The 57,671-nt window shown below is 64.0% G+C and carries 50 protein-coding genes, 1 tRNA gene and 1 pseudogene (2 of these 52 cut by a window edge); 24 read left to right on the top strand and 28 right to left on the bottom strand.

Features of this window, described 5'->3' with window-relative positions; translation table 11 throughout:
- Positions 1-262, bottom strand: the 5' end (the start) of a protein-coding gene (gene infC / locus ACFI9K_RS10540; protein ID WP_462663433.1) for a translation initiation factor IF-3. The gene continues 479 nt to the left of window position 1, outside the view; 262 of the gene's 741 nt are visible here — the first part of the coding sequence; it begins with the start codon at positions 260-262; its stop codon lies off the left edge, out of view.
- Positions 263-646: 384 nt separating this feature from the next.
- Between infC and ACFI9K_RS10535 the strand changes: the two genes are divergently transcribed.
- Positions 647-1,033 (top strand): DUF1844 domain-containing protein, encoded by a 387-nt coding sequence (locus ACFI9K_RS10535; protein WP_462663432.1) that lies wholly within the window; start codon positions 647-649, stop codon positions 1,031-1,033.
- 79 nt (positions 1,034-1,112) lie between these two features.
- Here ACFI9K_RS10535 and uvrA read toward each other — a convergent pair whose 3' ends face one another.
- Complete coding sequence (gene uvrA, locus ACFI9K_RS10530; protein ID WP_462663431.1) at positions 1,113-4,043, bottom strand: excinuclease ABC subunit UvrA; 2,931 nt, start codon at positions 4,041-4,043, stop codon at positions 1,113-1,115.
- 262 nt (positions 4,044-4,305) lie between these two features.
- On the opposite strand from uvrA, the gene ACFI9K_RS10525 reads away from it, so the two are divergent.
- The 3 genes from ACFI9K_RS10525 to ACFI9K_RS10515 all read left to right on the top strand — a co-directional run bounded on the left by ACFI9K_RS10525 (position 4,306) and on the right by ACFI9K_RS10515 (position 8,788).
- Complete coding sequence (locus ACFI9K_RS10525) at positions 4,306-4,995, top strand: MBL fold metallo-hydrolase (RefSeq protein WP_462663461.1); 690 nt, start codon at positions 4,306-4,308, stop codon at positions 4,993-4,995.
- Between the two features lie 132 nt (positions 4,996-5,127).
- The gene (locus tag ACFI9K_RS10520) at positions 5,128-6,318 is read left to right on the top strand and encodes a DoxX family protein (protein WP_462663430.1); all 1,191 of its coding nucleotides are present in this window, start codon (positions 5,128-5,130) and stop codon (positions 6,316-6,318) included.
- Positions 6,319-6,502: 184 nt separating this feature from the next.
- On the top strand, positions 6,503-8,788 hold the full coding sequence (locus ACFI9K_RS10515) for a HelD family protein (RefSeq protein ID WP_462663460.1): 2,286 nt from the start codon (positions 6,503-6,505) through the stop codon (positions 8,786-8,788).
- A gap of 73 nt (positions 8,789-8,861) precedes the next feature.
- On the opposite strand, the gene ACFI9K_RS10510 is transcribed toward ACFI9K_RS10515, so the two are convergent.
- Positions 8,862-9,314 (bottom strand): universal stress protein, encoded by a 453-nt coding sequence (locus tag ACFI9K_RS10510; protein ID WP_008715916.1) that lies wholly within the window; start codon positions 9,312-9,314, stop codon positions 8,862-8,864.
- A 182-nt stretch (positions 9,315-9,496) separates the two neighbouring features.
- Between ACFI9K_RS10510 and ACFI9K_RS10505 the strand changes: the two genes are divergently transcribed.
- On the top strand, positions 9,497-12,388 hold the full coding sequence (locus ACFI9K_RS10505) for an alpha/beta fold hydrolase (protein WP_462663429.1): 2,892 nt from the start codon (positions 9,497-9,499) through the stop codon (positions 12,386-12,388).
- A complete protein-coding gene (locus ACFI9K_RS10500; protein ID WP_462663428.1) occupies positions 12,385-13,242 on the top strand; it encodes an ABC transporter permease in 858 nt (285 codons plus the stop codon). The genes ACFI9K_RS10505 and ACFI9K_RS10500 overlap by 4 nt, the downstream gene beginning before the upstream one ends.
- A gap of 6 nt (positions 13,243-13,248) precedes the next feature.
- Here the strand turns inward: ACFI9K_RS10500 and ACFI9K_RS10495 are convergent, their stop codons facing one another.
- Together ACFI9K_RS10495 and uvrB are read right to left on the bottom strand one after the other, a co-directional pair.
- Positions 13,249-14,115 carry an SCO6745 family protein gene (locus tag ACFI9K_RS10495; protein WP_462663427.1) on the bottom strand — a complete coding sequence of 289 codons (867 nt, stop codon included), beginning with the start codon at positions 14,113-14,115 and terminating at the stop codon, positions 13,249-13,251.
- A 60-nt stretch (positions 14,116-14,175) separates the two neighbouring features.
- Positions 14,176-16,338 (bottom strand): excinuclease ABC subunit UvrB, encoded by a 2,163-nt coding sequence (gene uvrB / locus ACFI9K_RS10490; protein WP_462663426.1) that lies wholly within the window; start codon positions 16,336-16,338, stop codon positions 14,176-14,178.
- Between the two features lie 80 nt (positions 16,339-16,418).
- On the opposite strand from uvrB, the gene ACFI9K_RS10485 reads away from it, so the two are divergent.
- Entirely contained in the window at positions 16,419-16,964 is a 546-nt protein-coding gene (locus tag ACFI9K_RS10485) for a ribonuclease FAU-1 family protein (protein WP_462663459.1), read from the top strand.
- A gap of 16 nt (positions 16,965-16,980) precedes the next feature.
- On the opposite strand, the gene coaE is transcribed toward ACFI9K_RS10485, so the two are convergent.
- Complete coding sequence (coaE, locus tag ACFI9K_RS10480; protein WP_462663425.1) at positions 16,981-18,198, bottom strand: dephospho-CoA kinase; 1,218 nt, start codon at positions 18,196-18,198, stop codon at positions 16,981-16,983.
- A gap of 129 nt (positions 18,199-18,327) precedes the next feature.
- Between coaE and ACFI9K_RS10475 the strand changes: the two genes are divergently transcribed.
- Positions 18,328-18,537 (top strand): hypothetical protein, encoded by a 210-nt coding sequence (locus tag ACFI9K_RS10475; protein WP_222095760.1) that lies wholly within the window; start codon positions 18,328-18,330, stop codon positions 18,535-18,537.
- Between the two features lie 147 nt (positions 18,538-18,684).
- Here ACFI9K_RS10475 and rpsA read toward each other — a convergent pair whose 3' ends face one another.
- Positions 18,685-20,163 (bottom strand): 30S ribosomal protein S1, encoded by a 1,479-nt coding sequence (gene rpsA, locus ACFI9K_RS10470; protein ID WP_027497255.1) that lies wholly within the window; start codon positions 20,161-20,163, stop codon positions 18,685-18,687.
- A 214-nt stretch (positions 20,164-20,377) separates the two neighbouring features.
- On the opposite strand from rpsA, the gene ACFI9K_RS10465 reads away from it, so the two are divergent.
- Entirely contained in the window at positions 20,378-21,205 is an 828-nt protein-coding gene (locus tag ACFI9K_RS10465) for a class I SAM-dependent methyltransferase (RefSeq protein ID WP_462663424.1), read from the top strand.
- Between the two features lie 12 nt (positions 21,206-21,217).
- Here ACFI9K_RS10465 and ACFI9K_RS10460 read toward each other — a convergent pair whose 3' ends face one another.
- Positions 21,218-22,315 carry an isocitrate/isopropylmalate dehydrogenase family protein gene (locus ACFI9K_RS10460; protein WP_462663458.1) on the bottom strand — a complete coding sequence of 366 codons (1,098 nt, stop codon included), beginning with the start codon at positions 22,313-22,315 and terminating at the stop codon, positions 21,218-21,220.
- 10 nt (positions 22,316-22,325) lie between these two features.
- Between ACFI9K_RS10460 and ACFI9K_RS10455 the strand changes: the two genes are divergently transcribed.
- The 3 genes from ACFI9K_RS10455 to trxA all read left to right on the top strand — a co-directional run bounded on the left by ACFI9K_RS10455 (position 22,326) and on the right by trxA (position 24,536).
- Complete coding sequence (locus tag ACFI9K_RS10455) at positions 22,326-22,832, top strand: 2'-5' RNA ligase family protein (RefSeq protein WP_462663423.1); 507 nt, start codon at positions 22,326-22,328, stop codon at positions 22,830-22,832.
- A gap of 207 nt (positions 22,833-23,039) precedes the next feature.
- Positions 23,040-24,038 (top strand): helix-turn-helix domain-containing protein, encoded by a 999-nt coding sequence (locus ACFI9K_RS10450; RefSeq protein WP_462663422.1) that lies wholly within the window; start codon positions 23,040-23,042, stop codon positions 24,036-24,038.
- 126 nt (positions 24,039-24,164) lie between these two features.
- Positions 24,165-24,536: a thioredoxin gene (gene trxA, locus ACFI9K_RS10445; protein ID WP_222095764.1), complete on the top strand. Its 372-nt coding sequence runs from the start codon at positions 24,165-24,167 to the stop codon at positions 24,534-24,536.
- 76 nt (positions 24,537-24,612) lie between these two features.
- Here the strand turns inward: trxA and polA are convergent, their stop codons facing one another.
- Positions 24,613-27,354, bottom strand: a complete 2,742-nt coding sequence (gene polA, locus ACFI9K_RS10440) for a DNA polymerase I (RefSeq protein WP_462663421.1) — start codon at positions 27,352-27,354, stop codon at positions 24,613-24,615.
- A gap of 260 nt (positions 27,355-27,614) precedes the next feature.
- On the opposite strand from polA, the gene ACFI9K_RS10435 reads away from it, so the two are divergent.
- The 4 genes from ACFI9K_RS10435 to ACFI9K_RS10420 are packed head-to-tail and all read left to right on the top strand — an operon-like array spanning position 27,615 to position 31,842.
- Positions 27,615-28,955 (top strand): branched-chain amino acid ABC transporter permease, encoded by a 1,341-nt coding sequence (locus ACFI9K_RS10435; protein WP_462663420.1) that lies wholly within the window; start codon positions 27,615-27,617, stop codon positions 28,953-28,955.
- Between the two features lie 7 nt (positions 28,956-28,962).
- Positions 28,963-29,952 (top strand): branched-chain amino acid ABC transporter permease, encoded by a 990-nt coding sequence (locus tag ACFI9K_RS10430; RefSeq protein ID WP_222095767.1) that lies wholly within the window; start codon positions 28,963-28,965, stop codon positions 29,950-29,952.
- Positions 29,945-31,039, top strand: coding sequence for an ABC transporter ATP-binding protein (locus tag ACFI9K_RS10425; RefSeq protein ID WP_462663419.1), 1,095 nt, complete (start codon positions 29,945-29,947; stop codon positions 31,037-31,039). Before ACFI9K_RS10430 ends, ACFI9K_RS10425 begins: the two co-directional genes overlap by 8 nt.
- On the top strand, positions 31,039-31,842 hold the full coding sequence (locus tag ACFI9K_RS10420) for an ABC transporter ATP-binding protein (protein WP_462663418.1): 804 nt from the start codon (positions 31,039-31,041) through the stop codon (positions 31,840-31,842). The genes ACFI9K_RS10425 and ACFI9K_RS10420 overlap by 1 nt, the downstream gene beginning before the upstream one ends.
- A 138-nt stretch (positions 31,843-31,980) precedes the next feature.
- Here the strand turns inward: ACFI9K_RS10420 and ACFI9K_RS10415 are convergent, their stop codons facing one another.
- Positions 31,981-33,315: an ABC transporter substrate-binding protein gene (locus ACFI9K_RS10415; protein ID WP_222095769.1), complete on the bottom strand. Its 1,335-nt coding sequence runs from the start codon at positions 33,313-33,315 to the stop codon at positions 31,981-31,983.
- A 173-nt stretch (positions 33,316-33,488) separates the two neighbouring features.
- Positions 33,489-34,121 (bottom strand): ANTAR domain-containing response regulator, encoded by a 633-nt coding sequence (locus tag ACFI9K_RS10410; protein WP_462663417.1) that lies wholly within the window; start codon positions 34,119-34,121, stop codon positions 33,489-33,491.
- A gap of 120 nt (positions 34,122-34,241) precedes the next feature.
- Here ACFI9K_RS10410 and ACFI9K_RS10405 point away from each other — a divergent pair.
- From ACFI9K_RS10405 to ACFI9K_RS10395, 3 genes are all read left to right on the top strand, one after another.
- Positions 34,242-34,318, top strand: a tRNA-Leu gene (locus ACFI9K_RS10405).
- 59 nt (positions 34,319-34,377) lie between these two features.
- Positions 34,378-34,554, top strand: coding sequence for a hypothetical protein (locus ACFI9K_RS10400; protein WP_462663416.1), 177 nt, complete (start codon positions 34,378-34,380; stop codon positions 34,552-34,554).
- 3 nt (positions 34,555-34,557) lie between these two features.
- Positions 34,558-35,289, top strand: a complete 732-nt coding sequence (locus ACFI9K_RS10395; RefSeq protein WP_462663415.1) for an AAA family ATPase — start codon at positions 34,558-34,560, stop codon at positions 35,287-35,289.
- Between the two features lie 15 nt (positions 35,290-35,304).
- On the opposite strand, the gene ACFI9K_RS10390 is transcribed toward ACFI9K_RS10395, so the two are convergent.
- Positions 35,305-36,279, bottom strand: a complete 975-nt coding sequence (locus ACFI9K_RS10390) for an AraC family transcriptional regulator (protein ID WP_462663414.1) — start codon at positions 36,277-36,279, stop codon at positions 35,305-35,307.
- 123 nt (positions 36,280-36,402) lie between these two features.
- On the opposite strand from ACFI9K_RS10390, the gene ACFI9K_RS10385 reads away from it, so the two are divergent.
- Both ACFI9K_RS10385 and ACFI9K_RS10380 read left to right on the top strand, forming a co-directional pair.
- Positions 36,403-37,284: an NAD(P)H-binding protein gene (locus ACFI9K_RS10385; RefSeq protein ID WP_462663413.1), complete on the top strand. Its 882-nt coding sequence runs from the start codon at positions 36,403-36,405 to the stop codon at positions 37,282-37,284.
- A complete protein-coding gene (locus ACFI9K_RS10380; RefSeq protein ID WP_462663412.1) occupies positions 37,281-37,772 on the top strand; it encodes an anthrone oxygenase family protein in 492 nt (163 codons plus the stop codon). Before ACFI9K_RS10385 ends, ACFI9K_RS10380 begins: the two co-directional genes overlap by 4 nt.
- Here ACFI9K_RS10380 and ACFI9K_RS10375 read toward each other — a convergent pair.
- Positions 37,748-37,951 (bottom strand): hypothetical protein, encoded by a 204-nt coding sequence (locus tag ACFI9K_RS10375; protein ID WP_141217065.1) that lies wholly within the window; start codon positions 37,949-37,951, stop codon positions 37,748-37,750. The two genes, ACFI9K_RS10380 and ACFI9K_RS10375, sit on opposite strands and share 25 nt — an antisense overlap.
- Positions 37,952-38,008: 57 nt before the next feature.
- Between ACFI9K_RS10375 and ACFI9K_RS10370 the strand changes: the two genes are divergently transcribed.
- A complete protein-coding gene (locus ACFI9K_RS10370) occupies positions 38,009-38,533 on the top strand; it encodes a DNA-deoxyinosine glycosylase (protein WP_462663411.1) in 525 nt (174 codons plus the stop codon).
- On the opposite strand, the gene ACFI9K_RS10365 is transcribed toward ACFI9K_RS10370, so the two are convergent.
- From ACFI9K_RS10365 to ACFI9K_RS10310, 12 genes and pseudogenes are all read right to left on the bottom strand, one after another.
- A complete protein-coding gene (locus tag ACFI9K_RS10365) occupies positions 38,499-39,425 on the bottom strand; it encodes an acyl-CoA thioesterase (protein WP_462663410.1) in 927 nt (308 codons plus the stop codon). The genes ACFI9K_RS10370 and ACFI9K_RS10365 overlap by 35 nt on opposite strands.
- Positions 39,426-40,844 (bottom strand): pyruvate kinase, encoded by a 1,419-nt coding sequence (gene pyk / locus ACFI9K_RS10360; protein ID WP_222095777.1) that lies wholly within the window; start codon positions 40,842-40,844, stop codon positions 39,426-39,428.
- A 122-nt stretch (positions 40,845-40,966) separates the two neighbouring features.
- Positions 40,967-42,472 carry a glutamate synthase subunit beta gene (locus ACFI9K_RS10355; protein WP_462663409.1) on the bottom strand — a complete coding sequence of 502 codons (1,506 nt, stop codon included), beginning with the start codon at positions 42,470-42,472 and terminating at the stop codon, positions 40,967-40,969.
- Positions 42,465-47,048: a glutamate synthase large subunit gene (gltB, locus tag ACFI9K_RS10350; RefSeq protein WP_462663457.1), complete on the bottom strand. Its 4,584-nt coding sequence runs from the start codon at positions 47,046-47,048 to the stop codon at positions 42,465-42,467. The genes ACFI9K_RS10355 and gltB overlap by 8 nt, the downstream gene beginning before the upstream one ends.
- Before the next feature lie 265 nt (positions 47,049-47,313).
- Positions 47,314-47,877, bottom strand: a pseudogene (locus ACFI9K_RS10345) (TM2 domain-containing protein); the annotation flags it as partial.
- A gap of 83 nt (positions 47,878-47,960) precedes the next feature.
- A complete protein-coding gene (locus ACFI9K_RS10340) occupies positions 47,961-48,848 on the bottom strand; it encodes a TM2 domain-containing protein (protein WP_462663408.1) in 888 nt (295 codons plus the stop codon).
- Positions 48,841-49,869 carry a prolipoprotein diacylglyceryl transferase gene (gene lgt, locus ACFI9K_RS10335; protein ID WP_462663407.1) on the bottom strand — a complete coding sequence of 343 codons (1,029 nt, stop codon included), beginning with the start codon at positions 49,867-49,869 and terminating at the stop codon, positions 48,841-48,843. Before lgt ends, ACFI9K_RS10340 begins: the two co-directional genes overlap by 8 nt.
- Complete coding sequence (gene trpA, locus ACFI9K_RS10330) at positions 49,866-50,669, bottom strand: tryptophan synthase subunit alpha (protein ID WP_462663406.1); 804 nt, start codon at positions 50,667-50,669, stop codon at positions 49,866-49,868. The genes lgt and trpA overlap by 4 nt, the downstream gene beginning before the upstream one ends.
- Positions 50,666-52,003 (bottom strand): tryptophan synthase subunit beta, encoded by a 1,338-nt coding sequence (gene trpB, locus ACFI9K_RS10325; protein WP_462663405.1) that lies wholly within the window; start codon positions 52,001-52,003, stop codon positions 50,666-50,668. The genes trpA and trpB overlap by 4 nt, the downstream gene beginning before the upstream one ends.
- 68 nt (positions 52,004-52,071) lie before the next feature.
- Entirely contained in the window at positions 52,072-52,881 is an 810-nt protein-coding gene (gene trpC / locus ACFI9K_RS10320) for an indole-3-glycerol phosphate synthase TrpC (RefSeq protein WP_462663404.1), read from the bottom strand.
- Between the two features lie 61 nt (positions 52,882-52,942).
- Positions 52,943-53,626 carry a TIGR02234 family membrane protein gene (locus tag ACFI9K_RS10315; RefSeq protein WP_462663403.1) on the bottom strand — a complete coding sequence of 228 codons (684 nt, stop codon included), beginning with the start codon at positions 53,624-53,626 and terminating at the stop codon, positions 52,943-52,945.
- A complete protein-coding gene (locus ACFI9K_RS10310; protein ID WP_462663402.1) occupies positions 53,623-55,191 on the bottom strand; it encodes an anthranilate synthase component I in 1,569 nt (522 codons plus the stop codon). The genes ACFI9K_RS10315 and ACFI9K_RS10310 overlap by 4 nt, the downstream gene beginning before the upstream one ends.
- A gap of 120 nt (positions 55,192-55,311) precedes the next feature.
- Here ACFI9K_RS10310 and ACFI9K_RS10305 point away from each other — a divergent pair, with 120 nt between their 5' ends.
- On the top strand, positions 55,312-55,773 hold the full coding sequence (locus ACFI9K_RS10305; RefSeq protein ID WP_462663401.1) for a peroxiredoxin: 462 nt from the start codon (positions 55,312-55,314) through the stop codon (positions 55,771-55,773).
- 214 nt (positions 55,774-55,987) lie between these two features.
- Positions 55,988-56,509 carry a MarR family winged helix-turn-helix transcriptional regulator gene (locus ACFI9K_RS10300; protein ID WP_462663400.1) on the top strand — a complete coding sequence of 174 codons (522 nt, stop codon included), beginning with the start codon at positions 55,988-55,990 and terminating at the stop codon, positions 56,507-56,509.
- Here the strand turns inward: ACFI9K_RS10300 and hisI are convergent.
- The 3 genes in view from hisI to ACFI9K_RS10285 are tightly spaced (at most 15 nt apart) and all read right to left on the bottom strand, a layout consistent with a single transcriptional unit that may run on beyond the window.
- Positions 56,500-56,856 (bottom strand): phosphoribosyl-AMP cyclohydrolase, encoded by a 357-nt coding sequence (gene hisI, locus ACFI9K_RS10295; protein WP_462663399.1) that lies wholly within the window; start codon positions 56,854-56,856, stop codon positions 56,500-56,502. The two genes, ACFI9K_RS10300 and hisI, sit on opposite strands and share 10 nt — an antisense overlap.
- A gap of 15 nt (positions 56,857-56,871) precedes the next feature.
- Complete coding sequence (gene hisF, locus ACFI9K_RS10290) at positions 56,872-57,645, bottom strand: imidazole glycerol phosphate synthase subunit HisF (RefSeq protein WP_222095788.1); 774 nt, start codon at positions 57,643-57,645, stop codon at positions 56,872-56,874.
- Positions 57,642-57,671, bottom strand: the final stretch of a protein-coding gene (locus ACFI9K_RS10285; protein ID WP_462663398.1) for an inositol monophosphatase family protein. Its footprint extends 801 nt past the window's final position; only the last 30 of its 831 coding nucleotides appear in the window; its start codon lies off the right edge, out of view — the gene reads right to left on this strand; it ends in the stop codon at positions 57,642-57,644. Before ACFI9K_RS10285 ends, hisF begins: the two co-directional genes overlap by 4 nt.

The raw sequence follows: 57,671 nt of genomic DNA, 5'->3' as shown, positions 1-57,671 counted from the left end.
CCATGATCTTGCAGACCGGCGGACGTGCGTCGGGAGCTACTTCGACAAGATCGAGGTCGGCTTCGAGAGCCAAGCGGAGTGCATCTTCAACACGCACGATCCCCACCTGTTCACCGCCCGGTCCGACAAGCCGGACCTCGGGAACTCGGATGCGATCGTTGATGCGGGTCTCAGTGCTGATGGGGCCTCCTAGGTAGTGCGGTGTGGTGTGTAACCCGACCGCCTGCCACTGGCACAGCCCGTTGCCGTCCGTCCTCGACATCTCCCTCGCAACGATGCGAACCGTTAACAAGAAAAAACCCCGCTCTCGGTGTGAACCGAAAGCAGGGCCCGATGTCGACCGGTCGACGTGCACGACAACTATCGTCGTACAGTCTCCTCACTGAAGAGGAAGCACAGCGAATACCTGTGAAGATGTTCGTCGTGCGACCGGACCGGAAGTAGCGTGTTGATAACTACGTGCCGGTGGGAGTCGGGCTCCACTTGCTGCCTCCGTGCGGTGAACTCCATCGAGGAGCGCACGCCGAAGACGGTCGTCGAGTCACACTACCAGTAGATTCGAGAAACCGACAATCGCACCCGATCGGCCCCGAACTGGTCGGCACCCGATTCTCTCCGACGCAGGCGGCGTGGGATTCTCGTAGGCATGACCAGCACCCCCATTCCTGCAGATGGTGATCCCGCGGGTGTCGACCCAGTCGACACCGAGCCCGAAGTACGTGAACTCGCCGAGGTCCCCGCGGTCGAGGTCATCAGCCGCGCGGCGGTCATGCTGATGAGTTCGGCAGCCGAGAAGTTGGGCCTGTCCGAGCCGGATCCAGCCGAGAGTCCCTACCTGGACCTGGACGAGGCACGGCGCGTCATCACCGCACTGGCGGGCCTCGTGACGGCGTCGGTGGAATACCTCGGCCCCCACGCCGGACCCATCCGCGATGGACTACAAGCACTGCAGCGGGCTTTTCGGGAAGCGTCGGCCCACCCGGACGAGCCAGGAAAGGGCCCCGGCGAGAAGTACACCGGCCCGGTGCACTGAACGAGAGCGTCGACGACGCCAGAACGACGAACGCCGCATCCGGTCGATACCGAATGCGGCGTTCGTCGTTCGTCTGTCGCTATCGGACCGCGGCGACTTTTCTGGGCCTGCGCTTCTTCGGGGCGGCTTTCACGGGTTGCGAGACAACCGACTCACGAGTGAGCGCTTCCTGCAGGAACTTACCGGTGTAGCTTTCCGGCACTGCCGCAACGGACTCCGGATCACCTTGCGCCACAACCATTCCACCGCCGGACCCACCCTCGGGACCCATGTCGATCACCCAATCGGAGACCTTGATCACATCGAGGTTGTGCTCGATGACGATCACCGTATTGCCCTTGTCGACCAAACCGTTCACCACGCCCAGCAGCTTGCGGATGTCCTCGAAGTGCAGACCGGTGGTCGGCTCGTCGAGAATGTACACCGTGCGTCCGGTGGACCGTTTCTGCAATTCCGCCGCCAACTTCACGCGTTGAGCCTCACCACCGGACAGCGTGGTCGCCGGCTGCCCGAGCCGCACGTAGCCCAGACCGACCTCCACGAGCGTCTTGAGGTACCGGTGAATCGAGGTGATGGCCTCGAAGAAGTCCGCGGCCTCCTCGATCGGCATGTCCAGAACCTCGGCGATGGTCTTGCCTTTGTAATGCACTTCCAGTGTCTCGCGGTTGTATCGAGCACCCTCACAGACCTCGCACGGAACGTAGACGTCCGGGAGGAAGTTCATCTCGATCTTGAGAGTTCCGTCGCCGGAGCACGCCTCGCACCGACCACCCTTGACGTTGAACGAGAATCGCCCGGGCTGGTAACCACGCACCTTGGCCTCGGTGGTGGCCGCGAACAACGTACGGATCTTGTCGAAGACGCCGGTGTAGGTCGCCGCGTTGGAGCGAGGAGTGCGTCCGATGGGCGACTGGTCGACTCGAACGAGTTTGTCGAGCTGGTCCAGCCCGTTGATCCGAGTGTGCCGGCCGGGAACCTGACGAGCACCGTTGAGTTTGTTGGCCATCACTGTCGCGAGGACGTCGTTGACCAACGTGGACTTGCCCGAACCGGATACCCCGGTAACCGACGTCAGCACACCGAGAGGGAAGCTCACGTCGACATCGCGCAGATTGTGCTCGCGGGCACCCACGACGGTCACCTGACGCTTCTTGTCGACCACACGACGGGTATCCGGCAGCGGAATCTCCATCCGCCCGGACAGGTACGCGCCGGTCAGGGATTCGTCGTTGGTCAACAAATCCTCGTACGAGCCGCTGTGCACGACGCGGCCGCCGTGCTCACCGGCCAGAGGCCCGATGTCGACGACCCAATCCGACGTGCGAATGGTGTCCTCGTCGTGCTCCACGACGATCAGCGTGTTGCCGAGGTCGCGGAGCCGGGTCAGCGTGTCGATCAACCGACGGTTGTCTCGTTGGTGCAGACCGATCGAGGGCTCGTCGAGAACGTACAGAACGCCGACGAGTCCCGATCCGATCTGGGTGGCGAGCCGAATGCGCTGCGCCTCACCGCCGGACAGGGAGCCTGCCGTTCGAGCCAACGAAAGGTATTCCAGACCGACGTCGAGCAGGAACCCGAGGCGGGCCTGTACCTCCTTGAGTACCTGGCCTGCGATCGCCTCCTCACGCCGACCGAGAGTGAGACTGTTGAGGAAGTTTGCGGTATCGGCAATCGACAGCTCACACACCTCGGCGATCGACTTGGGACCGAAATCGCCCGCCGCGATCGTGACCGACAGGATCTCGGGCCGCAGCCTGGCTCCGTTGCAGGTGGGGCACGGCACGTCTCGCATGTACCCGTCGTAGCGTTCCTTCATCTGCTCGGACTCGGTCTGTTCGAGTCGACGGTGCAGGAACGGCATCACACCCTCGAACTCCGCGTAGTACGAGCGCGTGCGGCCGTAACGGTTCTTGTACTTCACGTGCACCTGGTGGTCGCTGCCTTCGAGGACCGCTCGCTTGACCTTCACGGGCAACTTGTTCCACGGTGCGTTCAAGTCGAAGCCCATGGCGTCGGCGAGCCCGGACAGCAGACGGCCGAAGTACTCCGATGTCTGGCCCATCGACCACGGTGCGATGGCTCCCTCGGCGAGGCTGAGATCACCGTCGGGAACAACGAGCTCCGGATCGACCTCCTTGCGCACGCCGAGCCCGACGCAGTCGGGGCAGGCGCCGTACGGCGAGTTGAACGAGAACGACCGAGGTTCGAGATCGTCGATGGACAGCGGATGTCCGTTGGGGCACGCGAGCTTCTCGGAGAATCGGCGTTCGCGGTCCGACGCGTTCTCGTCGCGGTCGACGAAATCCAGAACGACGATGCCGTCCGCCAGCCGCAGTGCGGTCTCCACCGAATCCGTCAATCTCTGCTTGGAGCTGGACTTGACGGTCAGGCGATCGACCACGACCTCGATGTCGTGCTTCTCCTGCTTCTTGAGTACCGGAGGACTCGTGAGCTGATGCACGACGCCGTCGACGCGTACACGTGAGTAACCCTGCGTGTTGAGCGAGTCGAACAGGTCGACGAATTCACCCTTACGAGTTCGGACGACCGGTGCGAGAACCTGGAACTTCAGGCCCTCCTCCATCTCGAGCACCTGGTCGACGATCTGCTGCGGAGTCTGCTTCGCAATCTGTTCACCACACACCGGGCAGTGGGCTGTGCCGGCGCGGGCATACAACAGCCGGAGGTAGTCGTAGACCTCGGTGATGGTGCCGACGGTCGACCGTGGGTTGCGGTTGGTCGACTTCTGATCGATGGAGACGGCAGGAGAGAGCCCTTCGATGAAATCGACATCCGGCTTGTCCATCTGGCCGAGGAACTGCCGCGCGTAGGCGGACAGCGATTCCACGTAACGACGCTGACCCTCGGCGAAGATCGTGTCGAAGGCGAGAGACGATTTGCCCGAACCGGACAGACCTGTGAACACGATCAGCGCATCGCGAGGCAGGTCGATGTCGACTCCCCGCAGATTGTGCTCTCGTGCACCTCGCACTATCAGGCGATCCGCCACTGTGTTCCCTTCTTTCCGAACGAGGCCGTCCCACCGAGCTGCTGCCCATTGCAGCACTGCACGACTGTCGACTCGCGTGATGACGTGATGGTGCCGATGCGACGGCCACCAAGCCGTGTAACCGAGGACCCCACGTCGAAAACCTGTCTCGGTGAGAAACGAACCTCACCCGGTAGCAATGGTAGGTCCAGGCACCGACACACTTTTCCACGTGCGCGACCCCGGCGCCCCCAGCGTGGCCGCCGACGGTAGCGTCCCCCAGATGGACGAGCACCTCATGGACATCGACGACAACTACACCGGCGTGGTTGCACAGGGTTCGCCGCCGCAGCGGCGCACGATTCCCGGAGCGACGATCACGAAGATGTCGGTCGGTCCCATGGACAACAACACGTACCTGGTCGTCTGTTCCGCGACAGGCCACTCCCTGCTGATCGACGCCGCCAACGAGGCCGAGCGCATATCGTCGCTCATCGACGAGAATGCGCCGACCCTGTCGCTCATCGTGACGACGCACCAGCACGCCGACCACTGGCAGGCGCTGGCAGACATCGCGGGTGGTACGGAGTCGCCGACTGCCGCCCACGCCCTCGATGCCGAGCCGTTGCCGGTCGCCCCGGACCGTTTGTTGGCCGATCGAGACACGGTGTCGGTGGGCGAGCTCACGTTCGACGTGGTGCACCTGACCGGCCACACCCCCGGCTCCATCGCACTCGCGCTCACCGACACCGACGGCGGCCGCACTCATCTCTTCACCGGAGATTCGCTGTTCCCCGGTGGTGTCGGAAAAACCGGTAGCCCCGAGGACTTCACCCATCTGCTCGACGACGTGAGCGCGAAGTTGTTCGACCGTTTCGACGACGACACCGTGGTCTATCCGGGCCACGGTAAGGACACCACGCTGGGCGTCGAACGTCCCCACCTGGCGGAATGGCGCGAACGGGGCTGGTGACAATCGGCGCGCTTGAGACCGCCGAACACGGGGTATGAATAGTGTGACAAAAGGACGCGCCCCGGTAGGTTTCCCAGACCGCGGTGCGCTTCCTAACGCCGATGACACGAGAAACTACGCAGGAGGCTGTCAATGCTGGTCCGCCGTATCGCCCGTCCGTTGATGTCTACGATCTTCATCGCCGGGGGCGTCGACGCACTCCGTAACCCCAGCGGGAAGGCAAAGGTCGCCGCTCCCCTGATCGAGCAGGGCAAGGATGCGCTGCCGAACGAGGTCACCGCGAACGTGCCAGAGGACCCGGAGACGCTGGTTCGCATCAACGGCGGCATTCAGGTTGCGGGCGGCATTCTGCTGGCTACCGGCAAGGCACCGCGCATCGCATCGATCGCGCTCGCCGGAAGCCTTGTTCCGACGACACTCGCCGGTCATGCCTTCTGGAACGAGACCGACCCGGAGACCAAAGCTGCGCAGCGCATCCATTTCTTCAAGAACCTGAGCCTGCTGGGCGGACTGCTCATTGCGGCCGTCGACACCGAGGGCAAGCCGTCGGTTGCATGGCGCAGCCGTCGTGCGGCTCGTCGTGCGCAGGAAAGCGTTGTCTCGGCTCTGCCCGGAAGCAGCTCGCACGACACCGGCGAACGTGTCAAGGAAATCGCATCCATCGCAGCGAGCCGCGGTGCCGATTTCGCCGATGCAGCTCAGCCGAAACTGGCCAAGTTCGCCGACGCGGCTCAGCCGAAGCTCGCCAAGCTCGCCGACATCGCATCCGAGAAGGGTTCGGAACTGGCCGACGTGGCTCAGCCTGCATTGAACCGTTGGGCTCACATCGCGGCGGACAAGGGCTCCGAACTGGCTGAGGAAGCACAGAAGCGCGGATCGAAGCTGGCCGAACTCGCCGCCGACCGCGGCAGCGACCTCGCGGACGAGGCTCAGAAGCGCGGATCCAAGCTGGCCGACAAGGCGGCGAACCGTGGAACGGACCTGGCCGAACTCGCGCAGAAGCGCGGATCGAAGCTCGTCGACGTTGCCGCGGATCGCCGCAGCGAACTGGCCGACGTCGCACAGAAGCGGGCATCCAAGCTGGCCGATCTGGCCGCCGAGAAGGGCTCGGTCTTCGCCGACGAGGCGCAGAAGCGTGGAGTCACCTGGGCCGATCTGGCATCCGATCGTGTGGAAACGCTCGGCAAGCGTGCTCGCAAGCGCGCAGAGAAGCAGAGCAAGGAACTGGAGAAGGCCACCGAGCAGGCTCGCGCCAAGCTGGAGAAGCGAGTGGCCAAGGCTCAGAAGAACTTGGACAAGAAGATTCAGCAGTACACGAAGTAATCGTCTCGGATAAGACGAGCGCTTCTTCGCGCACAACGGCCCTACCCTGGAACTCGCGGTTCTGCGGTGGGGCCGTTGTGCGGCGTAGACTGTTCTGGCTGATTTCGAGGCGATTTTCTCGCCTCGGCCGAACTCCCGAGGAGACCCTTTGCCGGACGACGGCCACACATCGAACGGCTCCGACATGCCGATCGAAGAAGATCTCGAGCAAGCACATCTGACGAGGCTGTACACACAGCTCGACGCGCTGCGGGAGTACGCGGCGAACCGACTGCGCGCCGTGCTGTTGGAGACCGGCGGAACCCCGCAGGCGCGCAGCGAACGCGAATCGTTCAATCAGATGTACACCGAGGACATCGCCAAGTACGACGCCGCGGAGAACGGACTGTGTTTCGGGCGCATCGACCTCGATCCCGACACTCTCGACCCGAAGGTCGATGATCGTCCGGAGCGGTACATCGGCCGAGTCGGAATTCTCGACGACAAGAACGATTACGAAACACTGCTGTTGGACTGGCGGGCACCGATGGCCCGGCCGTTCTATCTGGCCACGCCGGCTGCACCGGAGAACGTGTTGCGGCGCAGACATATTCGTACCCGTGGGCGTCGAGTGACGTCGATCGCGGACGAATTTCTGGACCTGAACTCTGCTCGTTCGTCGAGTGACGCTGCCGTGGCGGGCGGAGTCGCAAGCGAAGGCGCGCTGCTCTCGGCACTCGATGCCGCACGCACCGGTCAGATGAACGACATCGTCGAAACGATCCAAAGCGAGCAGGATGCGATCATTCGCTCGCAGCATCGCAGCGTGCTGGTGGTGCAGGGTGGACCGGGCACCGGCAAGACCGCCGTAGCGCTCCACCGAGCCGCCTATCTGCTGTACACCTATCGCCAGCAGCTGGGTAAGAGCGGCGTGCTGATCATCGGACCGAACGCCACGTTCCTCGACTACATCGGTCAGGTTCTGCCCTCGCTCGGCGAGACGGGCGTGCTGTTGTCCACGATCGGCGACCTGTACCCGGGAGTCCGTGCCCAGCGCGAGGATTCGGCTCTGGCGACCGAAGTCAAGGGCAGACTGTCCATGGTCGAGGTGCTGACCCAAGCGGTACGCGACCGTCAAGAAGTGCCCGCACAGCCGCGTCGACTGAAGTTCGACACCTACGACATCACTCTCGACCGGAAGATCGTCACGCGTGCGCGCGGCCGGGCCCGGTCCTCGCGGCGACCGCACAACTTGGCTCGACCACTGTTCGTCTCCTCGGTGATCGACCAATTGGCCAACCAGTTGGCCGCGAAGCTGGGGCAGAACCTCGTCGACGGCTCCAGTCTGCTCAGTGCCGACGACATTGCAGACATGCGCGACGAGATGCGCGAAGACCAGGACGTCATGGCTGCCGTCGACGAGCTGTGGCCGGATCTGTCTCCTCAGCAAGTTCTCCGCGACCTGTTCGCGTCGCCGGAGAGAATCTCCTCGGCGGCGCCACACATGGAGCAGAACGAGCGCGAGTCGCTTCTACGTCGAGGCCACGGGTTCTCCTCTGCCGACGCTCCCCTGCTCGACGAACTCGCCGAGTTGCTCGGCGTGGACGACGCGGCCGAACGTGAACAGGCGCAACGTCAGTGGCGCGGCCAGATCGCCGACGCCCAGGGTGCTCTGGATATCCTGACCGGTTCTGCGCCCCAGGATCTGGAGGACGAACTCGACCCCGAGATCCTGATGGCCTACGACCTGATCGATGCCGATCAGCTTGCGCGGCGGCAGAATTCGGGTCAACGCCTCACCACCGCGGAGCGGGCAGCCGGCGATCGGACCTGGACGTACGGTCATGTGATCGTCGACGAGGCTCAGGAACTGTCGACCATGGCGTGGCGAATGGTGATGCGCCGCATACCCAATCGGTGGATGACCCTGGTGGGCGACACGGCACAGACCGGTGATCCCGCCGGAACCTCCTCCTGGAGTGCGGTTCTCGAACCGTATGTGGCACAGCGGTGGAAACGAACCGAACTGACGGTCAACTACCGAACACCGTCGGAGATCATGGTGGTGGCGCACGACGTGCTCGCTGCGATCGACCCCGAGCAGTCCGAGCCCCGGTCCATCCGCAGCACCGGCGTCACGCCGTGGGCGCAACAGGTGCTGGAAGCGGACTTGCTCACCGCAGTGGAGAAGCGAGTCTCGGAGCACCCGCGACCTGGACTGAGCGCAGTTCTCGTTCCCGCCGGACGCGTCTCCGACTTCCGCCATCTGGAATCGGACGTGGTGACCGTGTCATCGGTGAAAGACGCGAAAGGGCTCGAATTCGACTCGGTTCTCATCGTCGAACCGAGTGCCATCGTGGCCGAGTCGACGAAGGGAATGAACGACCTCTACGTGGCACTCACCCGGGCCACCCAGCGCCTGGGCGTAGTGCACGTCGAGGCGCTCCCGAAGGAGCTGTCGGCGCTAGAGCCGTTCGAGCCGCAGGCGTAGAGACCTGCACGCGTCAGCGGCCCGCTTCGTCGTTTCGACGGAGCGGGCCGCTGGCGTGTGTGCTGGGGTGGAATCAGCGAACGGTGTGCACGATCAGAACGTCGCAGGTCGACTTGCGAGCGGCGTCCGACGGAACCGAACCCAACAGCCGCCCGGTCAACGAGTTCAGACCGCGGTTACCGACAACGAGCAGATCGCCCTTCACCTCGTCCACGAGCGCCAGCAGCGACTCGACAGGAGCGCCGACGATCGGCTTCTCCTCGATGTTCTTGGCACCGGCCTTGGTGGCGTGCTCGCGCGCGGTACGGAGAATTTCACGAGTCGGTGCCGAGCCCGTGATCTGGTAGGCGTCCTCGCGCAATGCGTCGGCGGCAGCGGACGTGTCCTTCGGATCGGCCGGGTAGTACGCGCAGGCGATCACCAGGGTGGCATCGGCGTCTCCAGCCAGTGCCGCGGCCTTCTCCACTGCCCGCAGTGACGATTCGGAGCCATCGGTCCCGACGACGACGGTGCGGTAGGCGCTCATTCATTCCTCCATTGGTCGGTCACACACAGATGTGACACTTCTGGTCGAACTGGATTGGTGCAAGTCACAGGACCGAAAGACGTGGTCCAGGGACTGATTCGCTGACATTAGCCGGAAGCGGCCGATCGGCACGTGAACTTGGGGAACAACACGATCCGCGCCACTCACATACGTTGGTTTCCATGCCGATTCCCCGCCCGCCGTTGTCGAGGCGGGCCCTCGCTCTCGGCGCTGTCGCGATCTCGATCGTGATCGTGGCCGCCCTCGCATTCGCATTCCTCCCCCAGAACCGCGAAGCCGACACAGCAACGCGTGACGCGCGCATCACGCTACCGGACAGCCCCGGTTCGACGACCACCGTCGATATCGACGCGCGGCTGTACTCCCCCGCACTCACCCCGGCGCCGACGGTTCTACTGGCGCACGGATTCGGCGGCAGTAAGGACTCGGTGGACGGAGAAGCGCGCGACCTCGCATCGCGCGGTTACACCGTCCTCGCCTACAGCGCACGCGGGTTCGGTGACAGCACGGGCTCGATCTCGATCAACGATCCCGACCGAGAAGTCGCCGACGCACGTGGGCTCATCGACTGGCTTGCCGAACAACCGGAAGTGCAACTCGACGCTCCCGGCGACCCGCACATCGGCGTCGCGGGCGGCTCGTACGGCGGTGCACTGGCACTGAGCGCGGGCGGCACCGATCCGCGCATCGACTCGATTGCCGCAGCGATCACCTGGAACGATCTCGGTCAGGCACTGTTCCCCAATTACGGCGTCACCTCTGCCGAGAGTCGCCAAGCCCTCGACGACACGACCACCCCCGCCGCGGCGGAGTACGGCGGTCCGGGTGTCCTCAAGCGCGGCTGGGCCGGAGTGTTCTTCGGAGCAGGCGCAGCGAGCACACCGCCCGGGGGAACCGGTGACGACAGCAGTGCGGGCACCGGAACATCGAACACCGAGACGTCGAGCAGCACGGGCGGTGGATCTGCCTGCGGCAGGTTCGCACCCGAGTTCTGCGACGCCTACACCCAATCCGCGGTGACCGGGATTCCCAGCCAACAGCTTCTCGATCTCCTGACCGCACACTCTCCCGTCGCGGTGGCGTCGAACATCACCGCGCCGACACTGCTGGTGCAGGGTACTCAAGACACCCTGTTCGGGGTGGATCAGGCCGATGCGACAGCTCGTCAGATCGCGGCCGCCGGCGGCGACGTCACGGTGCGGTGGTTCGACGGTGGGCACGACGCAGGCGGAACGAACGCCACGAGCGATCGAACCATTGCCGACTTCTTCGACAGGACACTGCGCAACACCGAGTCTGCCGCCGGGGCACAGCCGTTCGTCTATTCGATCGCCCGCGCAGCCGACGAGCGCGGCGGCGACCGCAACCGCCGGATGACTGCCCCCGACTACCCAGGGCTGGCGGACGACTCCGAACCGACTCGAACGACATCGGTGAACCTCGCTCCCGCGGCCGAGAATCAGTCGATCATTCGTCCGCCCGGGGCGTCGCCGTCGGCGATCTCCTCGATACCGGGCCTCGGTTCGGTGCTGTCGACGCTCGGGTCGACCGGGGCGGGCGTGGCCCTGACAGCGGACCTGCCGGGCCAGTCGGCCACATTCACCAGCGATCCCGTCGATTCGTCCGTGACGATCACCGGGGCACCACGGGTGAATCTTCGGGTGGCCTCACTGGCCTCGCCGGGACAATCCGTACTGTTCGCCAAGCTCTACGACGTCGCACCGAACGGCACCAGAACGCTTCCCGGTGGCGCAGTGTCGGCGATCCGCCTGCCGGACACCGAGGGCATCGACCCCGTCGACGTCACCGTTGTGCTCCCCGGCATCAGCTACACCGTCCAGCAGGGTCACCGACTCGAACTCAGCATCTCTACAACGGACCAGGCGTACGCCGTACCACTGGAACCCGCGCAGTTCAGCGTCGCGATGACCGACGACGCCATTGCGTTGCCGACCGTGCCCGCTGTGGCGAGCGCCAACAGCACGGTTCCGGTAGCACCGCTGATCGGCATCGGAGTCGTCGTCATCGTGGTGGGGTGTGCGATCGCCGCCGGAGTCATCCGAACCAGACGCCGAACGGTTGCCGAGGTCGACGAGGATTTGATCGATACTCCCCTGGTGATCACCGATCTGGCCAAGACTTACTCGAACGGCTTCAGGGCCGTCGACGGCGTGAGCTTCGAGGTGAAGCAGGGCCAGGTTCTGGGTCTGCTCGGGCCGAACGGCGCCGGAAAGACCACCACCCTGCGCATGCTGATGGGATTGATCACTCCCACCGGCGGGGACATCCGAGTCTTCGGTCACAAGGTGACTCCGGGTGCCCCGGTGCTGTCGCGCCTCGGCTCGTTCGTCGAAGGGTCCGGCTTTCTTCCCCACCTGACCGGGATCCAGAATCTGCGGCTGTACTGGGAGGCCACCGGGCGCCCCATCGAGGACGCCCATCTGGAGGAAGCCCTCGAGATCGCGGACCTCGGTGTCGCGATCGAACGCAAGGTGAAGTCGTACAGCCAAGGTATGCGGCAGCGGCTCGCGATCGCCCAGGCGATGCTGGGTCTCCCGGATCTGATGGTCTTGGACGAGCCGACCAACGGACTCGACCCACCGCAGATCAGGACGATGCGTGACGTCCTGATCAACTACGCGAAGACCGGCCGGACGGTGTTGGTGTCGAGCCACCTTCTCGCCGAAGTGGAGCAGACATGCACCCACGTGGTCGTCATGAATCGCGGATCGGTGATCAGTTCCGGCACGGTCCGGGAACTGACCGCGGCCGGCGGACAAACCGAGATCAGGGTCGATGACGCCACCCGCGCGCAGTCTGTGCTCGATGCCTCCGGCCACGACGGTGCCGTCATCGTCGACGACGGAACGGTGACCGTCGACCTGACCGACGCCGATTCTGCCGTCGTGATCCGAGAACTCGTCACCGCCGGGGTCTCGGTACGCGGTTTCTCGCAATCGACTCGCCTCGAGGACGTGTTCCTCGACCTCGTCCACCGAGATACACCGGGCCCCGTAATCACCGAGTCCGACACCAGCAAGGATCGCGCATGAGTACGACGCACGCAGACGGACGCGCAGCCGGCTACACCGGCGGAAGCACACTGCCGTTCCGAACCGAGCTGCGGAGGCAGCTGGGTCGTCGGCGCACTCAGTTGGCCATCGGATTTCTGGCCCTGCTACCAGTGATCCTCGTGATTGCTTTCACCGTAGGCAGCTCGAGTGCCGACTCGGATGCCGGTGGACTGATCGAACTGGGCACGCGGGGCGGCATGAACTTCACCGTGTTCGCACTCTTCATGTCGGTAGGTTTCCTGCTGATCGTCGTGGTCGCACTGTTCTTCGGCGACTCGGTGGCAAGCGAGGCCTCGTGGTCGAGTTTGCGATATCTGCTGGCCATCCCGGTACCCAGGAGCCGCCTTTTGACGCAGAAGGCACTGGTGTCCGCCACGTTGTCGGGTGCTGCGCTGGTGGTGCTCGTCGGCGTTTCGCTGTTGATCGGCACCGTCATGTACGGGGCAGAATCTCTGATCACCCCCTTCGGGGAAGGACTGTCCTACGGCACCTCACTGATACGGCTGTTGATCGCTCTCGCCTACATCGGCATCAACCTGCTGTGGGTCGCGGGCCTGGCCATGCTGCTGTCGGTGCTCACCGACGCCCCTCTCGGGGCCGTCGGCGGCGCAGTGATGACATCGATTCTCATGCAGATTCTCGATCAGATCACCGCACTGGGATCGTTACGCAACTACCTACCCGGGCACTATGCGAATTCCTGGATCGATGCCTTCGGAACGAGTGTCGACTGGAACGACATGGTCGTGGGATCGTTCTCGGCCATCACGTACGCAGCCGTGTTCGGATTGATCGCGTGGCGGCGATTCGCCACCAAGGACATCACCAGCTGAACCGGTCTACTTCCTCTTGATCGCCGGTCCGAAGACGCCGTCGGGTATGACGCCTTGGCTCACGATCTCCTCACGCCACGGGGTTGCCAACGCAACCAACCGCGCCGCGCCGTCTTCACCGAGGGCGGCCCAGGGAGCGAGGGCTAGGTCGTTCGTGATGTCTTCGACCAGGGCGCGAAGGTCTTTGCCGTCCTGAGTCAACGCGCCGTCTGCCGTCAGCAGTTCACGATCGGCCAGGGACGCCACCGCGTCGTTCCACTGCTCGCTCGACCAGCCGCGACGCTTGCGCGCGAATTCTTTCTCGAAGCCGTAACCGGTGGCGGTGTGAGTGATCAATGCGTCCAGGCCGTTCAACCCCGCCGTCTGTAGCGCCGCAATGTGGCCGTCGCCGCGATACTCACGGATGAGAGTGAGCGCGTGCCACAACGCAAGGTGCGGCGCTTGCGGCCACTCGAGTTCTGCGTAGGCGGCGTACAGCGGGCGACCGTCGTCTCCTGGGATTCCACGCGCAGCAATGGACGCGAGGTCGGCCGCTTCGGCCATGTCCGGGGAGGCCAACGTCTCCGGGCCGAGCAGACGATGGAATGCGGCATCGAGTGTCGCGTAGCGAATCGCCATGATCTCGTCGGGGGACGCGATGGCCCAGGCGTCTGGGATCAACGGTGCAACCAGTTCACGGTTGAAGTTGTAGAACGTGGCGGTGACGACACCTGCGCCGACCGGACCCAGCGGCGCTGCCCGGCCCGCGAAGTAGCAGGCCCGCGGCGGCAGGCCCGTCGCGACCAGAGCATCCTGTGTCTCCGGCAGGAAATAGGTCATCGAGTGAATCAGTTCCAGTGCGCGAGAAGTGCGGCCGGCGGTGGTTGCGTCCATCGTTGAACCGTATCGCGGCGGTGCCCGCGCGTTCCGCAGACTCCAGTGGGGCCGCCCGGCCTACTTGAGGCCGGCCGCGTCCATACCGCGAAGCTCCTTCTTCAGATCCTGGATCTCGTCGCGCAGGCGCCCGGCCAGCTCGAACTTCAATTCACGAGCAGCGTTCATCATCTGATCCGTCATGTTCTTGATCAGATCGGCGAGCTCCGCACGCGGCATGGAGGAGACGTCCTGCCCCTCGTACACCCCGGAGCTGACGGACCGCCCTGCTTCGCCCTGCGCGCGACGTCCGCGGCTGGCATTGCGACCCGACCCACCGATCTCGACGACGTTGTCGGTGTCCTCGGCTTCTTGGTACACCTGATCGAGAATGTCCGCGATCTTCTTGCGCAGCGGCTGCGGATCGACTCCCCTCTCCTTGTTGTACGCAATCTGCTTTTCCCGCCGACGCTCGGTCTCCTCGATGGCGTACGTCATGGAGTCCGTCATCTTGTCCGCGTACATGTGTACTTCGCCGGAGACGTTTCGCGCGGCACGACCGATGGTCTGGATGAGGCTCGTACCGCTGCGGAGGAAGCCCTCCTTGTCGGCGTCGAGAATTGCCACGAGCGATACCTCAGGAAGGTCGAGGCCTTCGCGGAGCAGGTTGATGCCCACCAAAACGTCGTATTCGCCGAGCCGGAGTTGCCGGAGGAGCTCGACTCGGCGCAGGGTGTCGATGTCGGAGTGCAAGTATCGGACGCGGATGCCCAGTTCGAGCAAGTAGTCGGTCAGATCTTCCGACATCTTCTTGGTCAGCGTGGTCACCAGCACGCGCTCGTCCTTCTCCGCGCGCTCGCGGATCTGGTGCACCAGGTCGTCGATCTGTCCCTTGGTCGGTTTGATGACCACCTGAGGATCCACCAGTCCGGTGGGCCGGATGACCTGCTCGACGAACTCGCCACCGGTCTGTCCGAGCTCGTACTTTCCCGGGGTGGCGGAGAGGTAGACGGTCTGGCCGATCCGCTGCGTGAATTCTTCCCACGTCAGCGGACGGTTGTCGGTTGCCGAAGGCAGTCGAAACCCGAAATCGACCAGGTTTCGCTTGCGCGACATGTCGCCCTCGTACATCGCGCCGATCTGCGGCACGGTCACATGCGACTCGTCGATCACGAGCAAGAAGTCCTCGGGGAAGTAGTCGATCAAGGTAGCCGGAGCGGTTCCGGCCCCGCGTCCGTCGATGTGCCGTGAATAGTTCTCGATACCCGAGCAGAACCCGACCTGCTTGATCATTTCCAGGTCGTATTGGGTTCGCATCCGCAGCCTCTGCGCCTCGAGCAGCTTGCCCTTGCCTTCCAGCTCCGCCAGGCGCGCATCGAGTTCGGCTTCGATGTCCTTGACCGCCCGCTCCATCCGCTCGGGACCGGCAACGTAGTGGGTCGCCGGGAAGATGCGCACCGAGTCGACCTGACGGACGATGTCTCCCGTCAACGGGTGGAGGTAGTAGAGCGCTTCGATCTCGTCACCGAAGAACTCGATGCGAATGGCCAGTTCCTCGTACGACGGAATGATCTCGACGGTATCGCCCCGGACTCGGAACGAGCCACGGGTGAAGGCCATGTCGTTGCGGGTGTACTGCACATCGACCAGCAGCCGCAGCAGCGCATCGCGCTGAACCTCGACGTTGACCTCGAGCTCGATGGACCGGTCGACGTACGACTGCGGGGTACCGAGACCGTAGATGCACGACACCGACGCCACCACGACGACGTCACGTCGCGAGAGCAGAGACGCCGTCGCCGAGTGCCGCAGACGCTCGACGTCGTCGTTGATGGACGAGTCCTTCTCGATGTAGGTATCGGTCTGGGCGATGTACGCCTCGGGCTGGTAGTAGTCGTAGTACGACACGAAGTACTCGACAGCGTTGTTGGGCAACATGTCTCGCAGCTCGTTCGCCAGCTGCGCAGCCAGTGTCTTGTTCGGTGCCATCACCAGAGTCGGACGCTGCAGCTTCTCGATCAGCCAGGCCGTGGTTGCCGATTTACCGGTACCCGTGGCACCGAGCAACACGACATCCTTCTCGTCCGCCTTGATCCGCCGTTCGAGCTCGGCGATAGCGGTCGGCTGATCACCGGCCGGCTTGTGCTCGCTGACGACCTCGAACGCCGGGCCGGTGCGCTCGATCGCGCCCACCGGACGGTGTTCGGAGTGCGCGACAACGGGATGTTCGGATGCAAACGCCATTACACAAGCCTAGACGCGACCACCGACAAGTTCGGCGCGGACCGACTGGGGAAGCCGCAATGACGGTAGCTTCTACAGACATGGTCGCTCACACGTCAGCCGGTGCGCACGCCGTCGTACATGCTCCCAAGCACGAGACGTTCGACCTCGTTGCGAAAACCAACGTCGATCCCAAGGGCTTCGTCCGCGCGGTCGACGAGTACCGCGTCGAGCCGTGGGGGCTGTACATGGCCCGGACTTCCGACCACGCTCACTTCGACTACCTCGAGTCCTGGCTACTGCCTGATCTGGGACTGCGAGCCTCGGTGTTCCACTACCTTCCCGCCCACGCGCGCGATCAGGACTACTACGTCGACATCGGCGAGTACACGGCCGGCACCACCCGATGGACGTCGGTCGATCACTACCTCGACCTCAGTGTGCGAACCGGCCGCGATTACGACCTCCTCGACGTCGACGAACTGTTCGACGCACGGGTGGCGCAGCATCTGGACACCCCGACAGCCGAACGTGCCTTGGCCAGATCGATCACCGCCATCGAAGGTCTGACAAAGCACGATTACGACCTGAACGCGTGGCTCGCATCCGTCGGAATGCCGACCGAGTGGAACGGCAAACCCGCCTGACTTACCCGGTCTCCGTTCACACGGACCAGTTCGTCTCCTCGGCCCACTGCCATGCCCGACGGTATGCGACGTCGAACCACGGAGCCTTGGCATTCTCGTAGGCCTCGATGGCTGCGCTGTAGTCGGTGATTCCTGCAGCCGCCTCGGAGGCGCGCCGTTTGATTCCCGCGTATTCCGTCGCGACCGCTGAGTCCGCACGTAGCCAGTCACGGAACAACAGAGCGAACTTCTGGTTCGGCCAACCGTCGACTCGCACATGAACGTTGGCCGGTCGGCCCGGATCGGCATTGCCGTGAAAACGCTTGCCCCACACCGCAGGATCGGCCTCACCGCCCACCCCGTATGCCGGCTTGGGGTCGTCGAAGTTACTGCTCTCGATCCCGGGGAAACCTGCCAGCCGTAACTGTTCGCCGACGGCATCGGCGTCGTCGAGCCCGCGAACCGTTACTTGAATGTCGATGACGTCCTTGGCGTCGAGACCGGGCACCGCGGTGGAACCCACGTGGTCGATTCGCACGGCCTTGTCCGCGCAGGCGAGTGCCAAGCGCCCGATTATTCTGCGGGCCTGCAACTCCCACGCCGGGTCCGCTGTCACCTGTTTCGGATGCGTCCGGGCGACCGTTCCCTCTCTGAGGTTGCGCTCGAAGGGAATCAGGCGCTCGTTCCACAGGGACCGAACCTGCTCGTCGACGCTGCCGGGTGCACCCGTGTTGTCGATCCAGACATCTCCTGCGGCTCGGCGCGCGTCATCGGTCGCCTGCGCGGCGATGCGCGCGCGGGCGTCGGCCTCGGGCATGTTTCTCTGCCCGGTGAGTCGGCGTACTCGCTCTTCGGCGTCGACCCAGACGACCACGACCAGATGAAAGAACGGACCCATGGAGCCTTCGACGAGAAGTGGAATATCCTGCACCACAACGGCATCCGATGCCGCACCGTCGATGATCTCGGAAGTGCGCTGACCGACCAACGGGTGGACGATGGCGTTGAGCTTCTTGCGGGATTCCTCGTTCCCGAAGGCTACCGCTGCCAACGCAGGGCGGTCCAACGAGCCGTCGGGCGCGAGAATGTCGGCACCGAAAGTGTCCGTCAGTTGTTGCAGCCCAGGCGTTCCCGGTTCCACGACTTCACGGGCGAGCACATCGGAGTCGACGAGAACTCCCCCCAGCTCGGTCAGTACCTTGGCAACGGTCGATTTTCCGGCACCTATTCCGCCGGTCAGTCCCAGTCTCAGCATGCACCCAGTCTGACACTCGAACACGCCGAAGCACACCAGCCCCAAATGCACCGGTTTCGGAGGTCTGTCGGTTATCTTCGACCAAGCGCGACCTCGATGTGCCGACCACTGCTATTGAAAAGGACACCCATGCGAAGCAATCAGATCCAACCGGGTCGGCACCGCCTTGGCATGGATGCAGGCGTACATTGCGTTCTGATTCCGGAAGTCGCCTCGGCGTTGGCCGACCACCGGCGTAACTGGTTCACCAACCTTCTGACCCCCGCCCGCCACAGCTTCGCCAGTATGCGCAAGCGCACGGAAAGCGTCGGTCACTGGAGTCCAGCCACCGCCGCGTAGTTCTCACTCCCCCTTACACATGGGCCCGGTTCATCGAACCGGGTCCATTGTCGTATCCGCTGCGCGCAGGTTCGAACGAGAAAGCCCCGGTTCTCTCGTGGAGAGAACCGGGGCCGACGTCACACCCTCACGGGCGAACAACTTCTATCAGGCGTTGCCCGACAGCTTCTCGCGAAGTGCAGCGAGCTGCGCATCGCTGGCCAGCGATCCACCGGTCGAGGCCGGAGCCGACGCTGCGGGAGCATCGCCTTCTGCATCGGCGGGAGCCTGGCCCGACTCGGAGGAGTAGTTGGTGTTGGCGGCTTCGGCAGCTTCGTCCTTGGCCGTCTTCTCCATCTGAGCGGTGTGCATCTTGTGGCGACGCTCGGCCTCGGCGTAGCGACCTTCCCACTCTTCACGCTGCTTCTCGTAGCCTTCGAGCCATTCGTTGGTCTCGGAGTCGAAGCCCTCGGGGAAGATGTAGTTGCCACCCTCGTCGTACGAGTCGGCCATGCCGTACTTGGACGGATCGAACTCTTCTGCGTAATCCTCGTTGGCCTGCTTGAGGCTCAACGAAATCCGGCGACGCTCGAGATCGATGTCGATGACCTTGACGAGTGCGTCGTCGCCGACACCCACGACCTGGTCCGGAACCTCCACGTGGCGCTCGGCCAGCTCGGAGATGTGCACGAGACCCTCGATGCCCTCTTCGACGCGCACGAATGCACCGAAGGGAACCAGCTTGGTGACCTTGCCGGGCACGATCTGGCCGATCGCGTGGGTGCGAGCGAACTGGCGCCACGGATCTTCCTGAGTGGCCTTGAGCGACAGGGAGACGCGCTCGCGGTCCAGGTCGACGTCGAGAACCTCGACGGTGACCTCGGTGCCGACCTCGACAACCTCGGACGGGTGATCGATGTGCTTCCAGGACAGCTCGGAGACGTGCACGAGGCCGTCGACGCCACCCAGGTCCACGAAGGCACCGAAGTTGACGATGGAGGACACGACGCCCTTGCGGACCTGGCCCTTCTGAAGCTGGTGCAGGAACTCGCTGCGGACCTCGGACTGGGTCTGCTCGAGCCATGCGCGGCGCGACAGAACAACGTTGTTGCGGTTCTTGTCGAGCTCGATGATCTTGGCCTCGATCTCCTTGCCGACGTACGGCTGGAGGTCGCGGACACGACGCATCTCGACGAGCGAAGCCGGCAGGAAGCCGCGAAGACCGATGTCCAGGATGAGTCCACCCTTGACGACCTCGATGACGGTGCCCTTGACGGCCTCGTCCTTCTCCTTGAGCTCCTCGATCGTGCCCCAGGCGCGCTCGTACTGAGCTCGCTTCTTGGACAGGATCAGGCGGCCTTCCTTGTCCTCCTTGGTGAGGACGAGTGCTTCGATCTCATCTCCCACGGAGACGACCTCGTTGGGGTCGACGTCGTGCTTGATGGAGAGCTCGCGAGAAGGGATGACGCCTTCGGTCTTGTAACCGATGTCGAGTAGAACCTCGTCGCGATCGACCTTGACGATGGTGCCTTCGACGATGTCACCATCGTTGAAGTACTTGATCGTCGCGTCGATGGCTGCGAGAAAATCCTCTGCGGAGCCGATGTCGTTTACGGCCACCTGCGGTGAGGTTGTGGTTGAGGGCATGTGTTGAGTTGCTCCGGACGGGTTGGGTATCGGTTGATGGATGTTCGGTCGGACCTGTGAAACGTGTGCAACACGAGTGTCGAGGACGACATTTCTGCCGTCTCCGCGAACGCCGAGGTCGGGTGGACCCGAACTGAGCGCAGCATGAAACCACTCGCGTTGAACAGGGTACGCGATGCCGCAGTACCAGCACAAACCCGGTTAGAGTCGGCGTGTGAGCGATCATCCGGTGCTTTCGTCCACTCCCGGCCGCGGCCGCGTCGACTCCGCCGCGAGCGACCGCGCCAGCAGACTCTGGTGGGACTCCGACGCCGACAACTACCACCGTACGCACGGCGCGTTCCTCGGGGTGTCGACCGACACCGGCGAGTTCGTCTGGTGCCCCGAGGGACTGCACGAGGGCGATGTGCACCTACTGGGCGAGGTGGCAGACAAGGACGTTCTCGAAGTGGGATGCGGCAGTGCGCCGTGCGCCCGTTGGCTCGGCGCTCAGGGTGCCCGTGCGATCGGTCTCGACATCTCGATGGGCATGTTGCAACGCGGCGTCGACGCCATGGCCGGGGGTGGTTCGACCGTTCCGCTGGTTCAGGCCAGTGCCGAGGCGTTGCCGTTCGCAGACGAACGATTCGACATCGTGTGCTCGGCGTTCGGAGCAGTCCCGTTCGTCGCCGACTCCGGCAACGTCATGAAGGAAGTCGCCCGCGTCCTGCGCCCGGGCGGAATCTGGGTGTTCGCCGTCAACCATCCGATGCGCTGGGTGTTCCCCGACGATCCCGGGGTCGGCGGGCTGACCGCGACGATTCCGTACTTCGATCGGACACCGTATGTCGAGTACGACGCCGATGGGACGCCCAATTACGTCGAGCATCACCGCACGATCGGCGACCGTGTGCGCGAGCTGGTCGCCGCCGGACTCGAGGTGCGAGACATCGTCGAGCCGGACTGGCCGGAATGGCTGGACCGAGAATGGGGTCAATGGAGTCCCCTTCGTGGCCAACTGTTTCCCGGTACCGCGATCTTCAGCAGTCGAAAGCCGCACTGAGTCCGTCGCCGATCAGCGCCGGTGCACCCGCGCCTCGACGGTCTCGGTGAAGGCACTGGTCGACGCCTGCCCACCGAGGTCGGCTGTCGCCACGCCTGATTCGACCGTGTCGTCGACCGCGTGGCGGATCCGCTCGGCCGCTGCGGCGAGCCGGTCGTGGCCGTGCCGATCGGCGAGCCATTCGAGCAGCATCGCAGCCGACAGGAACAGCGCGGTCGGGTTGGCGCGGTTCTTGCCCGCAATGTCCGGGGCAGATCCGTGCGATGCCTGCGCCATGGCTTGTGATCGTGAGGAGTTGATCGACGGGGCGGTACCGAGCGAGCCGGACAGCTCTCCCGTCAGGTCGGACAGGATGTCGCCGAACATGTTCTCGGCCACGATGACGTCGTAGTCCTCGCCGCGCCGAACCAGATGCGCCGCGAGTGCGTCCACATGTTCTTCGGTGATCTCGACGTGCGGAAACTGTGCACCGACCGATTGGCAGGCATCGCGAAACAAGCCCGTCGTCATCGACAGCACGTTGGTCTTGTGCACGATCGTGAGCTTGCGGCGGCGTTTGTCGGCCAGCGAGAATGCCTCGCGCGCAATGCGTTCGCATGCCTCGCGGGTGAAGACTCCGACCGCGAGTGCCACATCGGGTGTCGGCATGAATTCTCCGCTGCCGACGAACATGTTGCGATCGGCGTAGAAGCCCTCGGTGTTCTCTCGGACCACTATCAAATCCATGTTCGGCGACACCGAACGCACCCCGGCAAGGGCCTTCGCAGGCCGGATGTTGGCGAACAGGTCGAACTGTTTCCGAATCCGCCCGCCCGGGGTCAGCTGCGAACGAAACGGCTCCGGATACGCGGCACTGTCGTGTGGACCCAGAATCCAACACTCGAGCTCGGCCAGCTCCCGCATCGTGCTCTCGGGTATCGCCGTGCCGTACTCGTCGATGGCATCGAGCCCCAGGGGTAGGTGCACCCACTCGACGGCCGGTCCACCGACAGCCGCCAGTGCCGCGTCGACCACTCGAGTTGTTGCGGGCACGATTTCGTGGCCGATTCCATCGCCGGTCATGGCCCCGATCCGTAGCGCGGTTGCATTCCGGCCGTCCGTTTGCGACATCATGACCTCCATGGTGCAGTCTGCAGAACTTCTCCTCGACTCCGGCCTCGATGCAGCGGTTCGCCTCGAGTGGGCGACGCTGTCCGACGCCGGCCTTCCGAGCCAGAACCGGCACCTCGGTGAATCGAACCGCCCACACATCACCGTCGCGGTGGCGTCGTCGATGCCCGTCGCGGTGGACGACGGCGCAGCGATCCGTTTCGATCCGTTCGACGTGCGGCTCGGTGGCCTCGTCGTGTTCGGGGGCCGGACGGCAACACTGGCACGTCTGGTCGTGCCGAGCACCGAACTGCTCGACCTGCATGCCAGGACGCTCGCCGCCGTGGGCCCTGGATCGTTCGACAATGTCGATACCGGACGGTGGACGCCGCACGTGACCCTGGCCCGGCGCTTGACGTCCGAGGAGGCAGGGGCCGCCGTGCGGTTGCTGTCGGCGAGCGTCGATGACCTGGTCGGCTCTGCTGTGGCCCTACGTCGATGGGATGGCGAAGCCAAGCGCGAGTGGCGAATCGGCTGACCGCTACCTCAGAACGTGAAGTCGCCGAACTGTGTGACCTCCGCGTGGGTATCGGGAGCGAAGCCTGCGACCACGAGAGCATCGATGGCCAGGAAAGACAGCACAACTACCAATACAATTGTCATGCACCTAGCGTCCTACCTGGGGTGAGCTCTCACGAGTGGCAGGAAAGCCACATATCGTCGAATTTCTGCCATACTTTTACGCATGCTGAAACGAGTGGTCGTTGCGCTGATGCCGTTGACCGAACAGTTCGAGCTCGGCGTCGCATGTGAGGTCTTCGGGTTCGATCGCTCGGACGAGGGTCTCCCCACCTACGACTTCTCCCTGATCGCGGGTGTCCCCCAACCGATCCGCACCCGCGTCGGCTACACCATCGACGTGCCCCATGATCTCGACCGACTCGACAGCGCGGACCTGATCATCATCCCGGCCGGTGGCACCGAGGCCGCCGACGACGGCAGCTATGTGTGCGGCACCGGATACGACCCGTCCATCGAGCCCTTACTGGCCAAACTCCGCTCGGCGGTGGACCGGGGTGCCATGGTCGCAAGCCTGTGCAACGGTGCGTTCGTGCTGGGCCAGGCAGGACTGCTCGACGGCCGGCCCTGTACGACGCATTGGCGGCATTCGGCAGTACTGGCCGCGAAATATCCGCTGGCTCGGGTGGATCCGAACGTTCTCTATGTGGACGCAGGCAACGTACTCACCAGCGCAGGAACTGCCGCCGGAATCGACCTGTGTTTGCATATCGTGCGCAAGTACCAGGGCAGCGTCGTGGCCAACGGGATAGCCCGCAGAATGGTGGTCCCACCGCATCGCGACGGCGGCCAAGCCCAATTCGTCACCAGTCCCCTGCCCGCCACGCACACCGAGACGTTGGCACCGCTGCTGGATTGGATGACCGAGAACCTCGACTCCGAACTCACCATCGGGCGTTTGGCCGCACGGGTGAACATGTCGGCACGAACGTTCGCACGCAAATTCGCGGCCGAAACCGGAACGACTCCGGCGCGGTGGCTCAACGATCAACGGGTGCTGGCAGCGCAGCAACTACTGGAGAATTCCGATCTACCGATGGATTCGATCGCCGAGGTGGTCGGATTCGGGAACGCCGCAGCCCTGAGGCAGCACTTCGTGAGATTGCGATGCACCACCCCGAACTCGTATCGCAGGACCTTCCGCGCCGCGCCGCAGCCCGTCTGACATAGCGGTCCGACAAAGCGGGTCCGACTCAGCCGGTCTGACACAGCCGGTCTGACACAGCCGGGATGATTCCAGCGAACGTCTGCGTTGACATGGTCAGAAAGCGCAACCAACGAGAGGAAACGCGTGGCCACTCAGACTTTGACTCAGCAGAACTTCGACGACATCGTCACCAACAACGATGTGGTGTTGGTCGATTTCTGGGCATCCTGGTGCGGCCCTTGCCGCCAGTTCGCTCCGACGTTCGAGAAGTCCTCGGACGCGCACCCCGACGTCGTACATGCAAAGGTCGACACCGAGGCCGAGCAGGGACTCGCCGCAGCAGCACAGATTCAGTCGATCCCGACGATCATGGCGTTCCGCGAGGGAATCCTGGTCTACGCGCAGCCCGGCGCGCTGCCTGCCCCGGCGCTCGAGGACCTCGTCGGTCAGATCAAGGCACTCGACATGGACGTCGTACGCCAGCAGATCGCCGAGCAGGCTCCGGCAGCGGAGTAAAACTACCGCCCAGCAACACTCGAAGGGCCGCTCACCGGATTCGGTGAGCGGCCTTCGCGTCGTCTGTGCCTCGAGATCAGTGAGCCGCGGCATCCCAGCTTCGGCCGGTGCCGACCGATACCTCGAGGGGCACCGACAGTTCGATCGCCGACGACATCTTGTTCCGAACCAGTGCTTCGACTTCCTCACGCTCGGAGTCGACCACCTCGAGCACCAATTCGTCGTGTACCTGCAACAACATTCGCGACTTCAGGGTCGACTCCGCCAACGACTTGTGCACGTCGATCATCGCGACCTTGATGATGTCTGCGGCGGTGCCTTGGATGGGCGCGTTCAGTGCAGCGCGCTCGGCCACCTCGCGGCGCTGGCGGTTGTCGCTGTTCAGATCCGGCAAGTAACGTCGCCGGCCGTACAGCGTCGAGGTGTAGCCCACTTTGCGCGCTTCCTCGACGGCATTGCGCAGATAGTCACGCACGCCGCCGAACCGCGCGAAGTACGCCTCCATCTGCTGTTTCGCCTCCTCGGTGGAAATCTTCAGTTGAGCAGCGAGGCCGAACGCGCTGAGCCCGTACGCCAATCCGTAGGACATCGCCTTCACCCGACGACGCAATTCGGGGGTGACTTCCTCGATCGGCACTCCGAAAGCCCGGGAACCGACGAAGCTGTGCAGGTCCTCACCGGTGTTGAACGCCTCGATCAGTCCCTCGTCGCCGGACACGTGCGCCATGATGCGCATTTCGATCTGGCTGTAGTCGGCGGTCAGCAACGTGTCGTAACCCGTACCGACGACGAACCCGTCGCGGATGTGCCGTCCCGCCTCGTTGCGGACCGGGATGTTCTGCAGATTCGGTTCGGTGGACGACAGCCGCCCGGTGGCCGCGACGGTCTGATTGAACGTGGTGTGGATGCGTCCGTCGTCGGCGACGGACTTGAGCAGTCCGTCGACCGTCACCTTCATCCGCGTCGCGTCGCGGTGATCGAGCAGGAACTTCAGAAAGGGATGCTCGGTTTTCTCGAACAACCCTTGCAGCGCATCGGCATCGGTGGTGTAACCGGTCTTGGTCTTCTTGGTCTTGGGCATGTCGAGTTCTTCGAACAGCACTACCTGCAGCTGCTTCGGAGAACCCAGGTTGATCTGCTTGTCGATCACTCCGTAGGCGGAATTCGCGGCCTCGTCGACCTGCGCGGCGAAACCCGACTGCAGGGAGCGAAGGTGGTCGCTGTCCACCGCGATACCGGTTGCCTCCACATCGGCCAGGACCGTCAGCAGCGGCAACTCCATCTCGGAGAGCAGAGTCGTCGATTCGATGGCGGCGAGCTCCGCGTCGAGCGCATCGGCCAGATCGATCACAGCCCGCGCCTTGAGAATCTCGCCCTCCGCGAAGGCCGCATCGGCGGTGTCCTCGGCGTCGAGCAACGACATTTGGCCCTCGCCCGCATCCTCGACGCGAAGTTCTCGCTTGAGGTAGCGCAGCGACAGATCGTCCAGGTTGAACGAACGCTGACCCGGCCGGACGAGATACGCGGCCAACGCGGTGTCGGTGGTCAAGCCCGCGAGGGTCCAGCCTCGGCCACGCACCGCGTGCAGTGCCCACTTCGCCTCGTGCAGCGCCTTGGGTCGTGCCGGATCGGCGAGCCACGCCGCCAGTGCGTGCTCGTCGGATTCGTCGAGAGCTGTAGTGGTGACGAAGGCACCTTCGCCGTCTGCTGCGGCGATTGCCACCGAGGTCGCGTCACTGTCGAACGGTCTGCGCGGTCCCAGGACCGACAGGCCACTGCGTCGGCCGTCGGACGCATGTTCGTCCAGCCACGCGGCCAATTCACCCGGTGCCACGATTCCACCGCGAACGTCGAAGCCTTCCTCGGCCTCGGGCTCGACCGACGCGAGGGTCTCGAACAGTCGATCTCGCAGAATTCGGAATTCGAGATCGTCGAACAGGGCGTGGATCTTCTCCCGATCCCAGGGGGCCAATTCGAGCTGATCGGGGGTGTACGGCAACGGCACATCGCGCACCATCTCGGTGAGCTCGCGGTTGAGCACCACACTCGACAAATTGGCGCGCAGTGCATCGCCCACCTTGCCCTTGACCTTGTCCACGTTGTCGACGAGAGCGGTGAGCGAGCCGTATTCGATGATCCACTTGGTCGCGGTCTTCTCCCCCACCCCCGGGATGCCGGGGAGGTTGTCACTCGGGTCTCCGCGAAGAGCCGCGAAGTCCGGATACTGAGACGGCGTCAACCCGTACTTACCGGCAACCTCGTCGGGGGTGAACCGGGTGAGGTCCGAAACACCCTTGCGCGGATACAACACCGTCACGTTGTCGGTGACCAACTGCAGGGCGTCGCGGTCGCCGGTGACCACGAGGACGCGATACCCGAGCGCCTCGGCCTGCGTCACCAACGTGGCGATGATGTCGTCCGCCTCGAACCCGGCCTCCGCCATCACCGGAATACCCATGGCCCCCAGCACATCCTTGGTGATGTCGACCTGGCCGGCGAACTCGTCCGGAGTCTTGCTCCGGTTGGCCTTGTACTCGGGAAAGCGCTCGGCTCGAAAGGTCTGTCGTGAGACGTCGAACGCAGCAGCGATATGGGTCGGCTTCTCGTCCCGAAGCAGGTTGATCAGCATCGAGGTGAACCCGTACACCGCGTTGGTGGATTGACCACTGGTGGTCTTGAAGTTGTCCGCCGGCAGCGCGAAGAAGGCACGGAAGGCCATCGAGTGACCGTCGATCAGGAGCAACGTGGGACGGGTCCCGCCCGCCTTCGCGTCGGATCCGGCCGCGGGCGCTGCACTTTTCTCGGTTACTGGGCTCACAGTCGACCAGTCTAGGTAGAGGGTCCGACAACTCGTAGCCGGATGCTCGCTCCGCGACGCGACCGCTCGAACGGCACCCGTCGCGGGCCGCGAAACACAACCGATACTTTCCGGAAATCTCAGTCGCCGATTTCGCGTCGTTTCAGCGGATAGAGTCCGACAATTGCAGTAAATCCCCAACCCGTGACTCAACGACAACCGTCCGGAGGACGTGCGTGGCTCCAAAAGTTCGATGGACCAGAAAGGTGCAACCGCCGAGGTTGCGCGCAAGATCTGCCGTTCGGCTCCTGCAGCGAACACTTCTACTCGCCGTTCTGAGTTCGATTGCCGCGCTGCTGTTCGGTGCGCCGGCATTGGCTCAGGAACCCAGTCCCACTCCCCCGGCTGCGCCGGGAACGAGTGCTGAACAGACACCACCCGCAGACGCCGTGAGCGTCGCAGGATCTCTCAACAACGGCGGCGAGCGCCTCGTCGGCGTCGATGTCGCCGCGCTCGACGCAAGCGGTGCCGAAGTCGCCCGCACCACCAGCGAAACCGGTGGTCGGTGGACACTCGACCTGTCTCCCGGCACGTACACGTTCCAGGTAGTGGAGGACACACTTCCCGACGGAGTGAGCGTCCAGGCAGAAGTCCAGCGTGACGTTCAAGCCGGGCGTTCCAACACCGTCATCTTCTCGTTCGGTGAGGCCAGAACCGCCACGAGCGTCCCCTTCTACGAGAAGTTCGTACGCACCACCGTCGACGGAATCCGCTTCGGGCTCGTGATCGCGCTCGCCGCCATCGGCCTGAGCCTGATCTTCGGCACCACCGGTCTGACCAACTTCGCACACGGCGAATTGGTGACCCTCGGTGCCGTCGCCGCGTGGATCTTCAACGTCAGCATGGGAATTCAGCTGATACCCGCGACGGTCCTGGCGGTGATAGTCGGTGTCGCGATCGGCTGGCTGAACAATGCGTTGATATGGCGACCCCTTCGCAAGCGTCGAACCGGCCTGATCGCGCAGTTGGTCGTAACCATCGGGCTCGCCATCGCGCTCCGATATCTGATCCTGATCTTCTTCTCCGATCGTGCCGAACCGTTCGCCGACTATCAGGCTCAGACCGAGAACGACTGGGGCCCGCTGTCGATCACCAATGTCAACCTCGCCTGCATCGTCATCAGTATCGTCGTCCTGATCGGCGTCGCACTGATGTTGCAGCGCACCAAGATCGGTAAAGCCATGCGGGCAGTGGCCGACAACCGTGACCTGGCCGCATCCTCCGGCATCAACGTCGAGCGCGTGGTGACGTTCGTCTGGTGCCTCGGCGGCGGACTGGCCGCACTCGGTGGCGTGCTGTTCGGACTCTCCGAACTCGGCGGACGCGTTCAGTGGGAGATGGGATTCAAGCTCCTACTGCTGATGTTCGCCGGAATCACGCTCGGTGGACTCGGCACGGCCTACGGCGCATTCCTCGGTTGCGTCATCGTGGGGCTGCTCGTTCAGTGGTCGACGCTGATCATCAATCCCGATCTCAAATACATCGGAGGGTTGCTCGTCTTGATTCTCATCCTCGTCGTCCGTCCACAGGGCATCCTCGGCTCGCGACAAAGGATCGGGTGACAACTCCATGGACATCATCGGCGCACTTCAGATCTCACTCGCTCAGCTCGTCGGCCCGTCGGCCATCTTCTATGCTCTGCTCGCCATCGGCCTGAACCTGCACTTCGGCTACGCAGGCCTGCTCAACTTCGGCCAGATCGGCTTCGCACTTCTCGGGGGCTACGGCGTCGGCATCACCACGATCACCTACGAGCAGCCGTTGTGGCTCGGCATTCTGGTCGGTCTCGCCGCGGCAGGTCTGCTGGCCCTGGTTCTCGGTATTCCGACTCTGCGACTGCGGGCCGACTATCTCGCGATCGTCACCATCGCGGCCTCGGAAATTCTGCGATTGGTATTTCGTTCGACCGCAACGGATTCGGTGACCAAGTCCACCAACGGCATCACCGGCTTCGCCGCTCCGTTCACCAACCTCAGCCCTTTCGAGGGCGGTAAAACGTACAGCTTCATCGGCGTGCGGTTCCTGGGCAACGACCTGTGGGCGATGCTCGTCGGCTGGACTCTGGTGCTGGTGCTGTGCGGAGTGATCTACCTACTCACACACAGTCCATGGGGACGCGTCCTCAAGGCTGTCCGTGAGGACGAGGACGCGGCCCGCTCCCTGGGTAAGAACGTCTTCGTCTACAAGATGCAGGCGCTCGTTCTCGGTGGAGTCATCGGCGGTATGGGCGGTGTGTTCAACGCACTGCAGACCCAGTCCATCAACCCCGACTTCTACTCGACCGCGCAGACGTTCTTCGCATTCGGCGCACTGATTCTCGGTGGGGCGGCAACAGTGTTCGGCCCGGTACTGGGCGCGATGCTCTTCTGGTTCCTGCTGTCCATTCCCGATGCGATTCTGCGGCAACTGATCTCCGGCGACGACCCGGTGCTCAACCTCACCGGTGCCCAGGTAGGTGCTACGCGATTCGTGCTCCTGGGAATCCTGATCGCCGTGTTGATGGTGTTCAGACCGCAGGGCATTCTCGGCAACAAGCGAGAGGTTCAACTCAATGCCTGACCTGAGCAAGGATGCGGCTCCAACAGCCGCACCGAGCAAGAAAGCAAGCACACTCGAATCACGCGCTGCCCAAGCGTTGTCGAGCGATCAACGCACGTCGTTGTTCGCCGGTGTCGCGAACGAACCCGGTGCCCCGAAACCCGACGCCACCCTGGTGGTGGATGGGGTCTCGCGGACCTTCGGCGGTCTCAAGGCCGTCGACGTGGCCCACCTCGAAATTCAGCGCGGCTGCATCACCGGTCTCATCGGTCCGAACGGGGCAGGCAAGACCACGCTGTTCAACCTGCTCACCGGATTCGACCGTCCCGACACGGGAACGTGGTCGATGGACGGGCAGGAACTCGGCCGGATGCATCCCCATCAGGTGGCCCGCAAGGGCGTGGTTCGAACGTTCCAGTTGACCAAGGCCTTGTCCAAACTGACTGTTCTGGACAATGTTCGGCTCGGCGCGACGGGTCAACGCGGTGAACGAATGCTCAACACGTTCATGCCGTGGACCTGGAAAGCGCAGGAGCGCCAGATCACCGAACGCGCCATGGAACTACTCGGACGCTTCAAGCTCGACGCCAAAGCCGACGACCTCGCCGGATCGTTGTCGGGTGGTCAGCGCAAGTTGCTCGAGATGGCCCGTGCGCTGATGACCGATCCGTCGGTCGTCATGCTCGACGAGCCGATGGCCGGGGTCAATCCCGCTCTGACGCAGTCACTTCTGGGTCACATCAAGTCCCTGCGCGACGACGGTATGACCGTCGTGTTCGTCGAGCACGACATGGACGTCATCCGCGATATCAGTGATTGGGTGGTGGTGATGGCTCAGGGCAGCATCATCGCCGAGTCCACGCCGGAGGAACTGTCCAACAACGGTGCCGTCGTCGACGCTTACCTGGGCAGCCATCACGATCAGGCTCTCGAATTCGACGCCGACGGCAATCCGGTCGGGGCCACCGCCGAATTGGCGGAAGCTCTGAAACAAGCAGAGAAGGACGAACTCGAAGCGGGAGGCGATCTTTCGGAACCCGAGTTCGTCAGCCCGGTGACGCCCGATGTCGCCGAAGGCGGCTCGCACCGGGCCAAGGAGGACAACTGATGAGCGAACAAACGTTGACGCCGGCGGAATTCGCCGCAACTCCCGGGGAACACGCGCGACTGGCCGACGGTGCGCTGTTGCGCGCCGACGGATTGGTCGCCGGATACATCCCGGGTGTCAACATTCTCAGCGAGTGCAACTTCTTCCTCAACGACGGCGAGATCGTCGGCATCATCGGCCCCAACGGTGCCGGTAAGTCGACACTGCTCAAGACGCTGTTCGGGCTCGTCGCGGTCCGTGAGGGCAGTGTGAAGTTACGCGGTGACAACATCACCTCTGCCGAGGCGCACGTGTTGGTCACCAAGGGTGTCGGATATGTTCCGCAGACGCAGAACGTATTCCCGTCGCTGACCATCGAGGAAAACCTCGAAATGGGAATCTACTTGCGTCCCAAGAAGTTCAACGAGCGATTCGAGTTCGTGAGCGAACTGTTCCCGCTGCTCGGAGAGCGCAAGAAGGTCAAGGCAGGCGCACTGTCCGGTGGCGAACGACAGATGGTCGCCATGGGACGCGCGCTGATGATGGAGCCATCGGTACTGCTGCTCGACGAACCGTCGGCCGGATTGTCACCGATGTTCCAGGACGAGGTGTTCATCCGCTGCAAGAAGATCAACGCGGCGGGTGTCTCGATCATCATGGTCGAGCAGAATGCCCGCCGCTGCCTGCAGATCTGCGACCGTGGATACGTCCTCGATCAGGGTCGCAACGCCTACACCGATACCGGCCCGGCGTTGATGAACGACCCGAAGGTCATCGAGCTGTACCTGGGTACCCTGGCCGGCAGCAAGGAGAAGAAGACGTAGATCGTCTTCCACGACGAAGCCCCGGTTCGACGCAGTGTCGAACCGGGGCTTTTCTGGCGTGCAGGCAACGATGCGCACACAGCACTGGGCCCGAGTCCTCATCGAGGACTCGGGCCCAGTGGATGAATCAGTTACCGATCATTCGCCGACGACGATGTAGCCGTCCGTCGTCAGCTTGTTGTCCGGTCCGAAGACCAGGTTGCCGTACGAACCGGTCGCGGGCTCGCCGCCGTCACTGAAGTTCAGTGTGCCGGTGATGCCGTCGTAGTCGATATCGGTTCCGGCTTTCACGAGCGGAAGGCACTCGGCGAAGCTCGTGCACTTGGTGCCGTCCTTGGTGACGCTGTTGATGTTGGCAGCAATATCGGTGCCTGCCGTCGACTTCGCCTGCTCGGCGGCGAGAGCCGAGATGACCACGGCGTCGTACGACTCACCGGCGTAGTTGAAGTCCACCAGAGCCGGATCGACGCCCTTGAGGCGATCCTGGAATGCGGTGCCCACGTCGGTCAACGGGGTGGTTCCGCGCATCGTGTCGAGCAGACCGGCTGCGACGGACTCACCGAGGGCGTTACCCATGTTGCCGTCGACGCCGTAGACGAGTGTGCCGTCGGACGGTCCGATGCCGATCTCGTGCATACGAGTGATGATCTTCGCGGATTCCTCGAAGCCGATGATGGCGACGGCATCCGGGTTGAAGTTCTTCACACCATCGACCTCGGCGTTGAACGACTGTGCGTTCGGGTCGTAGATCGTGGTCTGGATCTGATCGGCTGCGATGCCCGCTTCTTCGAGGTTGTCCGCGGTGTTCGCGGCCAGACCCGTGCCGTAGGGATCGTTGAGCGCGAGAATGGCGACGCGCTGTGCGCCGTCTTCGGCGATCAACTGCGACAGTGCCTGCGCCTGCAGCACATCCGTCGGTGCGGTACGGAAGTACTGTCCCTTGTCCGGGTAGCAGACGAACTGATCCGAGGTGTTGGCGGGCGAGAACTCCACAACGCCTGCGCTGGCGATCTTGTCGATGACCTTGAGCGACACCGAGGACGATGCGGCACCGACGATGACGTTCGCGCCGCCGGCGAGCAGGCGGTCGACCGTGGTGTTTGCGGTGTCGGTCGTCGTATCGCCGGAGTCACCGGGGATGAGGGTGACCGGCTGATCGAGGACGCCGCCGGCACCGTTGACGTCGTTGACGGCCAGCTGGACACCGGCGACCTCGGGCGGTCCGAGGAAGGCCAGAGTTCCGGTCTCGGGGAGAAGGGTTCCCACCACCAGAGGCGACGTGTCGGGGGTTGCGCCGGCAGTGGCCTGTTCGGGCGTGCAGTCGGTCGAGACGGTCGTTTCCGCGGCTGCAGAGCCGCCGCTGGCGCTGGTGGAGTCGGTCGAGCCGGAGTCGTCGCTCGACGAACAGCCGAACAGTGCGAGCGAGGTGACGCTCAGCACCGCAGCCGTGCGGACATAGGTCCGAATTGCCATCTAGGTTCTCCTTGAAATTGCTCGTCGTTGAAGCGCACCTGAGTTACATGTGGCTCACGTGTGGATCAGACGCTAATGCTCGGAGTCGATTCGCAAGGCCTAGAACGACGCTCGTGACCTGACTGTGACCTAGAGAGTCGAAGTTTTACGTGGACGTAGCTTTCGCGAACCGATCAGCCCTCTGCCGCAGGCTTGTTCGCAGGAGTACCGAGTGTCTCGATGACCACATCGGCAACGGCCTTCATCGTCGTTCGACGATCCATGGCGGCACGCTGAATCCACTTGAACGCCTGCGGTTCCGTGAGCGATTGCGACTCCATCAGAATGCCCTTGGCCTTCTCGATAAGCTTCCGCGTCTCCAGTCGATCCTGTAGGTCGGCGATCTCGGATTCGAGCGCAGAAATCTCACTGAAGCGACTGGCGGCCAACTCCACCGCCGGCATCAGATCGGCCTTGCTGAACGGTTTGACCAGATACGCCATCGCTCCGGCGTCACGGGCCTTCTCGACCAGCTCACGTTGACTGAACGCGGTGAGAATGACGACGGGGGCAATGCGCTTCTCGGCGATCTCGGACGCCGCGTCTATCCCGTCTCGACGCGGCATCTTGACATCCATGATGACCAAGTCGGGACGCAGTTCGATGGTCAACTCCACCGCTTGCTGACCGTCGGCGGCCTCCCCGACCACGTCGTAGCCCTCCTCGCGGAGCATCTCCACCAGGTCCAATCGAATCAGCGATTCGTCCTCTGCCACCACCACACGGAGAGGGGGCTTGCCAGTACCGTGCGCACCAGGAGCGTTCATCTGTATCGGTCTCCTTCGACAGTCGTCGCCCATCCGGGTCCTCGAGCCTCTGAAGGGTACCGGTGCACGGGGCCGAAAGCGCATCTTCTAAACTCGTCAATCGTTGCTTGAAAGACGCCAGCCCTCGTATCCCAATTGGCAGAGGAAACGGATTCAAAACCCGTCCAGTGTGAGTTCGAGTCTCACCGAGGGCACCACAACTCGGCCGGCCGCGGCAGCGGTCGGAGCCACCCACGATCGCGCCTACAGTGGGGTCATGTACATACCCAGCAGTCTCCGATGCCATGACGACAGCGCGGGCACGTTGTGCGCACAGAAGGTCGACCACCGTTTCGGAGATTCTGCGGACCGTTCCGCACAGTGGGTGTACTACACCTGCACCGCCGACCCAGCTCACGAGACCGGGTACGTCGACCGCGTGGTCACCGCCTGAATCATGTTCGTAGAGCGCGCGTATGTCCATACCGACGATGTGGGATCGGGGTGGCCCTTCACCGTTCCGTCCGTTGCCGACCTCGCGCGCGATGGACTGGACTTCTCGGCTCCGGTCACAATTCTGGTCGGCGACAACGGTTCCGGTAAATCGACCATCGTCGAGGCGATCGCCGAGGGCTTCGGGATCGATGCTCGCGGTGGACGCGCAGCGCAGCAATCACGTCGACTCGACGAGGTGACCAGCGCGCTGGGCGAGGTGCTCGAACTCGAGACCACGCCGCGGGGTTCTCGAATGCTTCGTGGCCCTCGACTGCAGAAGCGCGGCTTCTTTCTGCGCGCCGAGACCGCATTCGACATGACCGAAAACCTCGGCGGCATGCCAGGTTTCTGGGAGGAGAACACAGCCGAGATGAGCCACGGCGAGGGCTTTCTCGCGATGTTCGGTGCGATGCTGGCCGAGCCCGGCTTCTACGTGCTGGACGAACCCGAATCGGCTCTGTCGTTCACCGCGAGCCTGCAACTCGTCGCGCTGATGTCCGAACTGGGTGACGAGGGTGCACAGATCGTCTGTGCCACGCACTCTCCGATTCTCGCGTCGACACCGGGCGCGGACATCGTCGAGGTGGGCGAGCACGGTCTGCGCCGAAGTACTTGGGACGAACTGGAATTGGTGCGGCACTGGCGTCGATACCTCGACGACCCGAACAGCTACCTCCGCCACCTGCTCGGATGACTGCAGCCGCATCGCTCAACCTGCGGTCGGCACGACGTCCCGTCGACGGCGCACGCTCCCCGGTGAGACCCCGGTCTCGCGTTTGAAGGCCTTGGCGAACGCCGCCTCCGACAGATATCCGCTCCGGCGTGCCAATTCGGCCACCGAGACATCGCCCGACCGAAGCCTGTCGTGGGCGAGCTGCATCCGCCACATCGACAGATAACGCATCACCGATTCACCGACCAGCTCGGTGAATCGCGCAGAGAACGCCGAACGAGACATGTTCACCTCGGCCGCGAGTGCGGCAACGGTCCACTGCGCGTCGGGGTTTCGATGTATGACGGCGAGCGCAGCCCCGATCCGAGAATCCGTGAGTGCCCCGAGCCAGCCGGACCGGGCCCGCTCGTCTTCGGCCATCCACGCCCGCAGAGCTTGGATCACGAGCACATCGGACAACCTGGTGATGACCGCCTCTCCCCCAGGCTCCAGCGAGGTCGCCTCGTCGGCAACCATGGCCAGGAGCGAGTGCATACGCGACTGCCGGGGGCCCGAGTCCGCGTCGACGACGACCAGCGCAGGCAGCACACCGATGAGTTGCTGCGCCGCCGGATGATCCAGTCGCACTGCGCCGCACATGAGCGTCGTACTCGCTTCCCCGCTGCCGCTTCGGATGACTGCATATCGATCGCTGACGTAGTCGTGTGGAAGGTCGTACACAACTGGAGCCCCCACTGCTGCGTCGTCGTCGCTCGCGAGCACGTGCCCACGGCCGTGCGGAACCAGAGCGAAGTCACCGGGAAGAAGATCGCGATTAGGGACGCCGGGCACCGACAACCGGCATCGCCCGCTGACGACGATATGGAACCAGAGCGCGTCGTCCATGGCCGGCAACTCGAAGCCCCACGCTCCGGACAGCTCGGATCGGCAGTAGAAGGATCCGGTCATCCGCAGAAAGTGCAGCGCCTCCCCGAGTGGGTCGGGCGACTTCCAGGGATCGACTCCTCGCATTGATCCATCGTCTCACGCCGTGGACGATCGGACATGTTTTCGGGCAGGAGAGTCATTGTTCATCCAGCCGCGGACGGCAAGAGTGGATGCAGTGACAACGGACCGAAGGAAAGGAACATCACCATGATCACGATTCTGGGAGCGACCGGTCAGGTCGGATTTCGCGTCGCCGCAGGACTTCTGAAAGAGGGCAAGCACGTTCGTGCGATCGGCCGAAACACCGATCGACTCGACGCGTTGGCGGCTCGCGGCGCGCACGCCGTCCAGGCGGACCCGACGTCCGCGTCGGCCTCATCCCTCGCGGGTAGCGAGGCCGTGTTCGCGATGGTGCCGAGCAACCCCTACGCCGAGGACTTCGCCGCTGAGCAGGCACGGTGGGGTGCCTCGATCGTCGAAGCCGTCCGCGTATCCGAGGTGACGAGGATCGTGGCGCTGAGCAGCCTCGGTGCCGATCGACTCGGGGCACCCGGTGTCATCGGCTGCCTCGCCGAACAGGAGGAGCGACTGCGGACATTGACCGATCGGAGCCTGCACCTGTTGCGTCCGGTGTCGTTCTTCGAGAACTTTCTTCCGGCGGTCCGACAGTTGACCGACACCGGTACACACGTGGACTCGGTGGACCCGCACCTTCCGATTCCGATGATCGCCACCTCCGACATCGCCGACGCAGCTGTGCGGGCACTGACCGACACACCCTGGGACGGTGTACGCACCCAGGTACTCCTGGGCGAGCGAGACCTCAGCTTCGCCGAGGCAACGGCCATTCTCGGTGACCGGCTTGCAATTACAGCGGCGCGCTACGAACGCCTGCAATACGACCGAATGGCAGACATGCTCGTCTCGATGGGATTCTCGCGATCGTATGCGCAGATGTACGTCGACATGACAGCAGCATTCGACACCGAAGAATTGACCCGAGACGTACGCCGGTCACCCGACAACAGCACCGAGACCTCCTTCGAAGAATTCGCCGGCTCGATCACGGCTCCGACAGCCGTGTCATGATCATCCGAATAGCCTCCGCCACAACACTTGTCGGCGCAATTGGATCAGCACTGATGGCGGGAGTGCTGCTGGCGTTCTCGATCAGCGTGCTACCCGGACTGAAGACCCTTCCGGTCCCGGTCGCGATCTCCTCGTTCCAGAGTGCCAATGCGGCGATCCTGAATCCGCTGTTTCTCGTCCTGTTCACGGGCACGGCGCTGTCCTGCGTGATCGCAGCCGCGACGACTCCGTTCACCGAACGCGGCAACTCGGTTCTGATCATCGCCGGAGCGGTGCTGTACGTGGTCGGGTGTTGTGCGGTGACGATCGCACTCAACGTTCCACTCAACGACGCGTTGGCCGCCGTCGATCCCGCCAGTGCCGCCGGCGCGGGCGTGTGGGAGGACTTCACCGACAGGTGGGCCAGGTGGAACAACGTCAGAACGGTCGCTGCGACAGCGGCTTGCGCGGTACTGATCCTCGGTCAGGGCAGATCGGCACTGGGCTGATCGGACACCGAATCCTGGTGTCGCTTGCGGATTTCTTCCTCGAAGCGCGCGATCAGGTGGTCGGTGTCGGCGGTCGAGACGTCTCTGGCACCTTCGTCCATCGCCGCGTCACGACCCCGGCGCAGTGCGGCGAGTTCGGCTTCGAGTTCGTTGTTGTCGAGTACACGTGGATCCAGCATGACGTCCATTGTGGTCCCAGGTCCGACACCCTCGCGGGGATTTGCTGTAATCGCGCCATGAACGTTGTGCACAGTTTCGAGCCGATCGTCGGCCCGGACGCAACCACCCTGATTCTGGGCTCCATGCCCGGTGTCGCGTCGCTGGCGGCGCAGCAGTACTACGCCCATCCGCGAAATGCGTTCTGGCCGATCATGGGAACGTTGGTCGGGGCCGGGCCCGAACTTCCGTACGACGCGCGCACAGAGCGTCTCCGAAGCCACGGGATTGCCGTATGGGACGTGCTGAAGCTGTGCACCCGCGCGGGGAGTCTGGATTCGGCAATCGTCGAATCGTCCATTGTCGCAAACGATTTCGAATCACTGTTCGTCGCACATCCGAATATCGACAGGGTGTTCTTCAATGGAGCGAAGGCAGCAGAAAGCTACCGACGCTACGTAGCGACGGGATCGACGCTACCCGGCGTCGAATTCACCCGGTTGCCGTCGACCAGTCCGGCACACGCCTCACTCGATCTCGTCGCCAAGACCAGGGCCTGGGCAAGCGCGTTCAGTCGCGAACCCGCTTCGGGAAATGTCGAATGAGGCCTTCCTGTACGACGGTGGCCAACAATTGCCCGTCCATCGAGAAGAATCGGCCGGTGGCCAGGCCACGCGAGCCGGCCGCGACCGGTGATTCGGTGGCGTAGAGGGCCCACTCGTCGAACCTGAACGGTCGGTGGAACCAGATGGAATGGTTGACCGTCGCCGCCACGATGCGGTCGAGTCCCCACGACAGCCCATGGGTGGTGATGATCGAGTCGAGCACCGTGGTGTCCGACGCATAGCCCATGGTCGCGGCATGAAAAATCGACTCGTCCGGCAGATCGCCGTCCGCTTTCATCCACACCCGATTGTGATTGAGCTTCTCACCGGTGCCGTGCATGATCCACGCCGGATCGTTGGCATAGCGCATGTCGATCGGTTTGAGAGCGTCGACGAACATCTGCAAACGATCCTCGTATCCGACGAAGTGATCGCCGAGCGGCGGCAGAGTATCGGGGTACGGGACCTCGGGAACCTCGACGCTGTGCTCGAGTCCTTTCCCGAAATCCTGGAATGCCGCGAGCATGACGAACAATTCGTTGCCGTCCTGCACGGCGGTGACCTGCCGATTGGCGAATGCTCGGCCGTCGCGCTGCCGACTCACCCGATATTCGATGGGCTTCTTGACGTCCCCACCGCGGATGAAGTGCGCATTGATCGCATGAACGTCCCGAGACGTTCCGGACACGGTTCGACCTGCGGCGATGAGCGCCTGAGCGACCAGTTGCCCCCCGAACGTACGGCTCCCCACCTGCTCCGGGTGAACACCGACGAACACGTCCTCCTCGATCTCCTCCAGTGCCAGGAGATCGAGGAGCGTCTCGAGATCGGTTTTCACTGCTGTACTACTCGATGCGCTCTCGCTGACACCGATTCCCCCCGCTTCGACCACTTACCGGTCCTCTTCTCCGATTCGGTGCACATGGATCAAGTTGGTCGAGCCTACTGTGCCGGGAGGGGCACCGGCCACGATCACGACCTGATCGCCCTTGTTGTACCGACCGAGCTCGAGCAATGCCTTGTCGACCTCTTTGACCATCGCGTCCGTCGAGCCGACATCGGGAACCAGGAACGTCTCGGTGCCCCAGCTCAGCGACAACTGACTGCGGACCTCGGAGATCGAGGTGAAGGCCAGCAACGGGAGCTTGGTGTGCAAGCGAGCCAACCGTCGAACGGTGTCGCCCGACTGTGTGAAGGCGACCAGAGCCTTGGCGTCCAGTCTCTCGCCGATGTCGCGGGCAGCGTAGGAGATCACGCCACGCTTGGTCCGCGGCACATGCGTCAGAGGCGGCACACTGTCGCCCTCGGTCTCGACGGTCTCGACGATGCGAGCCATGGTCCGCACGGTTTCCATGACGTACTTGCCGACCGAGGTCTCGCCCGACAGCATCACCGCATCGGTACCATCGAGCACCGCGTTGGCGACGTCGGACGCCTCGGCACGCGTCGGGCGCGAGTTCTCGATCATCGATTCGAGCATCTGTGTCGCGACGATGACGGGCTTGGCGTTGGCGCGGGCGATCTGAATGGCGCGCTTCTGCACCAGCGGAACCTGCTCGAGCGGCAACTCGACGCCGAGGTCACCACGGGCGACCATGATCGCGTCGAACGCGAGCACGATGGCTTCGAGATTGTCGACGGCTTCGGGCTTCTCCAACTTCGCGATGACGGGAACTCGGCGCCCGACGCGGTCCATGACGGCGTGGACGAGTTCGACGTCCGCGGGCGAGCGCACGAACGACAGCGCGATGAAGTCGCACCCCAGCGCGAGTGCGAACTCGAGGTCCGCGATGTCCTTCTCGCTCATGGCCGGAACAGAGACGTCCATGCCGGGCAGGGACACACCCTTGTTGTTGCTGACCGGTCCACCTTCGGTGACGCGACACAGCACGTCGTTGCCTTCGACGCCGGTGACCACGAGGCCGACCTTGCCGTCGTCCACGAGGAGGCGGTCGCCTTCCTTCGCGTCCTGAGCCAGTTCCTTGTAGGTGGTGGACACTCGGTCGTGGGTGCCTTCGCACTCCTCGACGGTGATGCGAATCAGCTCACCGGCAGCCCAGGTGGTCGAGCCCTCGGCGAAACGACCGAGACGGATTTTCGGTCCCTGCAGATCGGCCAGAATACCCACGGCCTTGCCGGTGGCGTCCGATGCTGCGCGGACCCTCTCGTAGTTGGCCTGATGATCGGGGTGATCGCCATGGCTGAAGTTCAGTCGTGCGACATCCATTCCACTCTCTACGAGTTCACGGATTCGCTCTGTGGTTGCGGTTGCGGGTCCAAGGGTGCAGACAATCTTCGTACGTCGGCTCACGAAAGCGAGCCTAGCTGTTGGACGCCCCGTTCTCTATCGCAGACGAACCCAGCAGAATACTACCGACGAGTAGTCTCACTCCGCCGCTGCTGAGAAGGTCTGTACCGGTTCAGAGACCGTCGTCACACTACTGCCAGAGGCAGTGCCGTGGGGTGTACGGGAGACGGTAGCTCGGAGTGTCCGGTGAGGAAAGCGTCGACTCCGTGGGCTGCCGAACGACCCTCTGCAATCGCCCACACGACCAACGACGCACCGCGATGGGCGTCGCCGCAGACGAACACACCCGGTGCCGTCGTCTGCCAGTCCGGTCCACACGAGAGTGCACCCCGCCTGGTCAACGCCAAGCCGTAATCGTCGAGCAGCGGACCGTGTTCGACGCCCTCGAATCCGATGGCGAACAGCGCCAGATCACAGGGCAGCTCGACCTCTTCCCCGATGGGAGTGACGATGCGTCGACCATCCGCGTCCCGCTGCACTTCCACCTCGGCGAGCACCATGGCTCGCACGTGTCCGCGCTCGTCACCGAGGAATCTCTGCACGGCAACCTGATGACGCACGACGCCTCCCTCTGCGTGAGCAGGTGAGGTGCGCAGTACCAACGGCCACGACGGCCACGGCGACAGGCTGTCGTCGCGAGCCCCGGGCAGAGCGGGGTTGTAGTCGAGCTGCGTGACCGACGCGGCACCTTGACGGTGAGCGGTACCCAGGCAGTCGGCTCCGGTGTCACCGCCGCCGATGATCACCACGTGCTTGTCCACGGCGGAGATCGACGTGGGTCCGTCGCCCTCGCACTCCTTGTTCGACGGCACCAGATGTTCCATTGCCAGGTGAATACCGTCCAGTTCACGACCGATCACCTCGGTGTTGTCCCGGGCTCGCAGGGCACCGACGGCGAGGACGACGGCGTCGAAGGATTCGCGAAGCTGCTCGACCGTGAAGTCGATACCCACTTCGCAGTCGGTGACGAAATGCGTTCCCTCGGCGCGCATCTGCATCAGGCGCTGGTCCAGCACCGACTTCTCGAGCTTGAACTCCGGAATGCCGTACCGGAGCAACCCGCCGAGGCGGTCGTCCCGCTCGTACACCGTGACGTCGTGTCCGGCGCGGGTGAGCTGTTGCGCTGCAGCCAAACCTGCAGGACCGGACCCGACGACGGCAACCCGCTTACCGGTGCTGATCGTCGGAGGTTGCGGAACGATGCTGCCCTGTTCCCAGGCCAGGTCCGCGATGGTCTGCTCGACCCGTTTGATCGTGACACTGCCACCGGTGGCCGCCTCGGAAATCGACAGAACACACGCCGATTCGCACGGTGCCGGACACACCCGACCGGTGAACTCCGGGAAGTTGTTGGTTGCGTGCAGTCGGTCGCTCGCCGCGTCCCACCGGTCTCGGCGCACCAGGTCGTTCCACTCGGGGATCAGATTGCCCAGTGGACATCCTGCAGTTCCGGAGTGGCAGAACGGAATTCCGCAGTCCATGCATCGGCGTGCCTGATCGGAGACTTCCGCCGCCCGTTCGCTGGTGGGCTGATGCGAGTACACCTCGTTCCAGTCCTTGACGCGCTCGCCGATCGGACGCTTGGTGGCCTCGCGCTTGACGACTTTCAGAAATCCCTGTGGATCAGCCACGTGCAGCCTCCATGATCGCAGCGTCGACGTCGCGCCCTTCGGCACGCGCCATTCGAGTCGCCTCCAGCACCCGCTGATAGTCGACGGGCATGACTTTGGTGAACAGCGCGGACCGACGTGGCCAGTCGGCCAACAACGAGGCCGCGACCGTGGACCCGGTCCAGTGCCGGTGTTTGTCGACGGTCTCGCGCAACCACGCCAGGTCGTCCGGATCGGGGACCTGCAGCTCGACCATCGCATTGTTCACATCGGCCGGATCGAGACCGAGGACGAAGGCGATACCACCGGACATGCCCGCGGCCATGTTGCGACCGGTCGGACCCAACACGACCGCCCGGCCGCCGGTCATGTACTCGAACGCGTGATCACCCACGCCCTCGTTCACCGCTACCGCTCCCGAGTTCCGGACTGCGAAGCGCTCCCCCACCTTGCCCCGCAGGTAGACCTCGCCCGACGTAGCTCCGTACAGGATGGTGTTCCCGGCGATCACGTTGTCCTCGGCGACGAACGGCGCATCCTCGGAGGGGCGCACGATGATGCGACCACCCGAGAGTCCTTTGCCGACATAGTCATTCGCGTCTCCGACCAGGTCGATGGTGACACCCGGGGGCAGGAACGCACCCAGCGACTGTCCTGCGGATCCGGTGAACTCGATCCGAATCGTGTCGTCCGGCAGACCACTCGCGCCGTAGCGTCGGGTGACCTCGGATCCCAGCAGCGTTCCGACCGTGCGATTGACGTTGCGGACGGGCAGTTCGAGCTTCACCGGATGCGCATCCTCGAGCGCCCCCTCGGCCAACTGGATCAACGTTCGATCCAAGGCCAGATCGAGACCGTGATCCTGCGCGCGCAGGCGTCGACGCTGCGTCATCGGGGCACCGTGCCGGTCGACCGGCATCGCGAAGATCGGCGTCAGATCGAGACCCTTGTTCTTCCAGTGTGCGACGCCGGCCGCGGTCTCGAGCACGTCGGCACGCCCGACTGCTTCGTCGATACTGCGGAAACCGAGCTGTGCCAGATACTTTCGCACGTCCTCAGCGATGAACTTGAAGAAGTCCTCGAGGAACTCGGGTTTTCCGGTGAACCGTTTGCGCAGTTCCGGGTTCTGGGTCGCAACACCGACCGGACACGTGTCGAGGTGGCAGACGCGCATCATGATGCACCCCGCCACGATCAGCGGAGCCGTCGAGAATCCGAACTCCTCCGCGCCGAGCAGAGCCGCGACGACGACGTCGCGGCCGGTGCGCATGCCGCCGTCGCACTGGACGGTGATGCGATCGCGAAGCCCGTTGAGCACCAACGTCTGTTGGGCATCGGCAAGCCCGATCTCCCACGGTGCGCCGGCGTGCTTGAGCGAGGTCAACGGTGCCGCGCCGGTTCCGCCGTCGTATCCGGAAATGAGAACGACGTCGGCGTGCGCCTTGCTGACGCCGGTCGCGACCGTTCCGACGCCGACGGAGCTGACCAGCTTGACGTGCACTCGCGCATTCTCGTTGGCGTTCTTGAGGTCGTGAATCAGCTGGGCGAGATCCTCGATCGAATAGATGTCGTGGTGCGGGGGCGGCGAGATCAAGCCGACGCCCGGTGTCGAGTGTCTGGTCTTCGCCACCCAGGGATACACCTTGTAGCCGGGCAGCTGACCACCCTCGCCCGGCTTGGCACCTTGCGCCATCTTGATCTGAATGTCGGTGGCGTTGACCAGGTAGTCGCTGGTCACCCCGAACCGACCACTGGCGACCTGCTTGACGGCACTGCGGCGTTTCGGGTCGTAGAGGCGGTCGACGTCCTCACCACCTTCACCGGAATTGGACCTGCCGCCGAGGTTGTTCATCGCGATTGCCATCGTTTCGTGCGCCTCGGCGGAGATCGATCCGTAGCTCATCGCTCCGGTGTTGAACCGCGTCACGATGGACTCGACCGACTCCACTTCGTCGAGTGGAACCGGCGGCCGCACATCGTCCTTGAACTCGAACAGGCCACGCAACGCGCCGCCCTCACGTGCAAGCCGGTCCACCTCGTCGGTGTACTTCTGGAACACGTCGTAGCGGCCGGTACGGGTGGCGTGCTGCAACAGGAACACCGTTTCCGGAGTGAACAGGTGCAGCTCACCCTCGCGCCGGAACTGGTACTCCCCGCCGATGTCCAACCGGCGGTGCACACGGTCGGTCGGATTCTCGGGGTACGCCCTTCGGTGGCGCAGCTTCACCTCCTCGGCGAGCACGTCGAGTCCGACACCCCCGAGCTTGCTGACGGTGCCCTTGAAGTATTCACGCACCACCTCGCGGTCCAGACCGACCGCCTCGAAAACCTGTGCGCCGGTGTAGGAACCGACGGTCGAGATGCCCATCTTGGACATCACCTTGAGCACACCCTTGCCGAGCCCGTACAGGTAGTTGCGTACCGCGATCGTCGGCTCGACGCCGGTCAGCTCGCCCTCGCCGACGAGATCCTCGATCGACTCCATCGCCAGGTACGGGTTGACCGCCGCGGCACCGAACCCGATCAGCAGTGCCAGGTGATGCACCTCGCGTGCATCGCCGGACTCGACGACGAGGGCGACCTTGGTGCGTTCCTTGGTGCGCACCAAATGGTGGTGCACGGCGGAGGTGGCCAGCAGTGACGGAATCGGTGCCCGGGTATGGTCGGAATCGCGATCGGAGATGATCAAGGTGGTGTAGCCCGCAGCAATCGCCTCCGACGCTCGGACCCGCAGATCCTCGATGGCCTCGGCCAGACCGTCGCCGCCGCGCTCCACCTCGTACAACCCACGCAACACCGTCGCGGCCAATCCGGGATGGTCGCCGTCGTCGTTGATGTGAATGATCTTGTTCAGCTCATCGTTGTCGAGAACCGGCCACGGCAACACGATCTGCCTGCACGACGCCGCAGTGGGTTCGAGCAGGTTCTGCTCCGGACCCATCACCCGAGCCAGAGACGTCACGATCTCTTCGCGAATCGAATCCAGCGGCGGGTTGGTGACCTGTGCGAACAGTTCGATGAAGTAGTCGTAGAGCTGACGCGAGCGTTGCGACATGACGGCCGCGGGAGTGTCGGTACCCATCGAGCCCAGTGGCTCTCCGCCGGATGCGGCCATCGGAGTCAGCACCACGCGGAGATCTTCCTCGGTGTACCCGAACGCAACCTGTCTGCGTACGACGGAGTCGTGGTTGTACTGGATGTGCGCGCGCTCGGGCAGGCTCTTGATCTCGAGCAGGCCGGCGTGCAGCCACTCCTGGTAAGGATGTTCGGTCGCCAGCTGCAGCTTGATTTCCTCGTCGGGCACCAGTCGTCCGGCCACGGTGTCGACGAGGAACATCTTTCCGGGCTCGAGACGGCCCTTGGCGACGACCTCGGATTGCGGCACGTCGAGCACGCCCGCCTCGCTCGCGAGAATGACGCGGCCGTCGGCCGTCTGCCACCACCGGCCGGGGCGAAGACCGTTGCGGTCCAGGACGGCTCCGACGTAACTGCCGTCGGTGAATGTGACGCAGGCCGGACCGTCCCACGCTTCCATCATCGACGAATGGAACTGATAGAACGCCCGCACGCGCGGGTCCATCGTGCGGTGGTTCTCCCACGGCTCGGGCACCATCATCATCACGACGTGGGGCACACTGCGACCGCCGAGGTGCAGCAGCTCGAGCACCTCGTCCAGGGACACCGAGTCCGATGCATCCGGATTGCAGATGGGGAACAACCGCTCGAGGTCACCGGGGATCAGATTGCTCGACAGCAGCGCTTCGCGAGCGCGCATTCGGTTTCGATTGCCCTTGACGGTGTTGATCTCTCCGTTGTGGGCCACGTAGCGGTGCGGGTGCGCCAGCGGCCACGACGGGAACGTATTGGTGGAGAATCGACTGTGAACGATGGCAATTGCGCTCGTGCACAGCGGGTTTCGCAACTCGGGAAAGTACAGCGGCAACTGCATCGTGGTGAGCATGCCCTTGTAGACGATGGTGCGCGCAGAGAGCGACGGAAAGAACAGGCCCGACCCGTCCGCCTCGATCTCGGGGCTGACCCGTTCCGCACGCTTACGCACCGCGTACACCGATCGATCGAGCTCGAGGCCGGCCTTGCGAACGCCGTCTACCTCGGGGGCGGTGACGAAGAGGTAGCTCATGTACGGCATGCAGCCCAGCGCCGTGACTCCGACATCGGCTCGATCGGGATCGACCTCGACCGGGACCCAACCCAGAACGTCGAGACCCTCCTCGGTTGCCACGGCCTCGACGCGTTCGACCGCGATCGCTCGCTCACGGATTCCCTGCGGCAGAAAGCACACGCCCGCCGCAAACGTGTTGTCACCGTTGGCATTCGGTTTCGGCAGATCGAACGGTGCTAGCGAGTCGAGAAGTTCGACCGGGAGCTGGATCAGAATGCCCGCGCCGTCGCCGCTGTTGGGTTCGGCCCCGGCAGCGCCGCGATGTTCCAGGTTCTCGAGCGCGAGCACGCCGTCGGCCACGATCGCGTGAGAGCGTCGCCCCTCGATGTCGGCGATCATCGCCACGCCGCAGGAATCCTTCTCCGAGCTCGGGTCGTACAGACCCTGCTCCGCGGGCATCCGAGAAAACAGCACCACGATCACCTCCACGTCGGCCGGTGGGTGCGTGGAGACGATGCAGAATGCTGGACGCTGCACCGTGAATCTCGGCAACCCGCCGGCTGTTCGCCTCGTACAGACCGGGACGGTCGAACGAGCCGAATTTCAGAATGCCTGTCGGGAATTCACCGGGACAGCTCTGGCCCGCGAAAGAATCCGAGATTGCTCCCGGATGGCGAAATCGTAGCAGCCGCCGATCGCATCGAAGAAATACCGATGCCCTCCGCCGCCGATGCGGACGTCAGTCGCGCAAAGGCCGACCGTGCTCGTCTCGCACGCTGCCGGTCAGCATCATGATTCCATCGATCAGCGGCCAGATGCCGCCGATGCCGCACGTGAGCCACGTGACCGCAATCTGGGCCACTGCGATACCCGGCTGATTCAGATAGAAACGGCCGGCACCGAAGGCCCCCAGCAGGATGTTGAGCAGGCCGGCGGTCAGCTTCTGCTTGTCCGAGAACGGCTCGCCGGTGACCGGGTGACGGCCGTACGGGGCCATCGGGTCCATGAAACCGGGCCCGCCCGCGTACTGCGGCCCGCCGTACTGACCACCCACGTACGGGGGCGGCGATCCAAAATAGTGACCGGAGCCGTCTGCGGGCGGTGGATAGCCACCGCCGGGAGGAGGTCCGAACTGCTGACCCTGATCGGTGCCACCTGGATTCGGAGTGCCATAAGACGGGTTCGCGTAATGGGGGTCGGGCGCGCCGTACACGGGACCCGATCCCGTCGGGCCGCCCTTCTCGAACGAGATCGTCGGCTCGGTGTAACCGGATCCGTCTCCTGGAGATCCGTCGGACGACGATGAACCTGAGTCACTCACTTCGGGCTCCCTTACGGGTATGCGATACGAACAACGGCCTTGCGCGGATGCGGTACAGCGCGAGCTCAGTCTCTCAGTTTTCGCCCGCGAGCGTCCGATACATTGCCGACCAGAATGAGCACGCCGTCGACGACGTGCCAGACGAAGAGGCCGAACAACAGAATCAGCCCGAAGCCGAACACTGCGGTGAGCAGAAGTCCGAAGAAGAACAGGAGCAGCTGCGCTACGCCGATCCCGGTACTGCCGATGTAGAAGCGACCGACACCCAACCAGCCGAGAAACAGCTGCAGCAGGCCGCCGACGATCTTGGACTTGTCCGACAACGGCTCCCCGGTGACGGGATCGCGACCGTACGGAGCGTCCGGCCCGACGCCGAACGGGTTTCCGATTGGATAGCCCTGCGGCGAACCGAAACCGGGCGACCCACCGAACCCCTGTTGCTGGTACCCCTGCCGGGGATAACCCTGCGACTGCGGCTGACCGTAGCCCTGCTGCGGGTAGCCCTGTTGCGAGAATCCCTGCGGCTGGCCGAAGCCCTGCTGCTGTCCGTAGCCATGCTGCGGGATGCCCTGTTGCGGGAAGCCCTGGGGCTGAGCGTAATTCTGAGGTGGATAGTTCTGGGGTGGGTAGTTCTGTGGTGGCGGGAAACCACCGACGGGATTGTCGATACTGCCGTCCGGACTCGGGGCCGGGTAGCTCGGCGTGCTCGACCAACCCGGTCCGTTCCCGATTCCCGAGTACGTATCCCACCCCGGCCCGGTAGGTCCGGTGGGACCGTGCGACGGTGCCGACTCCGAGGTGGCGGGCGGCTCCGACAGCGACGCCTCGGCGGTGGCGTCGTAGTCGAACGGAGTGCCGAACGACGCAGTCGGCTTCTTGTCACCATCACTGGAACCGCCCGTGCCGGAACCGGATTCACGACCGGGACCGTGGGTCTTGTCGAAATCAACCACGCGTACTGCCTTCTTCCTCGGCTTCCTTCTCCGACGCTCGCACGTCGTGCTTGTCTGCGGCTTCGCCCTTCACCGTGCCCGAGTCGACGGCACTGCCGGCGGTGTCATCGCCCTCGGCTGTGTCATCGCCATCGGCGGTCTTATCGCGGTCCGGGTCGTCGTTCGATCTCAGGGTCGACGGGTCTTCGCGCCCCTTGGTCGCGATCACGAAGTATGCGACCGCCAGGACGAAGATGATGGCCGAAGTGAACGTGTTGACGCGAAGTCCCGCGATCTTCGTCGCGAAATCGTCACGCATGAGCTCCACCCAGAATCGTCCGGCGCAGTATCCGGCGACGTACAACGCGAACAACCGTCCGTGGCCGATCGTGTACTTGCGGTCGATGAGCACCAGCAGCGCAACGATTGCGAGGCTCCACAGCAACTCGTACAGGAACGTCGGATGGACGACCTTCTCCACGAAGCCCGTCGACACTCCGTTCAGAGGATCGAGTCGACCGTTCGAGTCGACTCGCTCGTAGATTTCCAGACCCCATGGCTGCGTGGTGGCGCGACCGTACAGTTCCTGGTTGAAGTAGTTGCCGATACGACCGATCGCCTGGGCCAAGAGAATCGGCGGCCCCACAGCATCACCGAATGCGGGCAGGGGAATCCCTCGTCGACGGCACGCGATCCATGCACCGACTCCGCCGAGGAACACCGCTCCCCAGATTCCGAGACCGCCGTTCCATACGTACAGCGCCTCGATCGGATTTCCGCCCGGTCCGAAGTACGTTTTCCAGTCCGTTGCCACGTGGTAGAGACGACCGCCCAGCAGACCGAACGGAACAGCCCAGACTGCGACGTCGAGGACGGTTCCCTTGGTTCCCCCGCGAGCGACCCAACGGCGATCGCCCCACACCACCGACACCACGATCCCGATGATGATGAACAGGGCGTAGGCCCGGAGAGCGAGCGGTCCGACGTGCCACACCCCCTGCGCAGGACTGGGAATGTAGGCCAGGATCTCGGTCGAAGTCACGACGCTACGTTAGCGGAACGGACACCTTCGGCGAGTTCCGTCGTCAGGTCACGCACCGCGTCGAGCCCCTTGTCCACTGCACTGACCAAAGCAGATCCCACGATCACTGCATCGGCATAGCGCGCGATCTCGGCGGCCTGAGCACCCGAGCGAACACCCAGCCCGACGCCGATCGGGATGTCGGAGTGCTCCCGGATGCGGGCCGAGAGTGCGGGTGCCATCGAGGACACCGCGTCGCGGGCACCGGTCACGCCCATCGTCGAGGCCGCATAGACGAAGCCGCTGCTGGCTTCGACCGTGCTGACGAGCCGCTCTTCGGTGGAGGACGGGGCGACGAGGAAGATCCGGTCCAGGCCGTAGGAGTCGGACACCTCGATCCATTCCTTGGCCTCGTCGGGAATGAGATCAGGTGTGATGATTCCGAGCCCACCCGCGCCGGCCAAATCCCGAGCAAAGTTTTCGATGCCGTATTTGAGTACCAGGTTCCAATACGTCATGACCAACGCTTTTCCACCGGCAGCAGCAACCTGCTCGGTCACGGCGAACACGTCCTTGACTCGGGCACCGGCTTTGAGAGCGACATCTGCTGCGGCCTGAATCGTGGGGCCGTCCATCACCGGATCGGAGTAGGGAATGCCCACCTCGACGATGTCGCATCCTGCGTCGACCATCGTCTTGAACACCTCGACCGAGCGCGGCACGGTCGGGAAGCCCGCGGGCAGATACCCGACGAGCGCAGCGCGCCCCTCGGCGCGACACTGCGCGAAAGTACCCGACAGGCGAGAGTCGTTGTTGCTCATGGCTTGATACCCACTTCGTCGTCCACGTTCGGTTCGCCGTCACCGTCGATCAGACCGAACCATTCGGCGGCGGTGTCGACATCCTTGTCTCCGCGTCCGGACAGGTTGACCAGAATGATCGCGCCCTCGCCCAGCTCCTTGCCGAGCGTCAATGCGCCGGCGATGGCATGCGAGGACTCGATGGCGGGAATGATGCCCTCGCTTCGGCACAGCACCTTGAAGGCGTTCATCGCTTCGGTGTCGGTGATTCCGCGGTATTCGGCCCGCCCGATGTCGTGCAGGTACGAGTGCTCGGGTCCCACACCCGGGTAGTCCAATCCCGCTGAGATCGAATGGGAGTCGACGGTCTGGCCGTCTTCGTCCTGCAGGAGGTAGGAGTACGCCCCGTGCAGCGCACCTGGAGTACCACCACTGATGGTCGCAGCGTGGCGGCCGGTCTCGACGCCGTCACCTGCCGCCTCGAACCCGATCAGCCGAACGTCGGCGTCGTCGATGAAGGCGTGGAAGATCCCGATCGCGTTGGACCCACCGCCGACGCAGGCGGCGATGGCGTCGGGCAGCCTGCCCGTGGAGGCGAGCACCTGCTGCCGCGCTTCGAGGCCGATGATGCGCTGGAAGTCGCGCACCATGACCGGGAACGGATGCGGTCCGGCGACGGTGCCGAAGCAGTAATAGGTGTTGTGCGCGTTGGTGACCCAATCGCGCAGGGCCTCGTTGATGGCGTCCTTGAGGGTGCGCGATCCGGACTTCACGGCCACGACGCTCGACCCCAGCAACCGCATCCGAGCAACGTTGAGCGCCTGCCGTTCGGTGTCGACCTCGCCCATGTACACGACACATTCGAGTCCGAGGAGTGCACATGCCGTCGCCGTGGCGACTCCGTGCTGGCCCGCACCGGTCTCGGCGATGATCCGAGTCTTGCCCATTCGCTTGGCCAGCAGTACCTGGCCGAGAACATTGTTGATCTTGTGAGAACCGGTGTGATTCAGGTCTTCTCGCTTGAGGAGAATACGAGCGCCACCGGCGTGCTCGGACAACCGCGTCGCCTCGAATACCGGTGACGGTCGACCGGTGTAGTCACGCTGCAGTCGATCGAGCTCGCCGAGAAATTCGTTGTCGCTGCGCACCTTCTCGTACTCGGCGGTGACTTCCTCGATCACGCCCATCAGCGCCTCGGGGACGAACCTGCCGCCGTAGACACCGAAATGTCCGCCCACATCGGGTTCGTGCGCGCTGCGCTCGGTGAGGCCGATGCTGCTTTGCGGCAGATCAGCGCCCTTGAAGCGGACTGCCTGCGGGGCGTCCGCGATGCCTGAAGAATTGCTGGTGCTCACCGGTCCAGTGTGCCCCAACGGCGGACCGCCGCCGCGCTCGGGTCGGATGCCGAGTCAACCGTGCAGGATCAGCGCGCGGGCTTGGGGCAGGAGGGATGAGTTCCTGCCGTCACCAGGTCCGACACAGCCGTGCGCGGATCGCCTGCAGTCACCAGACCCTCGCCGACGAGTACTGCATCTGCACCTGCTCCGGCGTAGGCGAGCAGATCGGCTGTTCCTCGCACTCCCGACTCCGCGATACGGATGATCTCGCTCGGCAACCCGGGCGCAATGCGGCCGAAACTATCTCGGTCGATCTCGAGTGTCTTGAGGTTGCGGGCGTTGATCCCGATGACGGTGGCACCTGCTTCGAGAGCTCGATCTGCCTCGGCTTCGGTGTGCACCTCGACCAATGCGGTCATTCCGAGCGACTCCGTGCGATCGAGCAAGGACGCCAGAGCGTCCTGTTCGAGGGCCGCGACGATCAACAGAATGACGTCGGCACCGTGGGCCCGAGCCTCGTGGATCTGGTACGGACCGACGATGAAATCCTTGCGCAACACGGGAATCGAGACGGCGGCACGCACCGCATCGAGGTCTGCCAGAGATCCGTGGAAGCGACGCTCCTCGGTCAGGACACTGATGATGCGGGCACCGCCCTGCTCGTATGCGCGCGCCAGCACCGCCGGATCACCGATGTCGGCCAGAGCGCCCTTGGACGGGCTGGCCCGCTTGACCTCGGCGATGACGCCGATGCCGTCCTCGCGCAGAGCGGCTGCCGCGTCGAGAGGTGCCGGGGCTGCTTTCGCTGCTGCTTTGACGGCGGCGAAATCGACCACCGATTCACGCGCGGCCACATCGGCCCGAACACCGTCGAGAATCGAGTCGAGAACAGTCATGGTGCCCCCAGTCCTTTCTGAGCGTCGACGGTCGATGTGAGGAATCTCATCGGCGTCGGATCTAGCGTAGAGGTCCCTGTCGATCGGACGAACGCGGGGTACCGGACTCGTCGGTAGGGTCTTCGCCCGCATCGAGCGCGTCCCACATCATGCGTTCGGTGAGGTCCTCCCCCTCGTCCTGAACGACGTTGTCGGAGGCCGAATTACGGACGCGTCTGGCAACCTCGTCACGTCGCACTGCGGGGGCGTCGTACTTGGACGAGAGTACCTGCGAGGCAAATGTTTTCCGAATCGACACCGCAGCCGCAGCAAGGGCGCACAGCGCACCGATCAGGGTGACGACCGCGGGCAGAATCGACACGTCCGTCATCGAGACCTGGGCCCTGGCCGGAAGTTCGGCAAGGGCCGCCGACTCCGAGTCGGAGGCTCCTGCGGTGAGCAGCCGAACGGCCGGGACAGCGGCCGCCACGGCCACCACCGCGATCAACAGGGCCAGGACCCGAGAGGCCCACCCGCGCACCGCGAACGACGCCGCCACCGCCGCCAGCAAGACCAGTGCCAGCGGTGTGGTGGCAGCTGCCCAGGTGCCACCGAGAAGATCGTCGGTCCGGCTCTCCCCGAGACCGTCCGACGACGTCACCCGCACCCACGTCATCCGCGACGCGCCCCACAGGCACGCCGCGGCAACGGCAAGCAACGCAACCGGCACGGCGGCGGACGCGCGACGACCCGATCGTTCGGTCATCGCCCACCGACCTCGCGCAGCGATTCCGCGGCCGCAACTGCGCCGAGTACGGCCATCGCCTTGTTCCGTGCCTCGTCGTCCTCGTACTGCGCTACCGAGTCCGCCACGACCCCGGCACCGGCCTGAACGTAGGCGGTCCCGTCCTTGATCAGGGCGGTCCGAATCGAAATGGCGGTGTCGGCGTCACCCGCGAAGTCGAGGTAGCCCACGATGCCGCCGTAGATGCCGCGTCGCGTGGGCTCCAACTCGTCGATCAATTCCATGGCACGCACCTTCGGTGCTCCCGACAGGGTGCCCGCCGGGAAGCAGGCCTTGACCGCGTCGAGGGCACGCTTGCCCTCGGCCAAGCGGCCCGTCACCGTCGAGACGAGATGCATCACGTGGCTGTATCGCTCGATGTGGCGGTAGTCGCTCACCCGGACCGTGCCGGGTGCACAGACGCGCCCGAGATCGTTGCGCCCGAGATCCACCAGCATCAGATGTTCCGCGTTCTCTTTCTCGTCGGCGAGTAGGTCCTTCTCGAGCAGCACGTCCTCTTCCTCGGACGTTCCGCGCCAGCGCGTGCCCGCGATGGGATGTGTGGTGGCGAGGCCGTCCTTCACCGTGACGAGAGCTTCGGGGCTGGATCCGACGATCGAGAACGCGGTTTCGTCGTCATCCCCCGGTACATGCATCAGATACATGTACGGGCTCGGATTCGAGGCGCGCAGCATCCGATAGACGTCGAGCGGAGACGCATCGGTGTCCATCTCGAATCGTTGCGAAAGGACGACCTGAAAAGCCTCTCCGGCTTCGATCTCCTCCACCAGGCGAGCGACGTCGGCACCGAATCCCTCGGACGTTCGCTGTCGACGGAACTGCGGCGCAGGCCTGGACACGGTGGAAACAGTGGACGCTGCCGGCTCGGACAAGTCTGCGCACATGCGGTCCAGTCGGCGCACGGCGTCGTCGTAGGCCGCGTCGACATTGTCGTCGGTGCCGTCCCAATTGACCGCGTTCGCGATCAATGTGATCGCACCCTCGTGGTGGTCCACGGCCGCCAGGTCGGTCGCGAGCAACATCACCAGCTCGGGCACACCGAGGTCGTCCTGCGCATGTTCGGGCAGCTTCTCGATGCGCCGCACCGAGTCGTAGCCCAGGTAGCCGACCATGCCGCCGGTCAACGGAGGTAGACCCGGCACCCGCTCCGAGTGCAACAACTCCAGAGTTCTGGCCAGGACTTCGAGTGGATCACCGCCGCTCGGGACCCCTGCCGGAACGTTGCCGCGCCATGCGGCCTCGCCGTCGATGACCGTCAGCGACGCCGGAGCGCCCGCGCCGATGAACGACCACCTGGACCACGAACGGCCGTTCTCGGCGGACTCGAGCAGAAAGGTGCCGGGCCGGTTGGCACCGAGTTTGCGATAGGCCGACAACGGAGTCTCGGAGTCGGCGAGCACCTTTCGAGTCACCGGAACCACTCGATGTTCTGCTGCGAGGTGCCGGAACACCTCACGTGAGGTGGTCGAGTCCGCGTTATCGGTGTTGGGGGTCGGGCCGGGGTCGGTGGTCGTCTCGCCGTGCATTGCTCCATCCTCCCAGGTTCGGTATATCGGGTCACTCCGCAGGCTCCGCTCCTGACCGAAAGGTCACTCCGCAGGCGCTCCGCTCCTGACAAGGTCGGCGATCGCGGTAGCCTGCCGAACATGAAACAAGGCGAACTCGTTCCCGACTTTTCCCTACCGGACCAGACCGGACAGACACGAACCCTGACCGAACTGCTGGCGAACGGTCCGATTGTGCTGTTCTTCTACCCCGCAGCCTTCACGCCCGGGTGTACCGCCGAAGCGTGCCACTTCCGGGACCTGGCCTCGGAGTTCGCCGAAGTGGGAGCCACCCGAGTCGGCATCAGTGCCGATGCGGTCGCCAAGCAGGCAGAGTTCGCCGCGGCCAAGTCGTTCGACTACCCCCTGCTCTCCGACGAGGACGGTGCTGTCGCCACTGCGTTCGGCGTCAAGCGCGGACTGCTCGCCAAACTCTCTCCGGTCAAGCGGGCAACGTTCGTCATCGGCACCGACCGAAAAGTACTCGAGACCTTCTCGAGCGAACTGCGCTTCGAGGCTCATGCGGACAAGGCACTCGAATACCTGCGCGCACATCGCGCGTAGAACATCTGTCCCACGTGATGCCTCGGGTGGGGGACCCTCGAGGCATCATGTGCAGACCACAACTATTTGGGCAGGAGTGGAGCCTGCAGGAACGACCCAGAGGCAGGAGTGGAGCCTGCAGGAACGACCCAGAGATATGAGTGGAGCCTGCAGAAACGACCCCAGAGATAGGGGTGGCCTGCAGTGAAGACCCAGAGATGGAGAGGTTCCCACGATGGACACGTCGGCGACTCCGAAGGAGTCGACTCCGAGTGAGGCGGTGGATCCCCGCTGGCTCAACGAAAGTCAACAGCAGGCCTGGCGGTCGCTCGTCGCTCTCGTCACTCGACTTCCCGCTGCACTGGACGCTCAGCTGCAGCGCGATTCTCAGCTGACTCATTTCGATTACTTCGTCCTCGCCACCGTCAGTGAGAACCCGCAGCGGCGCATCCAGCTCAGGGACCTGGCGGAGTACGCGAATGCGTCGCTCTCGCGGCTCTCGCACGTGGTGACCAAGCTCGAGAAGGCCGGTTGGGTTCGCCGAGAGTCCATCCCGGGCAGCCGCGGTTCCTATGCGGTGCTGACGGACTCGGGTATGGCCAAGGTCGTGGAATCGGCACCCGGACACGTCGGCACAGTGCAGGCGCTGGTGTTCGAGGGGCTCTCGGACGCGGAGGTGGCGCAACTCTCGACGTTGAGCGCTACCCTGCTTGCGCAGTTGGACAAGGGAATCGCTGCAGGCACCGGTCACGCCTGAGAGTTCTCGGGCCCCATCAGCACGTCGGCGTCGAAGCAGGTGTGCGCGCCGGTATGGCATGCCGCACCGACCTGATCCACGACGAGAAGAACCGTGTCACCGTCACAGTCGAGCCGAACCTCGTGCACGTACTGCGTGTGCCCCGACGTCTCACCCTTGACCCAGTACTGCTGCCGGGATCTGGAATAATAAGTGGCCCTGCGGGTTTCGAGAGTACGAGACAGAGCTTCGTCATCCATCCAGGCGACCATAAGCACCTGCCCTGTCGATCGTTCCTGCACCACCGCACTGAACAGGCCGGCGTCGTTGCGCTTGAGCCTGGCGGACAGAGTGGAGTCGAGCGTCATGGAAAGACCTCTTCGCTATCGAACGACGATGCGCTCGGAGCGCATTGCGTCTTTGACCTGACCGATGGTGAGATCGCCGAAATGGAAGACACTGGCGGCGAGAACCGCATCCGCCCCGGCGTGCACCGCGGGCGAAAAATGCTCCACTCGTCCCGCTCCTCCACTGGCAATGACCGGCACGTGCACCGCCGCTCGAACCGCCGCGATCATCGGTAGATCGAACCCTGCCTTCGTGCCGTCGGCATCCATCGAGTTGAGCAGAATTTCTCCCACGCCCAGTTCGGCACCACGTATCGCCCACTCGACCGCGTCGATGCCGGTACCGCGTTTGCCACCGTGGGTGGTGACCTCCCAGCCCGACGGGGTGTCCTGCTGGCCCTGCGGCACGGTACGAGCGTCGACGGAGAGCACGATGCACTGAGACCCGAACCGCTCACTGAGCTCACGCAACAACTCGGGTCGGGCGATCGCCGCGGTGTTGACGCTGACCTTGTCTGCTCCGGCTCGAAGGAGCAGGTCGACGTCGGCGACGGTGCGCACTCCCCCGCCGACGGTCAGCGGAATGAACACCTGCTCGGCGGTACGGCTGACGACGTCGAGCATGGTTCCTCGATCGGACGTCGACGCCGTGACGTCCAGAAAGGTCAGCTCGTCGGCTCCCTGGGCGTCGTAAGCGGCCGCCAGCTCGACGGGATCGCCCGCGTCGCGGAGGTTTTCGAAGTTGACGCCCTTGACGACACGTCCGGCATCGACGTCGAGGCACGGAATCACTCTGACCGCCACGCTCATCGCGCAGGTCCTTCCAGATAGTCGGC

The sequence above is a fragment of the Rhodococcus sp. PSi06 genome, from assembly GCF_054960675.1.
The sequence above is the reverse complement of the archived record's forward strand: the minus strand, read 5'-3'. Positions and strand labels throughout refer to the sequence as shown.

Coding starts and splice junctions, on each gene's coding strand:
- trpC (WP_462663404.1), bottom strand. CDS start 52,881: ATGACTGTTCTCGACTCGATTCTCGACGGTGTTCGGGCCGATGTGGCC.
- ACFI9K_RS10495 (WP_462663427.1), bottom strand. CDS start 14,115: ATGGACGCAACCACCGCCGGCCGCACTTCTCGCGCACTGGAACTGATT.
- hisI (WP_462663399.1), bottom strand. CDS start 56,856: ATGACGCTCGACTCCACTCTGTCCGCCAGGCTCAAGCGCAACGACGCC.
- ACFI9K_RS10425 (WP_462663419.1), top strand. CDS start 29,945: ATGCCTGACCTGAGCAAGGATGCGGCTCCAACAGCCGCACCGAGCAAG.
- ACFI9K_RS10485 (WP_462663459.1), top strand. CDS start 16,419: ATGGTCGCTCACACGTCAGCCGGTGCGCACGCCGTCGTACATGCTCCC.
- ACFI9K_RS10510 (WP_008715916.1), bottom strand. CDS start 9,314: ATGAGCGCCTACCGCACCGTCGTCGTCGGGACCGATGGCTCCGAATCG.
- ACFI9K_RS10430 (WP_222095767.1), top strand. CDS start 28,963: ATGGACATCATCGGCGCACTTCAGATCTCACTCGCTCAGCTCGTCGGC.
- ACFI9K_RS10535 (WP_462663432.1), top strand. CDS start 647: ATGACCAGCACCCCCATTCCTGCAGATGGTGATCCCGCGGGTGTCGAC.
- ACFI9K_RS10400 (WP_462663416.1), top strand. CDS start 34,378: ATGTACATACCCAGCAGTCTCCGATGCCATGACGACAGCGCGGGCACG.
- ACFI9K_RS10315 (WP_462663403.1), bottom strand. CDS start 53,626: ATGACCGAACGATCGGGTCGTCGCGCGTCCGCCGCCGTGCCGGTTGCG.
- rpsA (WP_027497255.1), bottom strand. CDS start 20,163: ATGCCCTCAACCACAACCTCACCGCAGGTGGCCGTAAACGACATCGGC.
- ACFI9K_RS10410 (WP_462663417.1), bottom strand. CDS start 34,121: ATGAACGCTCCTGGTGCGCACGGTACTGGCAAGCCCCCTCTCCGTGTG.
- ACFI9K_RS10390 (WP_462663414.1), bottom strand. CDS start 36,279: ATGCGAGGAGTCGATCCCTGGAAGTCGCCCGACCCACTCGGGGAGGCG.
- ACFI9K_RS10500 (WP_462663428.1), top strand. CDS start 12,385: ATGAGTACGACGCACGCAGACGGACGCGCAGCCGGCTACACCGGCGGA.
- ACFI9K_RS10455 (WP_462663423.1), top strand. CDS start 22,326: ATGGTGCAGTCTGCAGAACTTCTCCTCGACTCCGGCCTCGATGCAGCG.
- ACFI9K_RS10370 (WP_462663411.1), top strand. CDS start 38,009: ATGAACGTTGTGCACAGTTTCGAGCCGATCGTCGGCCCGGACGCAACC.
- ACFI9K_RS10520 (WP_462663430.1), top strand. CDS start 5,128: ATGCTGGTCCGCCGTATCGCCCGTCCGTTGATGTCTACGATCTTCATC.
- ACFI9K_RS10475 (WP_222095760.1), top strand. CDS start 18,328: ATGCGAAGCAATCAGATCCAACCGGGTCGGCACCGCCTTGGCATGGAT.
- ACFI9K_RS10450 (WP_462663422.1), top strand. CDS start 23,040: ATGCTGAAACGAGTGGTCGTTGCGCTGATGCCGTTGACCGAACAGTTC.
- ACFI9K_RS10415 (WP_222095769.1), bottom strand. CDS start 33,315: ATGGCAATTCGGACCTATGTCCGCACGGCTGCGGTGCTGAGCGTCACC.
- ACFI9K_RS10305 (WP_462663401.1), top strand. CDS start 55,312: ATGAAACAAGGCGAACTCGTTCCCGACTTTTCCCTACCGGACCAGACC.
- ACFI9K_RS10375 (WP_141217065.1), bottom strand. CDS start 37,951: ATGCTGGATCCACGTGTACTCGACAACAACGAACTCGAAGCCGAACTC.
- coaE (WP_462663425.1), bottom strand. CDS start 18,198: ATGCTGAGACTGGGACTGACCGGCGGAATAGGTGCCGGAAAATCGACC.
- ACFI9K_RS10310 (WP_462663402.1), bottom strand. CDS start 55,191: ATGCACGGCGAGACGACCACCGACCCCGGCCCGACCCCCAACACCGAT.
- ACFI9K_RS10420 (WP_462663418.1), top strand. CDS start 31,039: ATGAGCGAACAAACGTTGACGCCGGCGGAATTCGCCGCAACTCCCGGG.
- trpA (WP_462663406.1), bottom strand. CDS start 50,669: ATGAGCAACAACGACTCTCGCCTGTCGGGTACTTTCGCGCAGTGTCGC.
- ACFI9K_RS10525 (WP_462663461.1), top strand. CDS start 4,306: ATGGACGAGCACCTCATGGACATCGACGACAACTACACCGGCGTGGTT.
- ACFI9K_RS10300 (WP_462663400.1), top strand. CDS start 55,988: ATGGACACGTCGGCGACTCCGAAGGAGTCGACTCCGAGTGAGGCGGTG.
- ACFI9K_RS10385 (WP_462663413.1), top strand. CDS start 36,403: ATGATCACGATTCTGGGAGCGACCGGTCAGGTCGGATTTCGCGTCGCC.
- ACFI9K_RS10505 (WP_462663429.1), top strand. CDS start 9,497: ATGCCGATTCCCCGCCCGCCGTTGTCGAGGCGGGCCCTCGCTCTCGGC.
- ACFI9K_RS10380 (WP_462663412.1), top strand. CDS start 37,281: ATGATCATCCGAATAGCCTCCGCCACAACACTTGTCGGCGCAATTGGA.
- ACFI9K_RS10395 (WP_462663415.1), top strand. CDS start 34,558: ATGTTCGTAGAGCGCGCGTATGTCCATACCGACGATGTGGGATCGGGG.
- ACFI9K_RS10515 (WP_462663460.1), top strand. CDS start 6,503: ATGCCGATCGAAGAAGATCTCGAGCAAGCACATCTGACGAGGCTGTAC.
- uvrB (WP_462663426.1), bottom strand. CDS start 16,338: ATGGCGTTTGCATCCGAACATCCCGTTGTCGCGCACTCCGAACACCGT.
- ACFI9K_RS10460 (WP_462663458.1), bottom strand. CDS start 22,315: ATGTCGCAAACGGACGGCCGGAATGCAACCGCGCTACGGATCGGGGCC.
- hisF (WP_222095788.1), bottom strand. CDS start 57,645: ATGAGCGTGGCGGTCAGAGTGATTCCGTGCCTCGACGTCGATGCCGGA.